This window comes from Coprococcus sp. TM115-187 (assembly GCF_027679115.1).
GTDB classification, from domain to species: domain Bacteria; phylum Bacillota; class Clostridia; order Lachnospirales; family Lachnospiraceae; genus Allocoprococcus; species Allocoprococcus comes.
Window position 1 is genome coordinate 1 of the sequence record NZ_JAQEKS010000014.1, and the last position, 57671, is coordinate 57671.

Consider the following 57671-nt stretch of genomic DNA (forward strand, 5'->3'; position numbering starts at 1 on the left):
GAACGGTACGCACGGTGGTGTGAGAGGACGGCGGTTAGTCACCGCCTCCTACTCGATTATAGGATTAGAATGTCAAAAGCACCATTTTAATATTTGATTTTGTTTGTACCCTTGAAAATTTAACACGAACTGGTAAAAAATATGATTTTGAACCTATCGTTTATGGGGAGTATACAAATCTAAGCTATTGGTATAATCTAATAGCTTTTAAAAATCTAATGCTGCTATTTTAAATCCGAAGAATAATCGAGTGCGTTTTTTTCCGTTCACAGGTATCTTGTCCACATGATATCTTCGACGAAGAAGAGCGGGAATTGCCTCAACTCCATTTCTAAACCCTGCATACTCAGAGAAATTTTCTGTTTTCATGTATTGCAATTGTTCTGCTCTTCCAACAGATTTCCAGGATAACTCTTTTCGTACCCGTGTTTTCAAAAATCGTGGATTACAGCGTTTTTTGTATGGACAGTTTTCACATTCGCATGTGGCTTACGTCCTGTAAAATTAGTTGTAACAAGCCTTAGGTTATGCTCAGATGCTAAATGTGAGTTCTTTTCTCCACTGTATGCCCCATCAGCAACAATAAAGGAACCGTCAGAAAATTGTTTGTTCCTATTGAGATAATCTTTCATAAACTGATTATCTGCGTAAGTATTAAACCTTTTGGCACCCTAATCTTCTTAAATAATCAATTTTTCCAGTAATTGGAGCACTTCTTCCAGTTTGGGATTTGGCACTTCGGTATTTTGTCAGTTTATATGCTGTATGCAGTTCTGGCACATCATATATTCAATCCCCGATCAGAAAGAAATTTTGCTCAGATGGACGGTTTTTTTCTGATATCGGTCAAGGATGTCCTGTAGAGTGATAGACTTCATTTCTTCTTCTGCTTTTTCCTGGATTTGGTCAAAAAAATCCTGAAGAGACAACTGAATATAGATGCCAACACCGCATTCCGGATTAGTATGAGTATCCAGATGAAGCAGAGGCTTTTCTCCTTCTACCGCTCTGTAGATATCCAACAATGTAATCGTCGAAAGCTCTTTGGTAAGTGATGGTTTTGGATGACCTTTGACACTGGAGATGAGACCGGCTCGGCGCAGACTGGACATAAGCTGGCGCACACAGCCGGGATTGGTGTGTACGCTTTCCGCAATACTGTCACTGGTCAGGGAACCATTGGGGTTCAGTACGATAAATGCAAGGATGTGAACCGCATCACTGAGTTTTGTTGAATATTTCATAAATAATCCCTCCTAGATGTTAATTTAATTATAACAACATATTGACAGAAAGGCAACCCCATGATAGAGTAAGAATTGATGTTAAAATAAAATTTACAGTAAATACGAAAGGAAGACAGGAAATGACGTTTTATGAAGAACTTGTAATGCAGACACAGACGAATTTTTCAAAATATTATGGAATGTATGCGTCCGGAAAGACGCCATATATACTCACGAAGAAAAAGCCGCTGCCGTACTCGGAACAGATCAGCCGCCTGGTGCAGGAGCTAAATGAGGCTGACTGTATCGTCGTTGGCGGTGCGTCCGGGCTGTCAGCGGCAGGCGGCGGAGATTTTTACTATGAAGATAATGCTTCCTATCGGAAGTATTTTGGAAGGTTTGCAGAAAAGTACGGATTTCATGGCGCGTTTGCTGGAATGCAATACCCATTCCCGACCCGAGAGGAACACTGGGGATATGTGGCGACCTTCTTAAACACAACGCAGAACGCACCGGTACGGGAGCCTTATCTGGATTTGGACAGGCTACTTGCGGAAAAAGATTTCTTCATTTTGACGACCAATCAGGATACCCAGTTCATAAAACTTTATCCGAAGGAAAAAGTCAGCGAGATCCAGGGAGACCATCGGTTTTTACAGTGCGCGAAGTGTTGCACGGATGATACATGGGATGCCGTGGAACCGGTGAAAGAGATGATTCGTGCAATGGGAAATGACACCTATGTGCCATCTGAGATGATTCCACGATGTCCTCACTGCGGCGGTGAGGCGTTCCCGTGGGTGCGGGGATACGGCAATTTTCTTCAGGGTAAGAAATATGAGGGAGAATATCAGAAAATATCCGATTATATTTTGAAAAACAAGGACAGGAAGATAGTGTTCTTAGAGCTTGGGGTGGGAAGGATGACACCGATGTTTATTCAGGAACCTTTCTGGAACCTGACACTTTCCCTTCCTCATGCACGGTATATTGCTGTGAATAATAAATATGATTTCCTGCCTCAGCAGATTGAGGACAAGGGGATGACGATTGTGGGGGATATTGCAAAAGTCTTAAGGGATGCTGTGAAATTAGCTGGAAGATGACCTGAAGGAAATGCTTGTAAGTTTGAAAGAAGCAGTGAAGCAATACAGATGAACAAAAAATTTCGATATGAGAAGTGAAAAGAAGGAGTAGACAGTATGAGTGATCTGAAAAAAATTGCGGAAAAAATAAAAAGAGCGGATGCCATCCTGATCGGAGCGAGCAATGGACTTTCCATTACGGAAGGACTGCATCTTTTTGCGGATGATCAGGCGTTCCGGGAATTATTCGGCGATCTGAAAAAGAAATATGGGTTGACATGTATCCTGCACGGCATGAGCGCACAGTGGCCTGCAGAAGAAGAAAAATGGGGATTTTGGAGCAGGCTGATCAATCATTACTGCGGTGAATATAAAGAGAGTAAAGTGATGTCAGACCTGAAAGCGATCATAGGAGAGAAAGATTATTTTGTGGTTACATCCAACGGAGAGTGCCATTTTGAGATGTGTGGTTTTGATCCAGAGAAAATCTATGAGATAGAAGGGAACTGGTTGACTATGCAGTGTGCGTCCGGATGTCATCAGAAGCTGTATCCTGTGCTGGATCTTGCGGAGAAGATGGCGTCAGAGGAGCAGGACGGGAAAATCCCATTAGAGCTGGTTCCCCGCTGCCCGGAGTGCGGAGGTCCCATGAAGATTCATATGATCGGGCCCAATTTTATCCAGCCGACAGCGGAAAAGGAACGTCTGGATACTTTCCTGAAGAAATATCAAGGGAAAAACCTTGTGATCCTGGAACTGGGGATCGGATGGAGAAATCAGCTGATCAAAGCTCCCCTTATGCGGTTGACGGCTCAAGAGCCGAACGCAGCCTATATAACGATCAATCTCGGAGAAGTGTACATTACGGAAGATATTAAGGAGAAATCTTTTGGAGTGAACGGATATCTGGACGAAACGCTTGCTGCTTTGAAAAAAGAGGCAGAGTCTTTTGTTAGTGCAGTGTGAACTTGCAACTTAATGCGAATGGTGATGTGCATGTAAAAGGCAATTGCAATCTTTTGTCCGCCATAAATCAAAACTGAAAATACAGAAAAAGGAGCATTTTAAAGATGATAACGACAAAAAGTAAAAGCTATGAAGAACAGGTAAAACTGTTTGCCGAACACATCAAAGAGGCTGCTGCCATTGTTGTGGGAGCAGCCTCGGGAATGTCAGCTGCCGCAGGCTACCGGCACTACTATGAACGGGATAAGGACTTTGTAGAGAATTTAGGTGATTTTGAAAAAAAATATGGCTACCACAATTCCTTTGATGGGTTCTATTATCACTACCGTACCAGCGAGGAACGGTGGGCATTCATTGCCCGGAACCTGTGCATGATCCTGGACGCCAGGACCGGACAGCCCTATTATGATCTGTCTGAAATTTTGAAAGATAAAAACTATTATATCCTGACGACCAATCAGGATACACAGTTTAGCCGTATATTCTCGGAGGAAAAAATCAGCGCGATTCAGGGAGACTGGCGGTATTTCCAGTGCAGTCGTCGGTGTCATGACGAGCTTTATGATTCTGTGGAAACACTACATAAGCTGAATGACGCCATTGGTCCTGACCTGCGGGTTCCTACGGATATGATTCCTCGCTGCCCGAAGTGCGGCGCGGAAATGGAACCATGGGTACGTTCATGGGTGTTTCTGGAGGGCAAAAAGTACCATGAAGAACACAACAAACTCAATACGTTCCTGAAAAAGAATATGCATAAAAAGGTTTTGTTTCTGGAGCTCGGTGTGGGTCGTATGACGCCGATGTTCATTCAAGAGCCATTTTGGAACCTCACTTACACATGGCCGGGCGCCTTCTATATCACCATCAATCCGCGGGATGCCATTGTGCCGGATGAACTAAAAAATAAGGGGATGGCAATCCGGGAAGATATTGCAAAGGTATTGACTGACACCAGAAAGATTTTGAGTGGGGAAATGAAATGAGAGCAGAGAGCATCAGAACCACGACAGAATTGCTCCGGCAGGCGGATGCAGTGCTTGTAGGAGCAGGCTCCGGGCTGTCCAGCGCGGCTGGCTATAATCATTATCATCATAATACCGTATTTGAAGAAAACTTCCATGATTTTGAGAAAGCCTATGGAATTCAAAGTCTTTTTCAGGGGTTCTATTACGTTTACTCAAAGCCGGAACAGCAGTGGGGTTTTTACTCACGCTATATAAGATTTATGGAAGAAGCACCTGTGGGTCAGCCGTACATTGACCTTCTGGAGATTTTGAGAGAAAAGGAATATTTTATTTTGACGACAAATTGTGATATTCAGGTTCCAAAGGTTTTCCCGGAGGAAAGAACTTGCCAGTTCCAGGGGGACTTCCGCTATTTTCAGTGCAGCCAGCCATGCCATGACAAACTGTATGAAAATCACGGACTGGTCGAGGATATGTTAAAGAGCATGAACGGCCTGGAAGTTCCGTCAGAACTGATTCCCCGCTGTCCTGTCTGCGGCTGGAAAATGGTTCCGTGGGTGCAGGACAGTACATTTTTACAGGGCGAAGCATGGAAAATCGCATATCGAAGATATGAGAATTTTGTCCGTAAAAATCAGGATAAAAAGCTGCTCCTGCTGGAATTAGGAGTAGGCGATATGACGCCCAGCGTGATTAAACTTCCCTTTTGGAAGATGGCCGACAAATTTCCAGAAACATTTCTGGTGACAGTGAATCTTGCGAAAGAGAGTTCGCCAGAACATCTAAAAGGAAAGAGTCTAGCGGTATGTGAAGATTTATCCCTCTTTCTACATGAGCTTAAGGAGAATATGTAATGAAAAAGAAAGTATTACATACCGATTTCTTCAATTCAAAGGATTTTCAAAAGAATTGCGATGAGTAAAGGCGGCTTTACAGGAAAAGGAGTATTCGGAACCTTATCCTACCTTGTGGTTGTTTATGAAAATGGAAAAGAAAAACAGTGTAATTTTAAACACGAAGAAGATGTAGACAGGCTCCTGTCTTATATAGAAGAAGAATTTCCGGACATACCGGTACACAGTCTGGCAGCAGAACAAAAACTTGCAGAGAAAAAAAGATGGCTGGAAGAAAAGAAACGTGAGAAAAAAGTTTCTGAAGAGACAAAGGTTAATCTTTCAAAACTCGAGCAGGCAGAGAAATATTTGAAGAACCAGTCGGATTTATATATGAATCTGAGTCTGGCAGCAAAGAAAAAAAGAACCTATGACAGAAGTAATCCCACTTATAAGTGGGTGGCACTTGCAATTGTGATCATGGGTGCGGCAGCATTTGTTTATGGCATTTATGCATTAACGACACATGCAGGATTTGGAATGTATTTTTTATTGTTTGGTCTTGCGGCAATCTTTCTTTTTGCCGGTGCGAATGTGCTTCCTACATCAAAAAATAACAGAAAATATATTGAAAATCAGCTTTCGGGAGCCATTGAGCAGATGGAAGAATATATCAGAAAGTATCCGGAATTTCCAATACCTGCTCATTATGCTCATCCAATTGTGCTACAGAGAATGCAGGAGATCATGAGAGAAGAACGGGCAAAAACAATTCCTGAAGCATTACAGGTTTTGAAAAGCGATTTGAAAGCATTGAATTCGGATGTAGTGGTCGAGAAAGAAGAATATGATGAAATCGTAGCAATTAAACCGATGTTTCTTGTTATGGATTATGTGTAAAACTATAGATTATTATAATAATTAAAATATTGTTTCGTCATCTTGAATATGCTATACTTGAATTATGTTTATAGGGGCAAAGCTGTTGAAAAACTGTGACGCAAAGCCAAAGGGACTAAGGCAGTACGCTATGTCAGCCGGTTGCAATAAGAAGATGCGAATAGGTTAATAGAGTAAGTGAAAAAAGTTATTCGGCTTAAATTTTAGTCACCTGTATAACGCAGGTGACTTTTTTGTTTCATAGGAAATTACATTTTCTATGTAGAAAAGCTTCCGGCAGAATGCATAGGAGATGAGGGAAATGAAAAAAGGAAAGAAATGGAAAAAATTTGAAGCATTCTGCATTTTGCTCATTGTGACATTGTTGCTTATTTTTGTCAGAATACTGTATCAGCCGGGTACGGAGTCGGAAAGGGGCGAGTTGTACACCTTCAGCAATGGATGGTATCAGCTGAAGGATGGGAAAAAGACGGAGCTCAAATTGCCGTGTTTTGTTACAGCGGATAAAGATGGGCAGATCATTCTTTACAATGATATGTTATCAGAGGCTGATAAGGGAAAAATCTTGTCGATCCGAGGAATACAGGATCAGCTGGAAGTCTGCATAGGAGACCGGCTTCTCTACCAATATAAGGATAACAGATTTGAAAAAAACAGGCAGATGAAAGGGAAAATATGGGCAGATATTTCTTTGCCGGAGAAAATCGGGCAGGAAGTGTTATCAATCAGCTATGAAACTAAAAAGAATGCCAGACTATATGTGTATGCCCCGATGATCGGAGAGTTTTGTTTTATTTTTAGGCAGCATCTGCTAGGATCGATTTTTTCGATACTGGTAGTTTTGGGAATGACCGGTCTCGGTATCGTTTCGGTGATTGTCTTTTTCTATACCAGATACAGGCAGATTGTAGAAAAGAGATTTTTAAATGTAGCATTGTTTTTGCTTTTATGCAGTTTGTGGTGTATTCTGGATTCAGGAATTTACCAGATGTATGGCAGTCAGAGTGCAGCAGGAACGTTGGTATCCTTTTATGCGTTTATGACGATGTCTGTTCCTATGCTGCTATTTATACAAAATACAGTAAGTGAAAGTGTAAGATGGATACCGCAGGTTTGGATTTTTCTTCTTTATGCAAATGCTGTTTTACAGGGATTCTTGTATTTTCTGTTTAGGATTCCTTTTATAGACATGTTATTTATCACACATCTTTTATTATTTACGGGGGTTGTGTCTATGATTCTTCTTTTGTGGAAAGAGTATCGGAAAACGCAGGAGAAGGAAGTAAATCTCTGTCTAAAGGCATTTGGTGTATTAGGGATAAGCGGTGTAATCGCACTGGTACTGTACTGGGTATTATCCATTTACTGGTATGAATCTATTTTCCAGTTTGGCATTCTTCTTTATATTGCTGTTTTATTTTGGGGATTGCTTTGTAAAGTATCCAACAACATTCAGTTTTGCCTGGAACAGGAGGTTTATAGGAGAATGTCCTTGGAAGACCGGATGACAGATATGAAAAACCGGAAATCATTTGAGATGTATCTTGAAGAGATCCAGGAGGGTGCGATTTTACTTGAAAATGTATTATTGTTGTTTGTGAAAATTGCAGAACTGAAGAAGATTAATGATATGTCTGGAAGACAGATGGGTGATGAAACGGTTATCCGAACGGCAAGAAGCATCCAGAGTGCAGAAAGAAGTGTTCTGGAACAGCAGGCAGTAAGTTTTCGTGTTGATGGTGGTGAGTTTGCGATTATCGTAAAAAACCCGCAAAAGACACCGGAAGAATGGGAGCATTTTATAAAAGAAGAGATGAAAGAAGAATGTGGAAACAGACAGCCTGTGCGGCTGAAGTTCGGGTATAGTTATCTGAGAAAAAAGAATGGTAGTCTTCTTTCGTTCAGTGACTGGAAACAGCAGGCAGACGATATGCTTTGTTCAAATAAATAAAAACCGGCGGAGGATAAATATGACTTATAATATAGATTTTCTTATTGCGGCAATGGTTATATTGTTGCTGGTTTTATGGTATTTTCTGGGACAGAAAAGAGCAGAGGATCTGAATAATCAGGTATTCCTTTTCTTTGCCATCATCGGTATTTTAGATGTGGTTGCGGAACTTGCCAGTAATTATTATATTTCTTTTCCAGATAGTAATTGTGAAATTGCTGCAATGCTTGCAACAACGATCTTTTATCTGCTTCAGGCATTGCTGCCGTTTACGGTGATCTGTTATATTCAGACATTACATGATAATAAGATCATTTCGGCAAAAAAGATGTTTTTATCAGGTGTGCCGACATTCATTCTGATGGGGATGATTCTGACAAACCCGTTCACGGAAAAGCTGTTTTATTTTGATATACCGGCAGGCTATATGAAAGGTCCATGGTATATGCTGATGTATTACAGTGCACTTTGTCATATGGCAGCAGCCTTGATCCTTATTGTCATATGGCGGAAAAAACTGGGCTATCGAAAAGTGAAGGTCCTGCTGGAAATCCTGTTGATATCCGGTGCGGGAGTGGTGATCCAGCTTTTATATCATCCGCTTCTTACAACAGGGTTTGGTATGAGTCTGGGAATTCTGGCACTATTTATTACGATCAATAATCCTCATGCAAATATCGATACACTTACCGGATTATATAATCATCTGTATCTGGTCAGAAAAAGCAATGAGCTGATCAGTGCGGGAAAATCATTTCACATTATTACGGTGTATCTTTATCAATTGAAGCACATTAATAAAATCGCAGGGGTACAGGGAGGTAATTCAATCTTAAAGCTGACAGCAAGAAAACTTGGTGAGATGTGCGGGAAAAAAGCATTTCGTACAACGGGAAAGAGTTTTATGATACTCACCGGTTCACTTGAAGAATATGAATATTATCTTACGCAGCTGAAGAGAATGTTTGATGGAAACAGTAAGCTGAATGTCAACAATAAAATTATTACGATGCCTGTGATCATAAGCGGGATCATGAATGCGCAGAAACTCGGAGACAGTGGGCTTATTCTAGAATATGCTGAATATCTGGAAGCCTTATCTGCGAAAAATGGTCTGACAGAGGTGATACAGGATGATTTTCAGACGATGAATGGTTTCCTTTATAATAAACGGGTAGAACAGTATTTGCATAAGGCGATTACAGAGGATCTGTTCGAGATATACTATCAGCCGGTTTACTCTACACAGAAAAAATGCTTTATCACACTGGAAGCGCTAAGTCGCCTTCAACATCCGGAGCTTGGCTGGATCGCACCAGATGTATTTATTCAGATTGCAGAAAAAAATCATATGATCGAACAGATCACAGATCTACAGTTTAGTCGTGTCTGCAGATTTTTAGGAGAAAACCGATACCTGATGAGGCATCTTCTGAATGTAAAAGTGAACCTGTCTTCTCTGGATCTGATGAGAAATGACTGTAGCAGACATTTTATCCGGATTATGGATGCTTATAAGATTCCACATAACTGGATACAGTTTGAAATCACGGAAACGGTTGCGACTGAATGCAATGCGGGTCTAAGAAGAGTTGCGGAGGAATTTACGGACGCTGGCATTGGTTTGTGTCTGGATGATTTTGGTTCCGGATATGCGAATCTGAATACGGTAATGAGGCTTCCGTTTTCTGTGATCAAGGTTGACAGATCTCTGCTTTTTGATATCTGCAGGGATGAGAAACGGGCAATTTTCTATGAAAGCGTTGTAGAAACATTTCATAAAATGAATTATCATATCGTTTCCGAAGGAGTGGAAACACAGGAAGAAATGGAACAGATCAGTAGCTGGGGAGTCGATATGATCCAGGGCTATTATTTTTCCAAGCCGCTTCCTGAAAAAGAGCTTTTGGAATTGCTGAAGAAGCAGGATAATATAGAAAGATAAAATTAAGAGGGAAGGGAGATAGTAGATACACATGAGGACATCCGATTGCGGAGGTAATTCATCAGGCAGACAAATTAATGTATGAAAATAAAAGAATGTCATAAAGAGGAGGAAAGAAATGTTACTTATTAAAAATGCAAAAGTTTATGCACCGGAGTATGTTGGAAAAAAGGATCTTTTAGTATGTGGGGGAAAAATTGAATGTATGGAAGATAAGATCGAGGATTTTCCAATCGCATGTGAAGTTATTGATGCAGAGGAAAGAATTCTTACACCGGGGTTTATTGATCAGCATGTTCATGTTACCGGAGGCGGTGGGGAAGGAAGCTTTCATACCCGTACACCGGAACTTCAGCTGTCAGAACTGGTAAAAGGCGGAATTACAACGGTTGTAGGACTTCTTGGAACGGACGGACTTACAAGGAGTGTTGAAAATCTTTACGCAAAAGTACAGGCTTTATGCGAAGAAGGGGTAAGTGCGTATATGCTTACCGGTGCATATGGATATCCAAGTCCGACTATTACCGGAGAGGTAGATCGGGATATTATGTTTGTTGAAAAAGTACTTGGCGTGAAACTTGCCATTTCAGATCACCGGGCACCGAATGTGACGGAAAGTGAACTGATCCAACTTGCGAGCAAGACCAGAACGGCAGGTATGTTAAGCGGAAAACCTGGAATCGTGGTGCTGCATATGGGAGATGCAGATGCTGGATTGTCGCCGGTGTTTGAAGCTTTGGAAAAAAGTATGATTCCGATCAAGATTTTCCGTCCGACTCATGTGAACCGCAGAAAAGGTCTTCTGGAAGAGGGGTATCAGTTGCTTGAAAAGGGTGGATACATCGATCTCACCTGTGGCATCAGTGAGGACTTTTGTCCGGGCGGATGTATTTTAGAAGCAAAAGAAAAGGGAATCCCGACAGAGCATATTACCATCAGCTCCGACGGACACGGAAGCTGGTCAAAATACAGAGAAGACGGAAGCCTGTTGGAAATCGGTGTTTCCTCAGTAGATGCGCTGCGGGAAGAACTTCTGTATATGGTACATGAGCTTGATATGAAGCTGGAAGATGCACTTCCATATATGACATCACATGTAGCGGAGGCACTGGGATTGCAGGGTAAGAAAGGGACAATACAAAAAGGAGCCGATGCAGATCTGCTTTTGTGGGACAATGACCTGAAGCTTGACAGTTATATTGCAGGTGGAAAAATCTTTATGCAAAAAGAAAAAATCATTTGCAAGGGAACCTATGAAAAATAGGAATTGAATAAAGTACAACGTTAGCCTGTTAAAATATTCCCTTGCGGAAATGCCGGAAAAGCCTTAAAATAAAGGAATCATGTGTATACAGAAAGGAATATGCTTTATGGAAAAAGGGACTATTTTTAAATTTCATAACGATCTGGATACAGACCAGATCATCGCATCCCAGTATCTGTTGCTGCCGAATCTTGAGGAGATGAAGAGCCACGCATTTGAATCTCTGGATCCGGATTTTTCACAGAAGGTAAAACCGGGAGATTTCGTGGTCGGAGGAGAGAACTTTGGATGTGGATCTTCCAGAGAGCAGGCTCCGGGTGTGTTAAAAGCGTTAGGTGTAAAAGCTGTTATCGCAAAATCATTTGCAAGAATTTTTTATAGAAATGCTATTAATATCGGACTTCCTGCTATTGTCTGTAAAGACCTTCCGGATGAAGTAAAGACCGGAGATCAGATGGAGCTTCATATGTTGGAAGGAACCGCTGAGGCAAATGGAAAGGTTTATTCCTGCACAAAACTGCCGGAATATATGCAGAATATTTTGAATCAGGGCGGACTTATTGCGTCTCTGAACCGTGAGGAGGAATAGACGATGGGAATGACAATTGCTGAAAAGATCATTGCAGCGGCAGCCGGTGTGGAAAGCGTAAAGCCGGGTGACATCCATACAGTAGAACTGGATCGTCTGATGAGTAATGACGGAACTACACATCTTACCGTTGATATGTATAATAATAAATTAAAAAATCCACATATTGCAGATACAGACAAGCTGGTATTTATCGTAGATCATAACGTACCGTCTGACTGTCCAAAGACAGCCGCATCCCAGAAGAAGATGCGTGATTTTGCAAAGGCAAACCACATTGATTTCTGGGAAGGGAAAGGTGTATGCCATCAGATTATGATGGAAAATTATGTTCGTCCGGGAGAACTGATCTTTGGTGCAGACAGCCATACCTGTTCTTACGGTGCACTTGGTGCATTCGGAACCGGTGTTGGATGTACAGACTTCCTTTACGGTATGGTAACAGGAACTTCCTGGGTAATGGTACCGGAGACTGTGAAATTCAACCTGGTTGGAAAGCTGCCGGAAGGTGTATATGCGAGAGATCTGATCCTCACCATCATCGGTGAAGTCGGAGCCAACGGATGTAACTATCAGGTGATGGAATTTACCGGAGAGGGCGCGAAGACTCTGACAATCAGTGACCGTATCGCACTTTGCAATATGGCAGTAGAAGCCGGAGCTAAGACCGGTATTTTTGAAGTTGATGATGTGGCAATGGAATATTTAAAAGAGCATGGACGCGAGCCAAAGGCTGTATATCACAGCGATCCGGATGCGCATTATGTAAGAGAATATACATTTGACTTATCCAAGGTAGAGCCGGTTGTTGCAAAACCGGATTTTGTAGACAATCTTGCGCCGGCAAAAGACGTGCGCGGTATCAAGATTGATGAGGCATTCCTTGGATCCTGCAACAACGGACGTATCGAAGATCTCCGTGTAGGCGCACAGGTTATCAAAGGAAAGAAAGTATCTGAAAAAGTAAGATTCCTTGTTGTTCCGGCAAGTCAGACTATTTACAGACAGGCTCTGGAAGAAGGACTGATCGACATCTTCATGGATGCAGGTGCGATCGTGATGAACCCGAACTGTAGTGTATGCTGGGGAAGCTGCCAGGGCGTAATCGGTGAAAATGAAGTCCTGATCAGTACAGGAACCCGCAACTTTAAGGGACGTGCAGGACATCCGAGTTCCAAGGTATATCTTGGATCGGCTGCAACCGTTACAGCATCTGCCATTGCCGGAGAAATTGCACTGGCAAGTGATGTGTAAGAGACGAAATTACGTTTGACGAGGTGACATAAGATGGATAAATTTACAGGACGTGTATGGGTTCTTGGAGATGACATTGATACCGATATCATCATTCCAACTGAATACCTTGCACTCAAGACAATCGATGATATGAAGCAGTATGGCTTTTCTCCTCTTCGTCCGGAACTTGCCGGACAGATCCAGAAGGGGGATATCATTGTAGCAGGAAAGAACTTTGGTTGCGGTTCGTCAAGAGAACAGGCACCGGAGATCATCAAGGCAATGGGTGTGCAGTGTGTGATCGCCAAATCATTTGCAAGGATCTTTTTCCGTAATTCGATCAACAACGGACTCCTTCTGATTGAACAGCCGGATCTTTATGATGATATGAAAGAGGGCGACGAGATCACGGTAGTGATGAATGAGCATGTGGATTATAATGGCAAGGAATATCCGATTGCTTCTCTGCCGGAGAATCTGATGAGCATTATTCAGGCTGGCGGTCTGGTAAAAGCCATGCGCAAGCTGAATGGACTGGATTAACCGGAAGGAGAAGAAAATGGGCGAGACGATTATTGAAAAAATTATCAGACACAATACAGGAAAAGCCGTAAAGCCGGGAGACATTGTGACGGTTAACGTTGACCGCGTGATGATCCATGATATTTTCATCCCCTTTGTGGCTGAAAAATTTGAAGAAATGGGATTTACGAAACTGCATGATCCGGACAAGGTTGTTCTGATCTATGATCATCTGGTTCCGGCAAGTCAGCAGGATGATACCAGACATTTTCGTACCGGAGATGCATTTGCAGATAAATACGGACTTACACATGTACACAGAAGTGACGGAATCTGCCATCAGCTGATGACAGAGGCTGGCTATGTTAAACCGGGTGATATCGCATTCGGAACCGACAGCCATACCACAACTTATGGTTGTGTTGGAGCATTTTCATCTGGTATCGGTTATACCGAGATGGCAAGTATCCTTGGAACCGGAACGATGTGGATCAAGGTGCCGGAGACGATCAAAGTTGTGATCGATGGTGAACTTCCGGAAAATGTCATGTCAAAGGATATCATCTTACGACTGATTGGTGATTTGAGAGCAGACGGTGCTACTTACAGAGCACTTGAATTTGCCGGAAGCACCATTGAAAATATGACAGTTGCAAGCCGTATGACAATGGCAAACATGGCAATCGAAGCAGGAGCAAAATGCGCACTTTTCACACCGGATGAGAAAACTGCCGAGTATTGCAATATTGAATTAAATGATTATCAGAAGAGTCTGGTTGGTGATCCGGATGCAACTTATATGAGAACGATCACTTATAAAGCAGAGGACTTTGTACCGGTTATGGCCCTTCCGTCACAGGTTGACAAAATCAGAAATGTATCCGAGGTAGAAGGAACCGAGATCGATCAGGTATTTATCGGCTCTTGCACAAACGGACGTCTGGAGGATCTTCAGGCAGCAGCAGAAGTGTTAAAGGGCAAAAAAGTTGCGGATTTTGTAAAACTGATCGTGACTCCGGCGAGCCGTAAGATCTACAAACAGGCAGCAGATATGGGAATCCTTACGACTTTATCTGAGGCAGGTGCGATCATTACCCATCCAGGTTGCGGACTTTGCTGTGGACGTACCGGAGGAATTCTGTCAGACGGAGAACGTGTGGTTGCAACCAACAACCGTAACTTCCTTGGACGTATGGGAACTTCTAAGGTCGAGATTTATCTGGCATCTCCGAAAACAGCGGCAAGCTGCGCGGTGGCAGGAAAGATTGTAAGTCCAAAGTAGAGGAGTTCACTATGAAAAAAATTGGATTTATCGGTGTTGGCATCATGGGAAAATCCATGGTGCGCAACCTTATGAAAACAGGTTATGAACTGCATATTTACGCAAGAACAAAAGCGAAAGTCGATGATGTGATCAGCGAGGGTGCAATTTTCCATGAATCTATCAAAGAATGTGTACCTGGATGTGATGCAGTGATCACCATCGTTGGTTTTCCGAGAGATGTGGAAGAGGTTTACTTCGATGAAGGCGGTATTCTGGAAAATGCAGATCCGGGAACCTATCTGATCGATATGACAACTACAAGCCCGATGCTTGCAGAAAAGATTTCAAAAGAGGGCACAGAAAAAGGATTCCATGTGCTGGATGCGCCTGTAACAGGTGGGGATACCGGAGCAAAAAACGCTACATTATCCATCCTTGTCGGCGGCGAGAAAGAAGATTATGAAGCTTGTATGGAGCTTTTCAAAGCAATGGGAACAAACATCAATTATCAGGGAAAAGCCGGATGTGGACAGCATGCAAAGCTTGCTAATCAGATTATGATCGCCGGTGCCTTAAGTGGTGTATGTGAGGCCTTTTCCTATGCGCAGGCCAAAGGACTGGATCTGAATGTCCTTTTTGATTCGGTCTCTACCGGGGCAGCAGGAAGCAAACAGTTGGATGTTTTCGGACCGAAGATCATTGCCGGAGATTATGCACCGGGATTCTTTATGAAGCATTTCATCAAGGATATGAAGCTTGCGCTGACTGAGGCGAATATGAGCGGACTGAGTCTTGAGGTGCTGAGTCTGGTACTGTCAAATTATGAAGAGTTGGCACAGGAAGGGCTTGGAGAGCTTGGGACACAGGCGCTGATCAAGTATTATGATGTGCAGGATGTAGAAGAATAATCGTATGTGATTCAGGGAGCTGCTTTGCAGCTCCCTGATATTTTGTGTTTCATAAACAGTAACGAGAAAACCCGCTGATCTTTCGACCAGCGGGTTTTCTTGTGCTTTTATTTAATTTCTAAAGGAATGAGGGATTATCGAACTGGTTTATATTGTGTTACAAAGTGTTGTAAAGCCCGGAATTACAGGCTTTTTTAAAATTGACTTACATATAAAGTGTTATATTTATTTATCCTGATTTGACCGAAATTTGCCCCGAGATTCTTTGTTTGGATTTGTTTGAAAATAGTTTGATAAAAATAAAATAGAATGAAATATTTGAAATAAACATAAAAAAAATATAGACAAAATAGGGAATAAGATATAATATTAAAGTAAATATATAATCTAAGGAGGAAGGATATTTATGAGAAAAATTTTTAAACGATTTGCTTCACTTTTGACAATCTTTATATTGACTATTATGTCAATAGTTCCTGTCCATGCATCGGAGAATACTTCTGTTGTAAATGTTACGGATGATTTGGCGATACAGATGGCAGAACGTTTTGCAAAGGGAATAGGAGAAAATAGCAATATTGTTGCTAATAATCCGAGAAAATTTTATGATACAACAGGTCAAGCTATTGGATATATTGTAAATTACAATTTAGAAAACAAACCATATGGATATGTAGTTTTTGATACTACGTGTGAATCTTTGATATCAGAATACTCATTTGGTAATAATTCAGCAAATCCATATGAGGTGATTTATCAAAGTGAAGCAAATGTATTTAGTGAAAAAGCAAATACCTCTGAAATATATAAAATAGCTCCGTTTGAATATGGTATTGTTGATAATTTGGGAAAGATTAGAACGAATTATGGTGAAACATTAGAAAAAACAGTACTGTCCTTGAATGAGAGTAGGGGAAAAGACCCAGCTACTTGGGATGAGGTTTTGCTAGATATTGATGAAGTTTATGAAAACTACACGCTTGTTTCAACAAATCATCTTCAAGAATTTATTTCCTTTAATGAGCCGTATATAGAAAGTGTAACAGGACATTATGCATGTGCAGTTAGTGCATTATTAGCATGTGGTGCATATTATAATGCTGTTGATTATACAGATATTGCAGGTGATTATATGGATATTTGGGATTCAACAGGAACGACAGTTTCATCGGAGAGTGGAGGAATAACATATGGTTCAACAACTATTGGCAATATTGGACCTGGATTTGTGGACTTTTGTGCTGGAAAGAATGTTTCTGTAACACAAAATACTGACTATAGTCCCAATTATAATTTTTTCACTAATTGCATTGATAGAGGAGATATAGCAGTTGTCCATTGTGGTATAATTAGCAGTGATACTGGAGAACGTGCGGGGCATTCAATGGCAGCAGAGGGATATGCAACTTTGCGAGCATATAATTCTGGAAATACAGTACATACATTGATGGTATTTGATGGATGGGGGGATACAGTACGTTATTTGAATTTTGATTTTGATAGTTGGACAGACATATCGGGGACTACATTTAATGGATAAGAAACGATTGATTTTGTTAATCATACTTTTGCTTGCAATAGTATTAATTGTGCTTGGCGTAAAAGGAAATGTTTTTAAGGAGAATCGTCAAAATATGGAGTTGCGTTCTAGTGGAGATGATAATTCTCATTGGTTTCATTTGAGTGGGGTTGTTGTAGAGAAAACTTTTGATACACTTTTAATAGAACTAAATGAGAAGGAAGAAAGTAGTCTATTTTTTGATACGACAAAAGTTAGTTTAGATTGTACTAAGTGTAAAGGTGATCTAGAACAAGTATCAGAAGGAAATGTTATTAAATTTTATTTTTTTAAGTATAATATTGATGGTGAAACGGTAAAAATTGAAAGAATAGTAAGATAAAAGTATAAGTAAGAGTTCTGCTATCAGAACATTATTATTAGTGAGGTAAAGGAACAAGGCGAAGCCGAGACGCCGTAGGGCAGTCCTTTACGGAACGGACACAGCCAATACCATCATGATACATAAGAGGACTTGAAAGGTCACAAACCTTGCAAGTCCTCTTGTTTATCTTATGGGTTACTTCTGTCGGATTGCATTTTCCAATAGACCGCTTCTTTCGTGGCTTCTCGGAAAAAGCTATCCTGTCTGGTATATGACAGATGTTCATTCTGGATATAAGCGTCTGATTCGCAATCATATTCGTAAGGGATTACCTGTGCTGTTCCCTGTTTTTCATCAATTCCATAGATAATTACTTTGGAATCTCTCAATGCCAGTCCGAGTGTCAGAAAGCCGGAAGTGAAATAATTGTTGTTGTGTGGAGCGGTTATGCTTTTCAGTGCATGAAAGAAGTCTGCTACTTCCTCAGTCTGTCCATTCTCAAAAGCCGGAATGATATGTAAGGTGTTGTTTGCCTTATCTGCATATGCCCGGCAGACCAGAACGGAAGAATCCGCTTTTTGTATGATACCGTCAAAATAATCGCCGGAGTATGCAGTTGGCTGATAGAAAATGGCGGTTTCTTTTGTTGTAAGGTTATGATAAGTCAGAAAGCCGTTTACAAGCCGGACAATCTCGATATCATCCCCGTAGGTAAATCCGTTCTGCTCTAAAAGAGAATAGAAAGTTCTGGTAAATTCTTCCGGCAGTTCAATCCCCAGTTTTTCTGTGATAAGCATATCTACATATTCTTTAAATGAACCATACAGAAGTTCATTCAGCGTCATATTGCCCAACGTGGCAATCTGCTTCAAGCGTTTCTCATTGGGAAGATTCACACCCTTTTCCCAACTGTTTACAGAGCCTTTCGGGGCATTATCTATGATTTCCCCAAACTTCTGCATACTGTAACCGTATTTCTTGCGTATCTGTAAAATTCGTTTTCCTACTGCTTCTTTATTCACAAACATATGCACACCTCGTTTCTGTTTTCATCATAACACAAGATAAGGATAAATGTAAGGGTAAAATTATAATAAGTTATAAAAAGATATAGTTAAGCGTTTGAAATACAAAAATAAAAAGTAAGGGAAAAAGTAAAATAATTGTTGACAAGAAGAAAAAACAGGTCTATGATGAGGTTAAGAGGTAAGGAGAAAAGTAATGAAATAAATATAGACGTGGATATGAAAAGGACTTGTCACACTTACCAGACACTCATTCACCATGATTTCAAAAAAGGAGAAATGTAGCATGCAGATTACATTGACAAAAGAACAGGTCAGAGAAGCGTTCGGGGAACTCCGTTACATGGGAGCAGACTACTGCTACAAGTATGATAAGGAAACCCGGAAGAAAACCGAGGAAGTGGAAGCATTGAAACTTCACCTCGGAAGCATGAAACTTGGAAACAGCGTAGATATCCGTCTGGAAGCAACAGAACTTCCAAAGGTAGAGCCTTACACAGTGGTAGAACTAGAAGAAGCGGTATATGCCCCTTATGTGCAGAGAGGAAACTTCCCGGTATTGGTGGACAGAATCTCCTGCAAGGGTATCCGTGTTGTTACCGGAAAAGGAAACGTGTAGAGACTGTTCCCGGAAATTCTCTGCGGACTGCTCCGTACAGCGTGAAAGGAGCAAAGGGAGTAGAGAAGTTCCGGGAACGTGGCGAAAGCCACGGCATACTACGAAAGGCAGGGATGATGATAACAGAGGTAATGAAAATTTCAGAACCCCCCTATACTAACAGGGGGGTAACTCGTCAGAAAGAAGATTTGACAGCACTGATTGACTGGTGTCAGATTACTGTCAAAGGTGTAGACGTGTTCATAATCATAGAAGATATCTTGCGGATTCCACTGAGTTTTATGGAACTGCATGGTAAGGAAAAAGGAATTGCTGGACACGAACTGATAGCAAGATTTGACAATATCAAGATTCTGAAACCGACAGGAAATGCACAGTATGAGGGATTTCAGATTCTTATGAGTGGTTCGGGGTGCAGGAATTATGAAAATTTCCTTATGATGAATAAGGAAACATGGTTTGATTTTCTGGAAAGAGTTTGCAGATACCCGGTGAATTTTCCGAGGATAGACTTGGCAATCGACGATACAAAGCCTTATCTGTCTATCCCGGAATTGATTCGTCTGAAAAACGAGGGGCTGATATCTAGTCAGTTGCGTGATACAGCAGAGAATCGTTCTGATAGACTGAAAGAGGATGAAATAGAAGCGCAGGGAAAAACACTATATCTCGGCAGTAAACACAGTGATTTTCGGATTACATTCTATGAAAAGGAATATGAACAGGCAGAAAAGTTCGGAAAAGAACTCAACCCGGACTGGAACAGATATGAACTTCGATTCCGGCACAAAAAAGCGGTCAGATTAGTAGAAGAACTTCTGAAAGACAGGGATGTGGCACGGATTGCGTTGTCTGTATTAAACGAGAAAGTGCGGTTTTTACAGAAGCCGGAAAACAGCACGGTTACAAGAAAACGGCTTTATCCTACTTATCCCCCGTGGGAAGAACTCATGCAGGATGTAGGGAAGATAAAGTTGACCATGAATCCAGAGAAAAAGACACTGGAACGAACATGGCAGTGGCTGAACGTAGCAGTTTCGCCCTCTTTAAAGCTAATGGATAAAATCGGAAAACTGGATAACAGAGATTATATCCGCCAGCTAATAGAACGGGGGCAGATGAACGAAGAACAACAACGCATATATGAGGACTATAAAAAATCTTTCCTTTTGAGGGAAGAAGAAAGGAGAATCTTTGACAGAACATACACAGAAAACGATACAGACAAAGAAAGCCCTTACAGTGAATGAAGCGTCAGAGTATACGGGAATTGGAAGAAATAATCTGCGAAAGCTGATTACATGGCAGAAGATTCCGGTCATAAGGATTGGAAATAAGATTCTTATACGCTCTGAGGTTTTAGACCAGTTTTTGAAGAAAAACGAAGGGCATAATCTGAAAAATAAATATGAAGTAATTGCAGTATAAACACAAATAAGCATATAATACTGTCAGACCAGTTCTGATAGTCCTTGCACGGAAAGGAGCGTGCAGATTGGGCAAGGACTTAAAAGGAAATCCATTACCGCCGGGAATTATGCAGAGAAAAAGCGGAATTTACAGAGGGCGGTTTTATTACAAAGGAGAAACGTATACAAAAGATAATGCGGACTTAAAAAAGTTAGTTCAAGAAATGGAAGATTTACGCTATGAAGTCAAGCATGGGTTGAAAGGAAAGGGCGATAATATCACTCTGGATACATGGTTTGATATCTGGCTGAATACCCATAAGAAGCGGACTATCAAGGAGAGTACACAAGTACGTTATGATGATTTTTACAGACGTTACATAAAGAAGCAGATAGGAAAACAACGTGTGGCAGATTTTAATCCGATTATTTTGGAACGTCTGCTTCAGAATATGGCAGATGATGATTACAGCACAAAGACTATACGGGATGTGTATAATATTCTCAATGCTATGTTCAAATATGCAGTGCATAACAGGATTCTTACATTCAACCCATGTGCAGGAGTGGAAGTTCCCAAAACAAAGACAAAACAGATACGGGTACTGACTGTGAAAGAACAACGGGAAGTATTGGAACACGCAAAGGAGAGAATACACGAGAATCTCATACAGGTAGCACTCGGAACGGGAATGCGTGGCGGAGAACTGCTTGGGCTTACATGGGATGATGTAGATTTTCGGAAACGGGAAATTTCTGTAAATAAAACGTTGGTGTATATCAAAGATAAGGAAACAAAGAAGTATGTATTCAAGTACCAGACACCAAAGACAAAGAACAGTATACGGACGATTCCCATGCAGGACAGTGTGTATAAGGCTTTAAAACGTCAGTGGATTCAGTTGAAAGAAATGCAGTTGTCAGCTAGTGAATGGCAACCATTAGAGGGATTTGAAAATCTTGTGTTTGTTGGAAAGAACGGAAAACCGATTACAGAACACACCTTTCAAGTGACGTTAGACTGGATAGAAAAATCTATCAATAAGGAACGAAAAAAGCAGGCAGAGAAAAACAAGACAGTGTTTATACCGATTCCGCATTTTTATCCACATGCACTTCGTCATACTTTTGCAACGCGTTGTTTTGAAGCCGGGATTGACGCAAAGGTAGTACAAGGATTCCTCGGACATTATTCCATAGCAATCACACTGGATTTGTATACGCACGTCACAGATGATAAAGCAAAATCGGAAATGGATAAATTACAGAATTTGTATAAGGAAATCATATAATCAGAACAAGAATAAGAAAGAGAATAGAAAAGGTGCAACATTTCTTTAGAAAATTATTTGACCGAGATTTGACCGAAGCGGATTTTGCAACAAGTACAGAACAGCGAAAACCCGCTAACCACAAGGGCTAACGGGCTTCGTTGTTTTATAGTTATCTAAAGGAATGAGAGTAAAGTGCGGCAATCGGGGTAACCCGATTGCGCTTACTTTATGAGGGGGGAGATAGTTGTTTATCAACTATCTGACTCTTAGTATACAGATAAATTGTGTTCAAAATATGTCTATATCATAAAAGAAAAAGAAAATTTCTTAAGGAAAAATGAACTATCGATTAAGGAATATTGATTAGAGTACAATAAAAAAATCATTGCGAAAGTACTTTCAAATGTAATCAGATTCTTTTTACATCGTTGCAACTGCGGTAGTTTAATGGTATACTGGACATATTGCAAAAGTAGAAAATGGCAGCAGAAGCTGTCGGCAATGTTTACAAGGCTCATTGGGGTTATGTGAAATATATAAGAGAGTAATACGGAGGAACAGAACAGATGGATTTGGTAACAGTAAGAGAATTATACAGGAACAGAGAGGAATATCTGGATAAAGAAGTGACCATCGGGGGATGGGTGCGCAGTATCCGTGATTCTAAGACATTTGGATTTATCGTTGTAAATGATGGATCTTTCTTTGAAAACCTTCAGGTAGTATATCATGATAATATGGAGAATTTTGGCGAAATTTCCAAGCTGAATGTTGGTGCGGCAATCATTGTAAAAGGAATACTTGTCGCAACACCACAGGCAAAGCAGCCATTTGAGATCCAGGCAACAGAGGTTACAGTAGAAGGTGCGTCTGCACCGGATTACCCGCTTCAGAAAAAGCGCCACAGCTTTGAGTATTTAAGAAGTATCGCACATCTCCGCCCGAGAACTAATACTTTCCAGGCAGTATTCAGAGTTCGTTCCCTGACCGCATATGCGATCCACAAATTTTTTCAGGAGAGAGGATTTGTATATGTACATACACCGCTGATCACAGGAAGTGACTGCGAGGGTGCAGGAGAAATGTTCCAGGTAACAACACTGGATATGAACAATGTGCCGAAAAATGCAGACGGAACTGTTGATTATTCCAAAGATTTCTTTGGAAAAGAGACAAACCTTACCGTAAGCGGACAGCTGAACGGTGAAACTTATGCACAGGCATTCCGCAACATTTACACATTCGGACCGACATTCCGTGCGGAGAATTCCAACACCACACGTCATGCGGCCGAGTTCTGGATGATCGAGCCGGAAATCGCATTTGCAGATCTGGAAGATGACATGATCCTTGCAGAAAACATGCTGAAATATGTTATCCGCTACGTGATGGAAAACGCTCCGGAAGAGATGAATTTCTTCAATTCTTTCGTAGACAAAGGACTGATCGACCGTCTGAACAACGTTGTAAATTCTGATTTCGCAAGAGTTACTTACACAGAAGCAATCGAAATCCTTGAAAAGCACAATGACAAATTTGAATACAAAGTATCATGGGGAGCAGATCTGCAGACAGAGCATGAACGTTATCTGACAGAAGAGATCTACAAACGTCCGGTATTCGTTACCGATTATCCGAAGGAGATCAAAGCTTTTTACATGAAGATGAATGATGATAACAAGACCGTAGCAGCAGTTGACTGTCTGGTTCCTGGAATCGGTGAGATCATCGGAGGAAGCCAGAGAGAGGACGACTACGATAAGCTTGTTGCAAGAATGAAAGAGCTTGGACTTAAGGAAGAAGATTACGGATTCTATCTGGATCTGAGAAAGTACGGATCTACAAGACATGCAGGATTCGGACTTGGATTTGAGAGATGCATAATGTATCTTACAGGAATGTCCAACATTCGTGACGTAATTCCGTTCCCAAGAACTGTGAATAACTGCGAACTGTAAAAAAGAAGAATGAAGAAAAAGGGGACCGGGAACTGCATCAAAAGGGTGTGTTTTCCGGTCTGCTGTTTTATACGCAAATCTTTCTATATACGGAAAGGAAAAGTGAAATATGAATATTTTAGTTGTAGATGATGAAAAAGAAATTGCGGATGTCGTAGAATTATATCTGCAAAATGAATACCATGTTTTGAAATTTTACACAGGGCAGGAAGCATTGGAATGTATTGAGAAGACAAATGTGGATCTGGCGATCCTGGATGTGATGCTGCCGGATATTGACGGTTTCACGATTCTGAGAAAGATCCGTGAGAAATACACATTTCCGGTGATTATGTTGACCGCGAAGACGGAGTACCGGGACAAGATCACCGGGCTTACGATGGGGGCTGACGACTATATTCCGAAACCATTCAACCCGCTGGAGCTGGTAGCGAGAGTGAAAGCACAGATGCGCAGATACACGCAGTACAACGATGGTAAGAAAAGTGATTCTGAGAATATCATTGATTTTGCAGGACTCTTGTTAAATAAAGAATCCCATGAATGCATCTATAATGAGCAGTCTCTTCCGCTGACACCGACGGAATTTGAGATTCTGTGGATTCTTTGTGAGAATCGCGGAAAGGTGATCAGCTCACAAAGATTATTTGAAGAGGTCTGGCATGAAGAGTATCTGAAGAACAGCAACAATACGGTGATGGTACATATCCGGCATCTGCGTGAGAAATTGAGTAAACCGACTGGAAAATCAGATCTTATCAAGACTGTCTGGGGAGTGGGATACAAAATTGAAGAATAATTACAGAAAATTAAAACTGAGCATATTGCTTCAGACGGTTTTTATTACGGCCCTGACGGTGCTGGTTGGCAGATTTATTCTGGAGTATTTTATCGATGGTATTTATAATGACAGCTTTGCCAATGGCTTTTTGCGAATATTGGAAGCTTTTCATGTGAGTGAAGAGAACGCAACATCTTTGTATTGGCAGTGGATCGGCAATAATAAAGTGTTCTTTATGATCCTCGGTTTTTTACTTTTATTTTCGTTGTTTTTTTATGTGGCACTTTCAAAAATGACGCGTTATCTGGAACAGGTAGAAGATGGGATTGAAAATATTATTTCAGCGTCTGACCAGCCAATCCGGCTGATTACGGAGTTAAAACCAATCGAGGATCGTCTCAATGAGATTAAAGAGACATTAAGGAGCCAGGAGGAAGAGGCAGAAAAGCTTGAGCAGAGGAAAAATGATGTCCTGCTTTTTCTGGCACATGATTTAAAAACACCGCTTACTTCTGTGGTGGCGTATCTGAGTATGCTGGATTCTCATCCGGAGATGCCGGCAGAGGAGCGCGCCAAATATACGCAGATATCTCTGGAGAAGGCGAATCGACTGGGGAATCTTTTGAAAGAGTTTTTTGAAAGTATAAAGTTGAATCTGCAGGATATTGAACTGGATAAGGTGGATATTGATCTGACCATGATGCTGGAACAGATTGCAGACGAACTCTATGGGGTACTTCAGGAGAAGATGCTGACCTGCAAGGTGGAAGCAGAGGAAGAGATCCTGATCGAGGGAGATCCGGATAAGCTTGCCAGGGTTTTTGATAATATTCTGCGAAATGCCATAGCATACTGCCGGGAGAAAAGTGTGCTTCTGATCCAGGCTGCCAAGGAGGAGAACCAGGTAAGAATCTGTTTTGAAAATGAAGGAGATACGATACCGGAAGAGAGCCTGAAGAGGATCTTTGATAAATTTTATCGCGCGGATGCGTCGAGATCCAGCAGTACCGGAGGAGCAGGACTGGGGCTTGCCATTGCAAAAGAGATTGTAGAGCTGCATAAGGGACAGATCATTGCCGAGAGCAGTGGGGGAAAGACACGTTTTATCGTGACACTTCCCCTTAAAGGAGGAGTAGAAAGTAATGAAATTCATACACACAGCGGACATTCATCTGGGGGCAGAGCCGGACGCAGGAAGTTCTTACACCGCAAAGCGACCGGAAGAACTGTGGAATAGCTTTGAGCGTCTTTTAAATATCTGTGAAGAAGAACAGACAGATCTTCTTCTGATCGCAGGGGATCTGTTTCACAGACAGCCGCTTTTAAGAGAGCTGAAGGAACTGGATTATTTATTTTCCAGACTGACACATACACAGGTCGTGCTGATGGTGGGCAACCATGATTACCTGAAAAGTACGTCCTATTACCGGAATTATAAATGGCAGGGACCGGTGCACATGTTTTTGTCTCAGAAACCTGCCTGTATGGAATTTAAAGAGCTTGGAGTCCGCATATACGGACTCAGCTATGAGGAACGGGAGATCACAGAACCGCTTTATGAGAAAATCCTTCCGGAAAAAAGAGGAATATCTTCCATCCTTCTGGCCCATGGCGGCGATGAAAAGCATATCCCGTTCCGAAAGAACGAATTACTGAAGCTGGGATATGATTATATTGCTCTTGGGCACATTCATCTTCCGGCAGAGCTTGCAAAGGACCGGATGTATTACGCAGGATCCCTAGAGCCTACAGATAAAAATGACACCGGGAAGCATGGTTATATCAAAGGGGAGATTAAAAATGGAAGAACCCGGACGGAATTTATTCCTTTTGCATCCAGAGAATATGTGCATATGGAAGTAGAAGCAGGAAGAGAGATGACCGGACGGGAAATGAAAGAAAAAATTTCCCTTGCCATACGGGAAAGAGGTATACAGAACATTTATAAAATCATTCTGCGGGGATTTCGGGATCCGGATATGATCTATGATACCGACCGGATGGATTCCTATGGAAATATTGTCGAAATCCTGGATGAAACAAAGCCGGCATATGATTATGAAAAGTTGAAAAAACAAAATGCAGGAAATCTTCTGGGCTGGTATATAGAAAGTTTTGCAGAAGCAAAGGATGACAGTGTGGAGGCAATTGCATTGGCTGAGGGAGTACAGGCCATGCTGGAGGCAAAGGGGAGCAAATTATGAAGATAACAGAACTGATCCTGAAGAATTTCGGTAAGTTCACGAATAAGCAGATCCTGCTTGCGGATGGGATCAATATTATTTACGGAGAAAACGAATCGGGAAAAACAACGCTGCATACCTTTCTGAAGGGAATGCTTTTTGGAATGGAAAGAAAGCGCGGGCGTGCCGCCGCAACAGATACATTCCGTACCTATGAGCCTTGGGAGAATCCAAACTTTTATGCGGGAATCCTGCGGTTTACCTGTGGCGGTCGAAAATTCCTGCTGGAGCGAAATTTCGATCGGTATGCGAAAGGCGGCTCTCTGATCTGTGAAGATGATGGAGAAGAATTGTCACTTGAGCATGGGGATCTGGAAATTCTGTTAGGTGGTATGACAGAAAGTGATTATGAAAATACAGTTTCGATAGGACAGCTCCGGGTACAGACCGGAGAAATACTGGCGGCGGAGCTGAAGAATTATGCGGCAAATTATTATGCAACCGGGAACAGCGAGATTGACCTCGAAGGGGCGCTTGCCCTTTTAAAAGAGCGGAAGAAAGAGCTGGAAAAAGAAGAACGTGAAAAGAGGCAGCTGATCAGCGAAAAGAAAGAGCGGGCAGAGATGGAGGCATCCTATGTCTGGCGGGATCTGCATCAGTTAGAAAATGAAGCGGAACAGCTGAAAAGAAGCTGTGAAGAGAAACGCAGAGAATGGGAAAGCTGGGTAAATGAAGATAAAAAGCGGAAGAAACGGGAAGAGGCAGCAGGATATTTTGCCGGGTGGAGGATTCATCCACTGGAGGCAGTGAGTATGCTGGGGGCATTTTTTGTGACTTTTCTGCTTTTTTATAAGCCGTGGAATTTTCTTGTGGCAATCGTGGTGGCACTGGCTGAAGGACTGTATGTCTGGAATTGTCTGAAAGATGGAAAGAAGAAAAAGAAAGCCAGATTACAGGAGATAAAAGAACAGGGCATTTCTTTCAAGGCAGATTATGAGAGGCAGAAAGGAAAGCTTGCAAAAGTACAGGAAACCTATCATGAAAAAGAAGTGTTGTATGAAAATCTGCAGGAACGAGTCGGCGAGTTCGATGAGATGAACAGTGAAGAGATAGAGCGATTAAAAAACAAGCAGGGTGTTGAACTTGCTATGGAACAGTTGACCAGACTTGCCGCACAGATGCAGAGCCGGACAAGCGATCTTATGAATACAGAAGTATCTGCAATCATGGATGCCATCACAGATGGAAAATATAACAGACTCTGGGTAGACGAAAATCTGCATGTGCAGCTTATGAGTAATGGGAAAAAGATATCCATGGATCAGGTAAGCCGTGGAACGCTGGAACAGATTTATTTTGCAATCCGGATGGCCGCAACAAAAATTCTCCACGAGGAAGAATGTCCGGTGATCCTGGATGATGCATTCGGCTATTATGATGACAGGAGACTTGCGCAGACCCTTCGCTGGCTGAAAGACAGTAAGCGGCAGGTGATCATATTCAGCTGCCAGAAGAGAGAGATGGAAATGCTGGAAAAGATGGGGTATGGATATCATAAGATAATGTTGTAAAGAAAGAGGAGGAAGATTTTATGATTCGGCTTCAGGATATTGCAGAAATGGCAGGTGTCAGCCGTACTACGGTATCTAATGTTATAAATGGCAATACCAAAAGAGTTTCCCAGAAAACGATTGATAAAATCACGACTATTCTTAAAGAACAGAACTATGTTCCGCATATGGGTTCCGTGATGCTTTCCGGCCATGGTTCCAGAATTATAGGTGTAGTACTCGGATTTTCTTATGCCCATGGTATGCAGTCACTTCAGGATCCATTTGTGGGAGAACTGATCGGAACGATTCAGATGGAAACGGAAGAAAATGGATATTATGTTATGCTTATTGGCGGTGAAAGTATTCAGAATGTAGTGGATATTGCCTCAAAATGGAATGTAGAGGGATTGCTTATCCTTGGCTACAATGAAGAACAGTATCGCAGGCTTTCGCGCAGATTAAACAAGAAAATGATTCTGATCGATGCTTATCCGGAAGGTGCTTATACCTTCCAGAATGTCGGTATAGATGATTATTCGGGAGGGTATCAGATTGGAGAATACCTGTATTCCTGTGGATATAAGAAAGCATTGTTTGTTGCGGAAACGGAGAGAGACAGTGATTACTATCGGTGGATGGGATTCAAACAGGCGATGGAAAAATCGGGGGGATTCTGCAGTCGCTCCCGATATATAATTATTCCGAGTGAAAAAAGATTGCGTCTCAGAAAATACAGAGAGCTTCTCCCACGTTTTTTAGAAGCAAAAGCACTTGCGTTTTCCTCAGATTATAATGCGATGGAAGCGATAAATTTCTTTTTTGATGAAGGCATCATGGTTCCAGATCAGATTTCTGTTACAGGATATGATGACAGTGTCTACGCAAGTATGGTTCGACCGAAACTGACAACGGTTCATCAGGATGTTCCGCAAAAGGCGCATGTGGCGCTGAAACGTCTGCTGAAATTAATTCAGGGAGAGACACTGGACGAATTAAATATAAAAAATCCAGTCTATCTGGTAAAGAGGGATTCTGTCAGGGAATGACAGGATCCTTTTTTCAACTTTGCATGTATACAGGTAAGCCGGTGGAATGGTCTGGTTGTTTTTGTGCAGACTGTATAAAAACAGGAAATAAACTTTGTTGTCTTTTATAGTTTCGCGAGAAACCTCTTGATTTTTCTAAGATGTATGGGGTATCATGAATAGTGTTGTTACAGGAGCGGTTAAATAATACTAAACAATTATAAACGAGGAGATTTGGCATGGAGAAAAAATGGTGGAAAGAAAGTGTAGTATATCAGATATATCCAAAGAGTTTTAAAGACAGTAACGGTGATGGTGTGGGAGATATCAGAGGAATCATACAGAAACTGGATTACCTCAAAGAACTTGGGGTAAATGTATTGTGGATTTCTCCGATGCTGGAATCACCTCAGGACGATAATGGTTACGATATTTCTGATTACCGCAGAATTTATGAAGAATATGGAACGATGGAGGATTACGAGGAATTGTTGTGTGAAGCACACAAAAGATCCATCAGGATTCTGATGGATCTCGTAGTCAACCATACTTCAGATGAACATAACTGGTTTATTGAAAGCAGAAAATCAAAAGATAATCCATATCGTGATTATTATATCTGGAAAGATCCGGTAAACGGAAAAGAACCTAATAACTGGGGCGGAGTATTTGGCGGTTCTGCATGGGAATATGATCCGCAAACTCAGATGTATTATCTGCATCTGTTTTCAAAAAAACAGCCGGATCTCAATTGGGAAAATGAAAAAGTACGCCAGGAAGTTTATGACATGATGAAATTCTGGTGTGAAAAAGGAATCGATGGCTTCCGAATGGATGTTATCAGTATGATTTCCAAAGATCAGAGATTTCCGGACGGAGAAATGAATAACGGTCTTTATGGGGACTTTGGACCATATTGTGTACATGGTCCAAGGATCCACGAATTCCTTCAGGAAATGAATCAAAAAGTTCTTTCAAAATATGATATCATGACAGTCGGTGAGACCGCAGGAGTCACAATAGAAGAAGCACAGAAATATGCGGGTGATGACCGAAATGAATTGAACATGGTATTCCAATTCGAGCATGTGGAGAGTGGATGCGGAGATTATGGAAAGTGGACGACTGCAAAATATGACTTCAAAGAGTTCAAAAGTATCATGATCAAATGGCAGGAAGAACTTCAGGGTAAGGCGTGGAACAGTTTGTTTTTAGGTAATCATGATCAACCGAGGAGTGTCAGCCGTTTTGGAAATGACAATCCGGTATACAGAGAAACCTCTGCAAAAATGCTGGCTACCTGTATTCATATGATGCAGGGAACGCCATATGTATATCAGGGTGAAGAGCTTGGCATGACAAATGTCTATTTTGACAAACTGGAAGATTACCGTGATATTGAAAGTATTAATTACTTTGAAGAGTTTACGGAATCAGGCCTTATGACTCCGGAACACATGATGAAATGTCTGATGCTGAGAAGCCGTGACAATGCGAGAACTCCGATGCAGTGGGACGACAGTAAACAGGCCGGATTCACAGAGGGCGAGCCTTGGATCAAAGTAAACCCGAACTACAAAAAGATCAATGCAGCACAGCAGCTTGAAGATCCGGATTCTGTTTTCCATTACTATCAGAAACTGATCCGATTGCGTAAAGAAAAAGATATTATTGTTTATGGCGAATTTGAACCACTTTACCGTGATGATGAACAGATTTTTGCTTACACAAGAAAACAGGATCAGGAAAAACTTCTGACCGTCTGCAACTTCAGCGATAAGAATGCAGAAGTAGAAGTGCCGGAAGAATTCAAAGGCGCAGAGTGTCTGATCACAAACCTTGGAAGAAAAGAATTTGAAGGAAAAATTGTTCTGAATCCATATGAAGCATTTGTACTATATTATAAACACTAGGTGATAAAGAAATGATTAGAAAATATAGATATGGAACTCCGTTTGATACGGAGGCACTGACTGAAAAGATTGAAACAACTAAGGGCGTTCTCCCGTATGGAGAGGTCAGTCAGGAGGAAGGATTTGTTTTTACTTATATCATGGATGAAGATGATATTGTCTATGGTCTGGGTGAAGCCAATCGTGGAATCAACAAGAGAGGGTACTGTTATATCAGTAATTGTACAGATGATCCGGTACACACAGAGGACAAGCGTTCTCTGTACGGAGCCCATAACTTCATTGTTGTGAGCGGAAAGAGGACGTTTGGATTGTTTTTCGACTATCCCTCAAAACTGACCTTTGATATTGGATATGACAGAGAGGATACCATTAAGGTATCTTGCGAAAATGCTGACTTGGATATCTACGTGCTTGAAGGTGAGAATGCTTATGATATCGTAAAACAGTTCCGCCATGTAATCGGACGCAGCTATATCCCACCGAAGTTTGCCTTTGGTTTCGGACAGAGCCGCTGGGGTTATACGACGAAAGAAGATTTCCGTACTGTCGCAAAAGGATATCGGGAGAATCATATTCCGATCGACATGATTTACATGGATATTGACTATATGCAGTCATTTAAAGATTTCACAGTGAGTGAAGAAAATTTCCCGGATTTTCCGGAATTCGTACAGGAAATGAATGACCAGAGTATTCGCCTGATTCCGATCATTGATGCCGGTGTCAAGGTTGAGCCGGGATATGAGATTTACGAGGAAGGTGTCAAAAACAACTATTTCTGCAAGAGAGAAGACGGAAGTGATTTTGTTGCAGCTGTATGGCCGGGAGATACCCATTTTCCGGATATGCTGAATCCGGAAGCCAGAAAATGGTTCGGGGACAAATATCGTTTTCTGATCGAACAGGGAATAGAAGGTTTCTGGAATGATATGAACGAGCCTGCGATCTTTTATTCTTCCGAAGGCCTTGCAGAGGCAAAAGAACTTGCCGGAGAGTTTGCAAAGGATACCGAAGGCAAGATCCATTCCTGGGAAATGCAGGACAAGATGCTCAGTATTGCAAATAATCCGGAAGACTATAAAAGATTTTATCACAATGTGGATGGCAAAAAGATCCGCCATGACAAAGTACATAATCTTTTTGGCTATAATATGACAAGAGCGGCCGGAGAAGCATTTGAACGCATTGACCCGGAAAAACGTTTTCTGATGTTTTCCAGATCTTCTTACATCGGAATGCATCGTTATGGAGGAATCTGGACCGGAGATAATAAATCCTGGTGGTCACATATCCTTCTTAACCTGAAGATGCTGCCGTCTCTGAACATGTGTGGTTTCCTGTATACAGGTGCTGACCTTGGAGGTTTTGGTGCTGATACAACAAGAGAATTGCTGCTACGTTTTCTCGCACTTGGTGTATTTACACCACTGATGCGTAATCATTCGGCGACGGGAACAAGAGAGCAGGAATGTTATCAGTTCGAAAATATCGAGGATTTCCGTGCTATCATTAACACCAGATATCGTCTTGTGCCGTATCTGTACAGCGAGTACATGAAAGCTGCGCTGAGTGATGACATGTATTTTAAGCCGTTAGGGTTTGTTTATCCGGATGACAAGAGAGCAATCCGAGTAGAGGATCAGCTGATGCTCGGAAACGAGATCATGATTGCTCCGGTTTACGAGCAGAACGCAAGAGGCCGTTATGTTTATCTGCCGGAAGAAATGAAATTTGTCAAGTTCCTGCCGGATGGAAGCATTTCGGAAGAGATTCTCGCGAAAGGTATCCATTATGTAGATGTGGCATCAAATGAAGTACCGCTCTTCATTCGAAATGGTAAATGTATCCCGGTTGCAGAAGCGGCAGAGTGTGTGAAGAATATTGATACCGAACATCTGCAGCTTATCGGATACGAAAACAGCAGTTATACCATGTATGAGGATGACGGGATCCGCAAAGATTACGATAAGAAAGAAAATTACCGAGTATTTACAAATTAACGTTTAAGAGTAAAAAAATACTGCTTAGATATCAAAATGATATTCAAGCAGTATTTTTTGTCATATAGCGGAAAAATTTCGCTCGTATAAATTAATCGATCGCTTCCCCTTTTTTATATTTCTCAACTACATTCTGGATACGTTCGCTTGGATCAAGGATGCTGCTGATAGAAGCATCATGGTTCAGTGTATCGATCACCAGTGCGATGTACTTGCTCATGTCGCAGTTGATGTAGTAAGGACGGCTGAGCAGTTCCGGTGTCTGATAGATCAGGTTTGTTGTGAGGATTCCGTTGATCAGTCCTTCTTCGTAAGCCTGGTCGAATTTTTCCATACCGTTTGTGAAAAGTCCGAAGGTTGCAGCAGCGTAGATACGTTTTGCTTTACGCATCTTGAGCTGGCGTGCTACATCGAGGATACTGTCACCTGACGAAATCATATCATCGAGGATGATCACATCTTTTCCTTCTACGGAAGAGCCAAGGAATTCGTGTGCTACGATCGGGTTACGTCCGTCTACGATGGTTGTGTAGTCACGACGTTTGTAGAACATACCCATATCAAGACCGAGTACGTTGGCAAAGTAGATTGCACGTCCGGTTGCACCTTCATCCGGGCTGATTGCCATCATATGATCGGCATCGATCTGAAGATCCGGCACATGCTTTAACAGTCCTTTTACGAACTGGTAAGTCGGACGGATCGTCTCAAATCCGTTCAGCGGGATCGCATTCTGGACACGTGGGTCGTGTGCATCGAAAGTGATGATATTGTCAACACCCATGCGGACAAGCTCCTGCAGACCAAGTGCACAGTCCAGTGATTCACGACCGCTTCTCTTGTGCTGGCGGCTTTCATACAGGAAAGGCATAATGACGTTCAGACGACGTGCTTTTCCTCCTACAGCGGCGATGACACGCTTCAGGTTCTGGAAATGGTCGTCCGGTGACATATGGTTGGTATTGCCGCTGAGCGAATAAGTCAGGCTGTAGTTGCAGACATCGACCATCAGATAAAGGTCTTTTCCACGTACAGACTCATTGATAATACCTTTGGCTTCACCAGATCCAAAACGCGGTACTTTTGCGTTGATCAGATAGTTCGGCTTTTCGTAGCCGTTGAAAACAAGATTGTCTTTCTGGAAACGAGTCTCTTCCTTTCTCCATTTTACGAGATAGTCATTGACTTTATTTCCCATCTCTTCACAGCCGTCTACAGCAATAATGCCGAGAGAGCCAACTGGAATATTATCCAGAATTCGTTCACTTCGATGTAACATCAGTGTTCCTCCCTGTACATAAGTTTCTTTTGAATGCGGATATCATCACCGGCAAGGCGAAGTATCTTATAATGGTTGCTTATCCGGGAAAATGTACGTTCTGTATAGTTCGTCTTGATTTCCTCCAGAGTAAGATTAGTAGAAATGATCGTGGATTTCCTGTTCAGGATCCGATCATTTAAACACACAAAAAGCTGAGAAACGACAAAGTCTGTATTTCGTTCGGTTCCCAGGTCATCAATGATCAGCAGATCACACTGGTGGATCTGCTCATATAAAAGACAGCTCTCATCATTCCGGGTCAGTGCTTTTTCAAGGAGCGCATCGAAAAATTCAGAGGCAGTCAGGTAAAGAACGGAATGCAGAGAATCCATTACTTCTTTTGCAATGCAGTGACTGAGAAATGTCTTCCCAATACCAGTATTCCCAAAAAGGAGCAGATTACCATGTTCGGTATCAAAATTGTGGATGAAATTCATACATTCCTGATAAGCCCGCGTTGCAAGCTCGCGGGAATTCTGACCGGAAAGCCGGTCTCTATAATTGGATGAATAATAATCAAAATTAAAATGTTCAAAATTTTCCTGTTCGAGAAGCCCTTTTAAGTTGGACTGGGTGTAGAACAGATCAATGATCGCTTTTAAAAAGCAATGGCACTTTTTCGTGCCGACATAGCCGGTATCCTGACAGTCCGGACATTCAAAATGCTGTTCCAGATAGTCTTCCGGGAATCCGGCGTCGGAAAGGAGTCGACGGCGTCTGTCAGAAAGAGACCGGATATCTTCCTTCAAAGAAGCGAGGGCAGTGTCATCGCCTGCGAGCAGCTTTTTCGCCTGATCAAGACTGGCAGAAGAAATAGAGGCATCAATCGATGCAAGCTCCGGAACCTTCTGGCAGGCACGCTCGTAGTGAAGATTCGCGAGGTCACGGCTCTTCGCTCTTTTTTCTTCATATACGCGCATCAGCGCATTGTATTGTGAATTAGTTAACGGCACAGTGTTCCCCTTTCTTAGTTACTGCGTAATAATTTTTTGGTAAGCTCGTCCATATTGTAAGAACGTTCTTCAAAATTACGGAATTTGGAAGGCTGCTGGGCAGAAGGTGTACGGTTTTGCCCCGAAGGAGTTTTCCTCCGGTCTTTTTCCTGCTCAAAGGCAGAATCAAGACGCTCAACATCTGCCAGTGTACGAACGTTGCCCGTCTTCCAGTTTTCGAGAATCTTGTCAGTATATTCAAAACTTGGCTGGTGGATCGCACTGATGGTGCGGTTGCATGCTTCCAGAATGAGATCCAGTTCGAAATTCCCATCCTCCAGCCATTTGCGGATATAATCCAGTTCGGCAGATGCAGGTCCCCGCCCTTTGATGCCAAATGCATTCAGGATAGAATAGCAGGTTTTGTTGTAAAATGCAGAGGAATTACGTGCCTGATCGACGGTTGTAATATGTTCATCTGCCCATGAAAGTGCTACTTTTTGAATGTAATGCATGCTCTTATGTCCGTTCTCCACACAGTATTCGATCAGATACTCGATCAGGTCTGCGGAAAAACCAAGGGAATCATAAAAGTAGGTAATCGCATCAACATCGGTACGGGATAAGGTTTTGCCAAGATATTGTTCAGCAATAAAAAGAATCTGCTTTAATTCTCTTCTTGCAGCAAGGGAACGTCTTGATGCAGGAAGATTCTGACCGGCAGCTTTGTCTGAAACAGTGGTATTTCCATCAGACTGCGCGACCGGAGATTTTTCATGAACGGAAGCAGACTGTGCGGAAGGTGTATGGAAAGCCGCTTTGACAGGTGTCTGATGAGTTGGTGCTTTTCCGATACAGATTCCGGCGAGTTCATTTGTTTCGTCATATTCGAGAGAAAGAATTCCTTCTTTTTCCCAGTATTTGAGTGCGCGCAGGATATCGCCTTCGGTATTCTCCAGAAGGTCTGCCATCTGCGGGATATCCGGAAGCTGCTCCGGGATATTCTGATAACGGAGAAGAAGAAGATAGACTTTTACATATTCTCCGTTCGCAGATACCATATAATGATCGATAAAGTCATTCTCCACGATCGTTATGTTATTGTGGGAATGATTGCGCAAAATAAGTGCACTCATAATTTCCGCTTCCTTTCTTTTCTGACTTTGTTCATTATAACATCATCCCAGATTGTAAAAAAGAATTTTCTGACGGAAATTTTTGTTATTACAGATAAAATTTCGCAAATATTGGAGAAAATCAGGCTTTTAACAGGTCTTCCCCAATGGTTACAACATCTCCGGCACCCATTGTGATCAGAAGATCGCCAGGCTGACAATGGGTGGTGACGAATTCTTCGATGGCTGCAAAGCTTGGAAGATAAGTTGCGTCACATCCATGTTCTTTGACTGCATCTGCAAGCTGTGCAGAAGAGATGCCTAAAGTATCTGTCTCACGCGCTGCATAGATGTCAGCAAGGATTACATGGTCTGCATGTGCGAGTGCTTCAGCAAATTCTGAGAATAATGCTTTTGTACGGGTATAAGTATGTGGCTGGAAAATACACCACAGCTTTTTATGTGGATAATGTGCAGCACTTTTCAGAGTTGCTGCGATCTCTGTCGGATGGTGTGCGTAATCATCAATGATAGTCACTCCGCCGACTTCACCTTTGTATTCAAAACGGCGGTCTGTTCCGTGGAAGGAAGCAAGACCTGTCTGGATCGTCTCCGCAGGAACACCAAGAATATCGGCAACTGCGATTGCCGCAAGTGCGTTATATACGTTGTGCTCACCGCCAACTGCAAGAGCGAGATGTGCAACATTCTGTCCGTCTTTTACGACATCGAAAGAGGCATTGCCCTGTTCGTTATAAGTAATATTGGCTGCACTGTAATCCAGGGAAGCTTCTTTGCCAAAAGTAATAACACGACAGGAAAGATCGGAGGTGATCTCTTCAATTTTATCAATATCTCCGTTGATGACGAGAGTTCCGTTTTCCGGAAGAAGCTTAGCAAAAAGGTGGAAAGAATTACGGATATCGTCCAGGTCTTTAAAAAAGTCCAGATGATCCGCATCCACATTCAGAATAATACCGATTTTCGGGAAAAAGTGCAGGAAACTGTTGGTATATTCGCATGCTTCCGTGATAAAAAGGTCAGGTCCGCCGACACGGATATTGCCTTCGATCGCTTTCAGGATACCGCCGACAGAGATTGTCGGATCCAGGTCTGCTGCAAGAGCAATATGAGAAAGCATAGAAGTTGTGGTTGTCTTACCGTGTGTACCGGATATAGCAACCGGTGTCTTATAGTTAGTCATAAGCTGACCGAGTAATTCTGCTCTGGATAACATCGGAAGATTCTGACGCTTTGCTTCTGCAAATTCTTCGTTGTCTTCGTGGATCGCTGCGGTATAAACTACAAGGTCGATACCGTCTATAATATTGGAAGCTTTCTGACCGTAAAATACGGTTGCACCATTCTGAGACAGATGATCCGTAAGTGCCGATTCTTTGTTATCGGATCCGGATACTGTGAAGCCTTCTTCAAGAAGGATCTCAGCGAGTCCACTCATACTGATGCCGCCAATTCCGATGAAGTGGATATGGCAAGGCTGATTAAAATCAATTTTATACATAATGACACTTCCTGTTCTGTGAATTTGTTTCATAGTATTTGACTTACGTGCATAATTATAACATAGATAGGTCAAAAACCAAACCTTTTCTTTTTGTGATATTTCTATAAAAAAGATAGGTAAACAGAAATATTTTTGTAAAATATGTTCACTATATGTATGTAATATGTTATAATGAAAAAACCAGAATTACTGAGAAGGGGTGAAGACATGATAAAAAAGGAAATGATAGCAATGCTATTGGCAGGAGGACAGGGCAGCAGACTTGGCGTCCTGACTGCAAAAGTTGCTAAACCGGCTGTTGCATTTGGCGGCAAATACAGGATCATTGATTTTCCGCTGAGTAACTGTATCAACTCAGGAATCGATACAGTCGGTGTCCTGACCCAGTATCAACCACTCAGGCTTAATACACATATTGGAATTGGTATTCCGTGGGATCTGGACCGGAATATCGGAGGGGTGTCAATTCTTCCGCCGTATGAGAAGAGTACAAGCAGCGAATGGTATACAGGAACGGCGAATGCAATTTATCAGAATCTGGAGTATATGGAGACATTTAATCCGGATTATGTACTGATCTTATCAGGAGATCATATTTACAAGATGGATTACGAGGTCATGTTGGATTTTCACAAGGAGAATCATGCAGATGTGACGATCGCGGCAATGCCGGTTCCGATCGAAGAAGCAAGTCGTTTCGGAATCGTAATTACCGATGAAGACAAGAGAATCACCGAGTTTGAGGAGAAGCCGGCGAATCCGCGGAGCAATCTTGCGTCCATGGGAATTTATATTTTCAGCTGGCCGGTGCTCAAAGAGGCACTGATCAAGATGAAAGATCAGCCGGGATGTGATTTCGGAAAGCATATCATTCCGTATTGTCATGAAAAGAAGCAGAGACTGTTTGCATATGAATATAATGGTTACTGGAAGGATGTCGGTACATTGAGTTCTTACTGGGAAGCTAATATGGAACTGATCGACATTATTCCTGAATTTAATCTTTATGAGGAATTCTGGAAAATTTATACGAATAATTCAATTATACCGCCACAGTATATCTCAAAAGAAGCTGTGATCGACAGAAGCATCATTGGCGACGGAGCTGAGATATACGGCGAGATACATAACTGTGTGATCGGCGCAGGTGTTGTTGTTGGACAAGGCTGCGTGATCCGGGATTCGATCATCATGCAGGATGTTGCGATAGGAAATGACTGTGTGATCGACAAAGCGATCATTGCGGAGAATGTTAAGGTTGGAGATAATGTAACCCTTGGAATCGGCAATGAAGCACCGAACAAGCTCAGGTCTGATATCTACAATTCCGGACTGGTTACGATCGGTGAGAATTCTGTGATTCCGGCAGGAGTACAGATTGGAAAGAATACTGCGATCAGCGGTATTACCGTGAAGGAGGATTATGTACAGGGTGCTCTTGAAAGCGGCGGAGTATTGATAAAGGCGGGTGACAGATCATGAGAGCAGTTGGAATCATTTTAGCAGGCGGTAACAACAACAAGATGCGGGAGCTTACACAGAGGCGTGCAGTGGCAGCGATGCCGATTGCAGGAAGCTACCGGGCAATTGATTTTGCACTCAGCAATATGTCCAATTCGCACATCCAGAAGGTAGCAGTACTTACTCAGTATAATGCACGTTCACTGAATGAACATTTGAATTCTTCCAAGTGGTGGGATTTCGGACGTAAGCAGGGTGGTCTTTATGTATTTACACCGACGATCACAGCAGACAATGGCTACTGGTATCGTGGAACGGCAGATGCGATCTATCAGAACCTGGATTTCCTGAAGAGGTGCCATGAACCTTATGTGATCATCACATCCGGTGATGCGGTTTACAAGATGGATTATAACAAAGTACTGGAATACCACATTGCCAAGAAAGCAGATATCACTGTGGTATGCCGGGATCTGGATCAGGGCGAGGATGCAACCCGTTTTGGCATCCTGAAGATGAATGAGAATATGCGGATCGAAGATTTTGAGGAAAAACCGATGGTGGCAAATTCCAACACGATTTCCACAGGAATCTATATCATCCGCAGACGTCAGCTGATCGATCTGATCGAGCATTCAGCTGAGGAAGACAGATATGATTTTGTAACGGATATCCTGATCAGATACAAGAATCTGAAAAAGATATACGGTTATAAGATAAAAGACTACTGGAGCAATATTTCCACGGTCGATGCCTATTATAAGACAAACATGGATTTCCTCAAACCGGAAGTCCGGAACTATTTCTTTAAGCAGCTTCCAAGTATTTATTCCAAGGTGACAGACCTGCCTCCGGCAAAATATAATCCGGGTGCGGTCGTTAAGAACAGCCTTGTGGCAAGCGGAAGCATTATCAACGGAACCGTTGAGAATTCGGTTCTGTTTAAAAAAGTGTTTGTTGGAAATAATTGTGTGATCAAAAACTCAATTATTTTAAATGATGTGTATCTTGGGGACAATACTTACATTGAGAACTGTATTGTAGAGAGCAGGGATACGATCCGTGCCAATACACGGCATGTTGGTGAAGATGGCGTGAAAGTAGTAATAGAAAAGAACGAAAGGTACGCATTATAAAAACTGAGGGGGACTTGTAAGAGTCCGGATCAGAAGGCATGCCGGTCAAATAAAGGAAAAGGAGCGGACCGGTATGTGCGTTACTGGAGAAAGGGGCTAGAAAGTTATGCAGATTACAGATGTACGCGTGCGCAAAGTAGCAAAAGAAGGAAAATTAAAGGCAGTAGTATCAATTACAATGGACGAAGAATTTGTTGTTCACGATATTAAAGTCATTGAAGGGGAAAAAGGACTTTTCATTGCAATGCCGAGTAAGAGAGCACTGGATGGGGAATATCGTGATATTGCGCATCCAATCAATTCCGGTACAAGAGACAGAATCCAGAAGATCATTCTGGACAAGTATGCGGAAGTACTGGAAGAGACTGACGACGCGGAAACTGCAGAAATCTAAGTACAGAAAAATACTGAAAACAAAAATCCCGGAGACTGGAAGTAAAACCAGTTCTCCGGGATTTTTATATTTTGAGAAATGATATTTCTACGATGGTCAATCGCGCATAAACTGATCGATCACATAGAGAACTCCGTCATCATCATTTGATTTTGTGATAAAATCTGCTTTTTCACGGACCAGTGGCTGTGCATTTTCCATTGCCACTCCAAGACCTGCGGTTTCGATCATAGTCAGGTCGTTGTATCCGTCACCGCAGCAGATCATTTCATCAGCAGTCAGACCGATGCTGGTAAGAAGCTTCAGAAGAGAGGCGGCTTTGTCTACATTCTTTGGAACAATTTCGAGGAAAAATGGATCCGAACAGTAAACATCGATATAACCATGGAAATGAGCGGACATTTCCTCTTTAGCAGCAGCGATGCTATCCGGTTCTCCGGTCAGGAGAAATTTATTGTTTGGAAATGTGGATACTTTCTCGCAGAAATTATCAATTTGTACAATTGGTAAATGGTTGATCTGGGATTCTAATTCGGAATATTTTGTCGGGGTAAATCCGGACAGAAGCTGTCCATCCTCATAAGCCAGAATATCAACCGGGTAGTTGGAAGCGATCCGGTAGATATCCGGGATCACGTCCTGCGGAAGTGTTTTGTTGTAAATGACCTGGCCGGTGCGGCAGTCAGTGATCCGTGCTCCGTTGAAGGACAGGATATAGCTTCCGTAACGTTCCAGATGGAGCTGCCTGGCAAGGGGAACCACGCCGTATGTAGGGCGACCGCTTGCAAGAACAACTTTTTTTCCGGCTTCCTGGATCTCGATCAGAGCCTTTAACGTTGGTGGAGTGATTTCTTTCCTGGAGTTGGTAAGTGTTCCGTCCAGGTCAAGAACAAGTATCTGATATTTCATGTATTACCTCTCTTAAAACTTCATCTGTCTGAGTACATCAATGATCTCAGGAAATTCCATACCGTGGGAAGCTTTGACCAGAATGGTATCATCTTTTTTGACAACATTCCGGATTTTTCCCAGGAAGTCCTGTTTGGTTTTAAAGTAAAGTACGGCACTGCTCTTTGCACAGGCTTTTGCACCTTCATATGCGTGGTGGGAAAGTTCTCCGATACAGCAGATCACATCAATGCCGATCTCGGCAGCATGTGCGCCGGTATTGTAGTGAAGTTCATTCTCCTTATCACCAAGCTCATACATATCGCCCATTACAGCTACGGTTCTTCCTGTTGCGGTAGAAAGTACATCCAGAGAAGATTTCATGGAAACCGGATTAGCGTTGTAGCAATCATCGATGATCAAAAGAGATCCTGTGTCGATCAGATTGGTACGTCCGGCAATCGTCTTCAGGGAAGAGATCCCGGTCTGGATTTCCTCCAGAGTAAGTCCAAGCTTCATGCCGACACATGCTCCGGCGAGAGCATTATAAACCATGTGATTTCCAGGTACCGGGATATGTACGTTGATTTCACCAAGTGGAAGGTGGAGTACAGCGTCAGTTCCGCGAAGTCCCTGACTTACGATTCCGTCTGCATAGGCATCCAGCTGGTCTGAAAGACCGAAGAAAACAGGCTTTTTCCCTTGTACCTCTGCGACTGTGGAAAGTTTGTCGTCATCTCCGTTTAAGATGACAGAAGCATTTGGACGCAGATGATCAAAAACTTCGGTTTTGGCTTTTAAGATTCCGTCGCGGCTTCCGAGATTTTCCATGTGTGCAAGACCGATGTTGGTGATTACACAGATATCCGGCTGGCTGATGGATGCAAGTTCATGCATCTCTCCGAAATGGTCAATTCCCATCTCCAGGACAGCGACTTCATGTTCTTCGGTAAGATTGAAGATGGTAAGCGGAAGTCCGATTCCGTTGTTAAAGTTTCCCTCTGTCTTAAGAACATTGTATTTCCGGGAAAGGACAGAGGCAATCGTCTCTTTGGTGCTGGTCTTGCCAACACTTCCGGTGATGCCGACAACCTTGATGTCAAGCTGCATGCGGTAAAACGCTGCGATATCACGAAGTGCTTTTTCGCAGGATTCTACATGAATGCAGGGACAGGTAAGGGAAGAAGGATCTTCTTCTGTAAGAGTAGCAAGTGCACCCTGTTCCATAATCTGTGGGATAAAGGTGTGGCCGTCTACACGGGCTCCTTTGAGTGGAACAAAAAGAAATCCCGGTGCTGCTTTCCGGCTGTCGATTGCAACGCCGGTAATCTCTTTTTCAAGAAAACTGCTGTCGCCATGGAAGGTTCCATGGCAGGCAGCGGTTATATTTTTTAATGTCATATTTTTCATCGGTAATACCTCTTTTCAAATTGTAACCTAGTCATCAGCACTCATGCGGTCAAGAAGCTGTTTCTTTACTTCATAAAGTCTTGGAGACAGATCGATATACATCTGGTGAGGATTGAAGAGTCGTTTGGATTCATCCCACAGGGTATCTTTTTCCTGACGGCAGTAAGCGGCAATCTCTTTGACAGACGGGGAAGTGTAGACACATTCACCGTTGATGAAGATTGGCTGCATCATTTCGCGGACGGTATAGGTTCCGGCTTTCATCTTTGTCTTTTTCCATGTCTCGCTTGGATCAAAGAGGAGAAGATCTTCCTCCGGATTGATTTCTTCGTCTACAAAGCAGATATAATCAGCTTTCATCTTGCCGGTTTCTTTTTCGTAAATACGGTAAACCGTCTTGTTGCCCGGATTGGTGATCTTTTCTGTGTTCTCAGAAAGTTTGATTTTAGGTTCGAACTCACCATTCTTATTCTGGATGGCAGCGAGTTTATATACACCACCGAATGAAGGACAGTCTTTGGAGGTGATCAGATTGGTTCCGACACCCCATGAATCGATCGCTGCGCCCTGCATTTTGAGGTCGTGGATCAGATATTCATCAAGGTCATTGGATGCGCAGATCGTTGCTTCTTCAAAGCCGGCCTCATCCAGCATTTTACGTGCTTTTTTGGACAGGTAGGCAAGATCGCCGCTGTCAAGACGGATACCAAGCTTTCTCGGGCTGATGCCGGCATCTTTCATCTCCTGGAAGACACGGATCGCATTCGGCACACCGGATTTTAAGGTGTCGTAAGTATCGACAAGAAGGGTACATCCTTCAGGATAAAGATCTGCATAGGCTTTAAATGCGGTATATTCATCCGGGAAACTCATGATCCAGCTGTGTGCATGGGTTCCCATAACCGGAACGTCAAAAAGCTTGCCGGTAAGTACGCAGGAGGTTCCCACGCAGCCGGCGATCACGGCAGCACGTGCGCCGTATAATCCGGCATCCGGTCCCTGGGCACGGCGAAGCCCGAATTCCATAACACCGGTATCACCGGCAGCGTATACGATACGGGAAGACTTGGTCGCAATCAGACACTGATGGTTCAGAATGTTCAGGATTGCGGTTTCCACAAGCTGAGCTTCCATGATCGGGGCAACGACTTTGAGGATCGGCTCCTTTGGGAAGATCAGGCTTCCTTCCGGAATTGCGTAAATGCTTCCGGTAAAGTGATAGCCGCTCAGATACTGAAGAAAATCTTCAGAAAAAATGTGGAGACTGCGAAGGTAATCCACATCATCATAGCTGAAGTTCAGATTTTTCACGTACTCAATAACCTGTTCAAGTCCGGCTGCGATTGCATAACCGGAAGAAAATGGGTTGGAACGGTAAAATACATCAAAAATTACGGTAGGATTGTCCTGCTTATCGTAATAACCCTGCATCATAGTCAGTTCGTATAAGTCTGTAAGTAATGTTAAATTTTTAGAATGCATAATCGTACCTCTTTTCTGTTATAGGTTTAGATCAGACTGGCGTTTTTCTTAATTGTGTCCTGAATAAGATCATGACAATAGATTCCAAGATGTTTTCTTGTCTCTTTATCCAGTTCTTTTGGATAGATTGGTTTGCCGTATTCGATGACGACATGTACTTTTTTTACACGTGGGAAATGTGCTTCAAAAATGTCAGCAGTATTGTTCATGCTGATCGGAATGATCGCACACCCGGTCTTTTCGGCAATCTTAAGTGCACCGTCACGGAATGGAAGCATAGAAAGCTCTTCGCCATTGTTGCGGGTTCCTTCTGGGAAAATGCAGATGGAAATGCCATTTTTTACATAATCAATTGCCTGAAGGATCGTCTTCAGACCTTCTCTCATATTGTCTCTGTCAAGGAAGAGACAGTACAGATTCTTCATCCATGTGGAAAGAAGCGGAATCTTTTCCATTTCTTTTTTGGCAACATAACCGGTCAGACGCCTGCACCGGCTGTAAGTAAGGAGAATATCAAAATAACTGCGGTGGTTGCCGATAAAGAGTACCGGTTCATCCGGAACATTTTCTTCACCGATCACGGTTGTCGTGACACCGGTCATCTTAAGAATCACTTTAAAGCCCCACTGAACGATGCGCAGAGAACTGATATCTTTGGCTCTGCGATTGAATTTACCAATGATCCATTCCACCAGAAAAACCGGAATGGACAGGATCAGGTAAAGAATTAAAAAGACTGCGATACAGATAAATCGTATCATTACCCCAAAATCCTCTCTTTCATTGTATAAAGTAACATACTTTTCTTCGATTATACTATTCGAGGCATGAAAATACAAGGAAGATAATATGATAATAAAGAGACAAAAAAATGGAAAAGTTTGTGAATAATTATGAGAATAAAATGCCGTGTGACAGGGGTGATCTGGATGCTGATTTTCCTTGGCGGCTGTCAGGTCATGGAAAAAGAGGAAGCGGGTGGAGAAATGCTGGAATATTCCATTGTGGATGAGAAAAAAGTTCCGGCGGAAATGACCGAACGCATTGCCGGGATGGAAGAAACCCCATTTCAGATCATGTATGTGCAAGGAGACCGGCTGTATGTCGGACAGGGGTATGGGAGACAGGAAATGGAGGGATATGCGATCCGGGTTGATGGCTGTACGGAAGAAAAAGATGTGATCTGTGTACAGACAACACTTCTGGGACCGGGAAGTGACGAGACAGAAAAAGATGGGGAGGAGATGGGAAATATCTGTATGCGGGAAGATGGATCTTCCCAATACCCATATGTTGTCCTGGAAATGGCAAAAAGCGAAAAACCGGTGATATTTGAGTAGGAGGCTGACTATGGAACTGATAAGAAAACAGGTACGCATGAATCAGATGGGCAAAACAGTGACGGATCAGTTTATGATCGGTGGGGATTATAATGTACCAGATGCGAAAAGTGACGTGGGAAGAGTGCTTTCCGGTGAGGGAAGTCTGCGGATTGAAGAGACAAGAAGAGTGGAAAATTATCTCCGTGTGACGGGAAAACTGAATTTTAAAGTTTTGTATGTGACAGATTCGGGAGATCCGCGTCCCGGAGCTTTAGAGGGAATGATTCCGTTTGAGGAAATGGTCTACATGGAGGAAGAGAACGGAGAAGGCGAAGACATTGTGCAAGTTCAGCGGGTGGAATGCGGGGTATCACTGATCCATTCGAGAAAGCTTGCGGTAAAAGCGCTTGCGGAAATGACGGTACATACAGAGCAGATCACAGAAAAACAGGTGACACTTGATGTGGATGGGGAAGAGGGAATCTATCTGAAAAAATGTCCGGTGGAGCTGCTGCAGCTATTTACCGCGAAGAGAGACATTTACAGGATCAAAGAGGAGATTAAGATACCGGGAACCAAAGAGAATATCGGAACGCTCTTGTGGACAGAGGTAAGCTCCCGGAAAATGGATACCAGACTTGTGCAGGATGCTATGCTGATAAATGGAGAATTGCAGATCTTTGTTCTCTATGAATCCCAGGAGGGCAAGACAGACTGGGTGGAGCAGACGGTTCCTTATGAGGGGCGGATCGAGTGTGCCGGCGCAGAAGAAGGTATGTATCATCATGTCTATGACCGGCTGGATGATATCAGTGTGGAAGTGCGGATGGATGAGGACGGTGAGATGCGTGCGCTTGGCATTGAAGCGGCACTTCAGGTTCGTCTTTTTGTCTATGGGGAAGAAAAGCTGGAGATTTTAGAGGATGCGTATTCCCTTGATAAAAAATGTGTTTTGGAGAAAGAAGAAGTTGTTGTTGAGGAGCTTCTGATGCAGAATCATTCAAAAAGTAAGATCACAGAACGATTAAGTCTGCCGGAGCTGAAAGATGAGATCCTTCAGGTGTGCCACAGCAGCGCAGACCTGCAGATAGAAAAAATGGAAGTGCAGGATGGAGGAATTCTGGCAGAGGGGATTCTAAATGTCAGCTTTCTGTATGTAAAGGCAAATGATGAAGTACCATTTGGTGTGTGGAAGGGGATGGTTCCGTTCTCGGCAATGCTTGAATGCCGGGAAGGAAGCAGCGATATGAAATATGACGTCACATATGCAGTGGAGCAGCTTGCGGTAGATCTTGCCGGAAATGATGAAGTAGAGATCAAAGCGGTCGTGGCGTTCAGGAGCTTCATGCGAAAAGCGGAAAAAATACAGATGGTGACAGAGGCTGCACTTGTGGATTATGAAAAAGAAGAGCGGATGAACCAGCCGGGAATTGTGGGATATATCGTAAAAGACGGAGATGATCTGTGGAGCCTGGCAAAGAAATATTCGACCACAGAAGAAAGCATTCTGCTTAATAATGAATTATTATCAAAAGAATTGAAAACGGGTGATAAAATATTGATTTTTCGGGAGAGTTTGAGTATACTATAGTAATGAAATGATGTATACAAGATACAAAAAAAGGTCGAAAAAATACAATAAGGAGATACACGCATGGATAAACTGGAGTTAAAAGCACTTGGGAAAATCAATCTTGGACTTGATGTGCTGGGGCGGCGGGAGAATGGTTATCACGATGTGCGCATGGTCATGCAGACGCTGTATCTGTACGATAATGTGACGCTGCAAAAGAAGTCGGCCCCAGGTATCGAGATCGATTCGAATCTTTTTTATCTGCCGAATGATGAGGACAATATTGCATGGAAAGCGGCAAAGCTTCTGATCGATGAATTTGATATCAAAGACGGGATCAGAATCCATCTGGACAAGCATATACCGGTTGCAGCGGGAATGGCAGGCGGAAGCTCCAATGCTGCGGCAGTGCTTTACGGAATGAACCAGATGTTCCGGTTGGGACTTTCTCAAAAAGAGTTGATGGAAAGAGGCGTGAAGCTTGGGGCGGATGTTCCTTACTGCATTATGCGCGGAACGGTACTAGCAGAAGGAATCGGGGAAAAACTGACGCCGCTTCCTCCGATGCCGAAATGTCAGATTCTGATCGCCAAGCCGCCGATCAGTGTATCGACAAAGATGGTTTATGAAAAGCTGGATTCCTGTGAAATCAAGGAGCATCCGGATATAGATGGTATCCTGGACGGATTGAAGAACCAGGATCTTGAGCAAGTGGCAGCATCCTTGGGTAATGTGCTGGAAAAGGTTACGGTTGAAGCATATCCGGTCATTGCACAGATTAAAGAATGTATGATGGAAGCAGGTGCTCTTGGGGCGATGATGAGTGGAAGCGGTCCGACTGTATTTGGAATTTTCAGGGATCGCAGGACAGCGAAGGAAGCATTTACAAAAGTAAAAGCACAGAATCTGGCAAAACAGATTTATCTTGCAAATGTGCATAACGTCAGGAGGAGATAAGAATGGATATGGATTTTGAAGTAAATATGAATGAATACCTGCCGTTGAGAGATGTTGTGTTCAATACACTTCGGAAGGCAATTTTAAGAGGAGAACTGAAGCCGGGAGAACGGCTGATGGAGATCCAGCTTGCCAACAAGCTTGGAGTAAGCCGTACCCCGATCCGTGAAGCAATCCGTAAACTGGAGCTGGAAGGTCTGGTTCTGATGATTCCACGAAAAGGGGCAGAAGTGGCACAGATCACAGAGAAGAATATGCAGGATGTGCTGGAAGTCAGAAAGGCACTGGAAGAGCTTTCCGTACAGCTTGCGTGTGAACGGATCACGCCGGAGCAGGTTGAAGAAATGAAGATGGCAGCTGAAGATTTCCGTAAAGTCTTAAAGAGTGGTGATGTGACGAAGATCGCTGAAGCAGATGTAAAATTCCATGATATTATCTTTGCCGCAACCAATAACCAGAGACTGATCACGCTGCTGAATAACCTGCGGGAACAGATGTACCGGTTCCGCGTAGAATACCTGAAGCAGAAGGAATGTTATCCACAGCTCCTGGAAGAACATGATAAGCTGATCGCACTGATTTCGGGTGGAGAGGTTGAAGAGGCATGTGAGCTCATGGGATGTCATATTGACAATCAGGCCTCTACAGTATCGGATGTTATTCGGAGAGATCAGGTAGAATATCACAGATAAAAATGTATAGTTTTCCATATGTTGTCAATACTCCTGGTATCAAAGACAGGAGGTACATACGAAAATGAAAAAAATAAAAGCAGTGGCGCTGGTACTGATCATGATTCTGTGTGGTGCGGCATTTGCAAGGGAAATGCAGGTGGAAGCGAAGGCGAATGCAGTGCAGGAAAAGTTATCCGGTGAGGTGTTCCGCTTTCATGTGCTTGCCAACAGTGACAGCAAAGAAGACCAGGAACTTAAGATGAAGGTGAAAGAGGCTGTTGTAGATTATATGTGTGAGAATCTTTCGGATGCAGGGAATGCAGCGGAGGCGAAAGCATGGGCGATCCGCCACAAAGAAGAACTGATCCGGACGGCCAGGGAAGTCTTGCAGGAAGAAGGATGTAACGATCAGATAACAGCTGAGGTCGTGCGGTGTGAATTTCCGGACAAAACTTACGGAGACATCACCTTCCCCGCAGGCTGGTACGATGCACTCCGGATCAAGATCGGAAAGGCACAGGGGCACAACTGGTGGTGTGTTCTTTATCCGAATCTCTGTTTTATGGATTCTGTCCATGCAATTGTTCCCAAAGAAGGGAAGGAAGAGCTGCGGAGTGTGCTGACGGATGAAGAGTATGCGATGATCGTAAAAGGCACACCGGTAAAAATCAAATGGTTTTTCTTGCAATTGACGGAGTAAATGTGTAGAATATACTTCAACGAAGATGGCAGGAAAATTTGTTTCGCCTAAGGCAAAGGAAAGTTTAATGACGGATATACTTGTAAAATTATTTGTAAAAGATTATAAAGATGTAGAAAAGGTGTCTGTCCGTACAGCATATGGAGTGCTGGCAAGCGGAGTAGGCATCTTTTGTAATGTTCTGCTGACGATTGCGAAGATGGTGATAGGAATCCTTCTTCACAGTGTGTCTGTTACTGCAGATGCATTTAACAACTTATCGGATGCAGGTTCTTCGATCATTGGAATGATCGGAGTGAAGATGGCAGAAAAACCGGCAGACAAGGAGCATCCTTTTGGGCATGGCAGGCTGGAATACATAGCGGCACTGATCGTATCCTTTCTGGTGATCGAAGTTGGATTTACCTTTTTCAAAAATGCGATCGTGAAGATCCGGGAGCCGGAAGAGTTAAAATTCAGTCTGGTGTCGATCCTGATCCTGGTGTTGTCCATAGGTGTGAAGCTGTGGCTTGCGATGTTTAACCGGAAACTTGGTGAAAAGATTTCTTCCCAGGTGATGATGGCGACGGCAGCAGATGCACTTGGAGATGTGATCACGACAGCAGCGACGATCCTGTCGGTTGTATTCTGGCGGATCACAGGGATCAATATCGATGGCTTTGTCGGACTTGGTGTTTCACTGGTCGTTATGTGGGCCGGATTTGGGATTGCGAAGGATACGCTTGAGCCGCTGATCGGAATTCCGGCGACATGGGAAGATTATGAGAAGATCAAGCATTTTGTGGAAAAATACGCTGGAATCGAGGGCAGCCATGATCTGGTGATCCATAATTACGGACCGGGAAGAAGTATGGCGATCATTCATGCAGAGGTTCCGAATGATGTCCCGATTGATGTATCCCATGAGATCATTGACCGGATTGAGAGAGAGGCAATGGAACAACTGGGGATCTCGCTGACAATTCATATGGATCCGGTGGAGACTCGTAATGAAGAAGTACTTCAGGCAAAACATGAGACAGAAAAAGCTGTGGAAGCACTGGATCCGAGATGCAGTATCCATGATTTCCGCATGGTGAATGGAGAAAAACAGATCAATCTCATTTTTGATTTTGTCATTCCGAGAGAGTATTCTGAGGAAAAAGGGAATGAACTGACACTGACTTTGATGGACCGACTGCAGCATCATAACCCAAAGTATCAGTGTGTTATCACATTAGACAGAAGTTATGTGGAAGAACAGAGGTAAAAGAGATGTATACATTTGAAAGCAGAGTACGATTCAGTGAAGCAGACCATACGGAGCTTCTGACATTACCGGGGCTTGTTAATTATTTTCAGGACTGTAGTACTTTTCAGTCTGAGGATATCGGATATGGCGTGGAATCACTGAAAAAAAGCGGGCAGGCATGGATTCTTTCCGCATGGCAGATTGTAGTAAACCGTTATCCGAAGCTCGGGGAATATATCAGGGTGTCCACCTGGGCAACGGATTTTACCGGACTTTTCGGACTTCGTAATTTTAAGATGGAGGATGAAGCAGGCGAGATGACAGCCTGGGCCAATTCGGTCTGGGTATATATGGATATGAAAAAAGGAAGACCATGCAGACCGGCGAAAGAAGAGGTCGAGGCTTATCGACCGGAAGCACCACTGGATGTAGAGTTTGCGCCGCGTAAGATCGTGCTTCCAAAAGAACTGGAAGATGGAGAAAGTTTTCCGGTAAGACGTCATCAGATCGACACAAACGAGCATGTCAATAACTGCCAGTATATTCAGATGGCAATTGATGTGGTGCCGGAATGTGAGCGTGCCGGACAGATCCGGGTAGAATATAAAAAATCCGCAGTTATGGGTGATATTATTTATCCAAAGATGGCGGTAGAGGAACAGAGAAAAATAGTGGAACTTTGTGATGCGGAGGGAAATCCGTATGCGGTAGTAGAATTCAAGGAGAAATAAGAGATGGAATTAGGAAAAAAACAGATGCTTACGGTAGTAAAGGTAGTTGATTTCGGAGTATATCTGGGAGATGACAGAGAAAAGGTTCTTCTTCCGAAGAAGCAGGTTCCGGCAGGAATCGAACCGGGCGATCCGATTGAGGTGTTTTTGTATAAGGATTCTTCTGACCGTCTGATCGCAACGGTAAATGAACCGAAGCTTACACTGGGAGAAAGTGCAATCCTGAAGGTAGTGCAGGTAGGCAAATTCGGTGCCTTCCTAGACTGGGGACTGGAAAAGGATCTGTTCCTACCATTTAAGGAGCAGACTTATAAGGTGAAACCGGGGGATGAATGTCTGGTAGGACTTTATATTGATAAGAGCCAGAGACTCTGTGCGACCATGAAGGTATATGAGTATCTGACCAGTGATTCTCCTTATCAGAAGGATGATCAGGTAGAGGGAATCGTTTACGAAGTGAGTGATAATTTCGGGGCTTTCGTTGCAGTGGACGGAAAATATTCTGCGCTTGTGCCAAAGAGAGAAGCACCGAAAAGTCTAAGACCGGGAATGAAGATCCATGCGAGAGTGACAGAAGTAAAACCGGATGGAAAGCTGAATTTAAGTGTCCGTGAGAAAGCATTTATCCAGATGGATAAGGATGCGCTTCTGGTACTGGCGCGTCTGGAAGAAAAGGGCGGAGTCCTTCCGTTTAACGATAAAGCAGATGCGGAGGTGATCCGTGCGGAGTTTGATCTGAGCAAGAATGCATTCAAGCGTGCAGTCGGACATCTGTATAAAGAGCGTAAGATCGAGATCCGTAAGGACAGTATTGTTTTGAAATAGACATTGTGATTATGCACAAAAAACAGACTGTTAAATTGTTCACAATGCCCAAAACGCTGATTTGAAAAAAAACCCTTGATTTTCAAAAAAAAATTGTATATATTGAGGGTGTAAAAGATAGGAAGAGATAAAAGAAAAGGAGTGTACATCATGAAGGTACAGAATATTACAAACATTGATAAGTTTTTTGAAGTAGTAGACAGCTGCAAAGGAAAAGTAGAACTTGTAACAGGAGAAGGCGACAGACTGAATCTGAAATCTAAACTTTCTCAGTATGTTTCTATGGCAAATATTTTCTCTAACGGAGAGATTCCGGAACTGGAAATCATTGCATACGAAAAAGAAGACATCGATAAACTGGTTAACTTCATGATCAATGGCTAATTTATATAAATACCAGGAATAGTGAGAAGCAGGAATCAAAGTGATTTGGTTCCTGCTTTTTTGTGTATACGATGAGCTAAGTGCAGATTTGTGCTTGCACAAGGATCTGCGTTTGGCGAATGTACATCATCGAGCTGTTAAGCGAGATGGTGTACAAAGTATACAAATCGAGTAGGAGTCAGCCTACTCGATTGTGGAGAGAGACGGTCTGCGAGGGGGAGGTTGTGTGGCGGATTTAGAAAAAGAATAGGTGTGAAGTCCATTGCACAATAAGTGCCTTCACACCTATTCTTTTTCTAAATCCGCCCTCAAGACTTTGGCGCAGACCTGGCGGCTGCTAAACATAAAAATTCAGGAAACTATAGAGAGATAGTTTCCTGGTATATGGGAGAGGGTATTTATATTGAGGGTGGGTTAGGTTAGTTGACGCGTAAAGATTCAATAAATGGTGTCAGGAGGAATTCGCCGTATTGAAGCAGGGAGAAGCTTCTCTGGGTGAGACACCAGGAGTAGGTGAGACCGATCTGGGCAGAGGTGATCATCTGGGAGAGCTCGACGTAGGAGTAGTCTGACTTTAGTTCTCCACATTTGATCCCGTCGAAAAGGATCTTGCGCAGGATCTTATAATAATTGCGATCCGGGTTTAAAATATGTCTGGTTCCGGTAGTAGCTACCTGAAGACCGTAGAGGGACGCAAAGAGATCCATATATGGTGAGTGCTCCAGGTTATTCAGCACAAAATGGTTGAAGGCGAGCAGCAGATCGGCGGCTGGAAGCGTCCGGTCACAGGTCTGAAGCCAGCTATCATAGTCACTGTCGTAGGAATAGGCGAGGCTGAAGAGAAGCTCGTCTTTTCCGCGAAAATGATGATAGAAGGTGCTGCGGGATTTGCCGGAAAGCTCAATGATCTGGGAAATCGTAGTTTCGTCATAGCCCTGTTCTGTGAAAAGCTTCCATGCTGCATCCATGATGTCCTGTTTTGCATGTCGTTTGCCGTGCGTTGTCATAATTGATCGTTCCTGCCTTCTTAAAAGTATTGAAGCTATTGTAACACAGGGATGTGGAGAGTGCAATGTTTTGTTTCGGCATACATTTTATTGAAAATGTCCATATAAGGATAATATGGTTGACTTTATTTGAACACTTTAGTAGAATGAAGGATATAAAAAGCAGAACGTAGTTCGGAATACAGTATCTTTTTAGACCGTAGTACGAAAACGAACTACAGTGCTTTTGGAGGTGTAAGATGGAAAAATTAAAACTTGCAGCCGGCATGACAGGAGAACAGAAGCGTTATGCGGTTGAAGCGGCACTGCTTCTGGGATTTCAGACAGAGACAGCTACATTTCCGGTGATCACAGCGGACGGTGAGATTCCGGTGCCGAAGAATATGGAAGAGCTGAAAGCCCTGTGGAAAAAGAGTACAGGGGAGGTGCCGGAAGAGTACGAATCAGCATCAAAGCATACAGGTCCGATCTTTGATCTGGATTTCCGTAAGGAAAAAGGGCTGGAGACGATGCTTCAGAAAGGGGATTTCCTGAAAGACGAGAATCAGGATCTTCTTCCAGATGTGTTGGATGTGAAGATTGTACTTCCGGAGGATGCAGATGATGCGATGCTCGTTGCAGCATGTAACCTGGCATGGCGTTTTGGTATGGAGACAACCGGATATAAAGGAACTATTACGGCAGATGCAGCTTATACAGGCAACCGGCTCGTTCTGGAAAGAGCAGAGCAGACAGAGCTTGTACGGGAAAAAGAAGGAGAAAGTGTAAAAGTATCTCTTCGCGGTGACGGAGAGGAACTAATCGCATTTACCTCCCGCCTCTGTATGGAATTTCCACAGATCAATGGTCAGAGAAGCTGGAAAGACCTGCTGATGGATATGGTGGATGACTTTGTACTGCGCGGCGCAGATGGACAGCTTGCAGCTTTGAAAGCGATGCAGAAAGAGCAGACAGGAGAATACGAAGTGTACGGATCTCCGCTCTGGAATGATACACAGAAAAAAGAAGCCGGGGATGCAAAGGTATATAATTACAAATCCGGACAGAAGATGTACGAGAAGGTGTATGAGCTTCCGTGGGAAGTGGAAGTTTTTGAAAAACTTCTGGAAGAAAAGGTTTATCCGCAGATCGGGAAAGGAAGCAAGGTAAAGATTACCGGTGCGGTAAGTGAAAATATAAAAGTACGCCAGAAGATAAAAGAAAAAATCGAAGACAGAATCCAGATGTTAGGTGCCAAGCCGGAGGATACCTCCATTATCTGTGCATACAAACAGGGATATTCCTGGATCGTTGAAGAGATGCTTCCGGTGATGAAGGAAGCGCAGGCAGATCAGGTTGAGATTTATTTCAAACCGTTCCTGCCGGAAGGCCAGACAGACTGGCTGGATGAGAACGGTGCAACCCCGTCCTATCACAATCTGAATGCAGACACTCCGGACAAGTGGTATGATCTTCCGATCCGCTATCTGCAGGAACTGTATCCGGTAGAAGATATTCTGGTAAAAGAGCTTGGAATTGAAAGAGATAAAGTCATTTTCAAAGCTTATGAAGGCGAAGAAGATATCACTTATCTCTGCAAGGGGATCAAGGACGAAAAGGTCTGCTGTGAGGATACTTACAAAGCAGTCTGGTCGGAAAGACCATATATGGATGAATATCCGCAGATGGGAAAGGTTCATCCGGCAACCGGTTATGTAAAAGCAGAGATTGACGGACAGGAAGTATTTTATCAGACCGTCCGTACCGATATGGAAGAGATCTGGGATGTTTACCAGAAGGAAGTTCTTCCGGATTGCAGACGATATATTGAGGAAAAGACAGGCGGAAAGATTTCCGCAGACCTGCAGCCGTTCTTCCATGAACTGCGTCTGGACGTGACCGCAAGTGAACCGGACTATGCGACCGGATCAAGAGAGGATCTGATCTCTTCACTGGATGCTTTGCATGAAGATATGTATTTTGTCGGAAGTGACTATTTTAAAAATTACGGTGTGAAGAAAGCAGATGTCATGCTGGATGCGCCGGGACTGATCCTTCCGGTGATCCATGAAAAAGAAGGCAGACCGGTATTTAAGGTGACACTGACCGAGCCGTTAAAAGAAGAAGCATGCATTGTAAAAGATGGAAAAGCGGTTCTTTTACAGAGAAAACGGGAAGAAGCAGATGCATGGATCCGTGCCATTTCATGGGAAAATGATAATTTTACTTTCCATATCCGCACAAATGGTGTACAATCTAATGTATTACACACTTATTCAACATTGTGGTCAAAGGGTGTACTGGCAGAGTGTGAAAGTGTTGCTGCAGGTACGAAGCTTTTGTTTGAAAGTGAGCAGGGCGAGATACAGTATGCAGCACTTACACCGGAAAGAGAAGAAAAACCAAAGACGAAACGGATTGAAGAGATTGACCTGCATGAGCATGAACTGATCGGATATGATACTTACCGTGAGATCATCGAAGAACTGAAGCAGGTTCCTGGAATCGAAGTGTTCCGGACTGCGGTATCTTATACAGGACGTGAACTCTATGCAGTATGGATCAAACCGGAATACGAAGGATATCTGTCCATGACGAAGCGTATATCAAGAATTCCTGGCGAGATGATCAATGCAAGACATCATGCAAATGAAGTATCTTCGACAAATGCAGCATTTATCCTGATCAAGAAGCTGCTGACAGAAGATGTTTACAAAGATTTACCGGATAAACTGAATCTGGTGATCGTTCCGATGGAAAATGTGGATGGTGCGGCAATCCATTATGAATTGCAGAAAGAGCATCCAACCTGGAAATTCCATGTGGCAAGATTTAATTCGCTTGGAAAAGAGTTCTACTATGAACATTTCCAGCAGGATACGATCCACAGCGAGGCGATGGGATTAACCCGTATTTATGACCGGTATGTCCCGGATATGATCGTGGACAATCACGGAGTACCGAGCCATGAATGGGAGCAGCAGTTTTCAGGTTATACCTCCCCGTCTTACAAAGGCTTCTGGCTTCCGAGATCTCTGCTTTATGGTTATTTCTGGTATGTGACCAATCCAGAGTACAAGGACAATTACCCGGTCAATAAGGTAATGGAAGATGTGATTGCAGACAAGATTGCCGAGTATCCGGAGATGAGAGAATTGAACCGTGAATGGAGTGCTCAGTTTGAAAAATATGCACATGCATGGATGCCGAAATTGTTCCCGGCAAACTATTATAAAGAAATGATCAACTACTGGATCCCGTTCGCGGCAGATCCAAACCATCGTTATCCGTCGATCCGTTTTCCGTGGATCACAACGGTTGCTTATACCAGCGAGGTTGCA

At 42.9% G+C, this 57671-nt stretch carries 51 protein-coding genes, 1 pseudogene and 1 riboswitch (1 of these 53 running past the window's edge); of the genes and pseudogenes, 40 read left to right on the forward strand and 12 right to left on the reverse strand.

The window, feature by feature from the left end:
* Window positions 1–207 precede the first annotated feature (207 nt).
* Both PGW42_RS16135 and PGW42_RS10185 read right to left on the reverse strand, forming a co-directional pair.
* Window positions 208–468, reverse strand: a pseudogene (locus tag PGW42_RS16135) (transposase); the annotation flags it as partial.
* A gap of 332 nt (window positions 469–800) precedes the next feature.
* Complete coding sequence (locus PGW42_RS10185; RefSeq protein ID WP_117824777.1) at window positions 801–1244, reverse strand: Rrf2 family transcriptional regulator; 444 nt, start codon at window positions 1242–1244, stop codon at window positions 801–803.
* Between the two features lie 122 nt (window positions 1245–1366).
* On the opposite strand from PGW42_RS10185, the gene PGW42_RS10190 reads away from it, so the two are divergent.
* The 15 genes from PGW42_RS10190 (at window position 1367) to PGW42_RS10260 (ending at window position 17558) form a co-directional block, all read left to right on the forward strand.
* Entirely contained in the window at window positions 1367–2332 is a 966-nt protein-coding gene (locus tag PGW42_RS10190) for an NAD-dependent protein deacetylase (RefSeq protein ID WP_118199556.1), read from the forward strand.
* Between the two features lie 96 nt (window positions 2333–2428).
* Window positions 2429–3277: an NAD-dependent protein deacetylase, SIR2 family gene (locus PGW42_RS10195; RefSeq protein WP_117824775.1), complete on the forward strand. Its 849-nt coding sequence runs from the start codon at window positions 2429–2431 to the stop codon at window positions 3275–3277.
* A gap of 104 nt (window positions 3278–3381) precedes the next feature.
* Complete coding sequence (locus tag PGW42_RS10200; protein WP_117824774.1) at window positions 3382–4263, forward strand: NAD-dependent protein deacetylase; 882 nt, start codon at window positions 3382–3384, stop codon at window positions 4261–4263.
* On the forward strand, window positions 4260–5099 hold the full coding sequence (locus PGW42_RS10205) for an NAD-dependent protein deacetylase, SIR2 family (RefSeq protein WP_117558994.1): 840 nt from the start codon (window positions 4260–4262) through the stop codon (window positions 5097–5099). Before PGW42_RS10200 ends, PGW42_RS10205 begins: the two co-directional genes overlap by 4 nt.
* Before the next feature lie 60 nt (window positions 5100–5159).
* A complete protein-coding gene (locus PGW42_RS10210; protein ID WP_270203559.1) occupies window positions 5160–5978 on the forward strand; it encodes an ATPase P in 819 nt (272 codons plus the stop codon).
* Window positions 5979–6043: 65 nt separating this feature from the next.
* A riboswitch (cyclic di-GMP riboswitch) is annotated at window positions 6044–6127 on the forward strand.
* 152 nt (window positions 6128–6279) lie between these two features.
* Complete coding sequence (locus PGW42_RS10215; RefSeq protein WP_270203558.1) at window positions 6280–7929, forward strand: sensor domain-containing diguanylate cyclase; 1650 nt, start codon at window positions 6280–6282, stop codon at window positions 7927–7929.
* Between the two features lie 19 nt (window positions 7930–7948).
* A complete protein-coding gene (locus tag PGW42_RS10220; protein ID WP_270203557.1) occupies window positions 7949–9874 on the forward strand; it encodes an EAL domain-containing protein in 1926 nt (641 codons plus the stop codon).
* Between the two features lie 118 nt (window positions 9875–9992).
* Window positions 9993–11138: a beta-aspartyl-peptidase gene (iadA, locus tag PGW42_RS10225; protein ID WP_055157883.1), complete on the forward strand. Its 1146-nt coding sequence runs from the start codon at window positions 9993–9995 to the stop codon at window positions 11136–11138.
* A 106-nt stretch (window positions 11139–11244) separates the two neighbouring features.
* Window positions 11245–11727 (forward strand): LeuD/DmdB family oxidoreductase small subunit, encoded by a 483-nt coding sequence (locus PGW42_RS10230; protein ID WP_117836168.1) that lies wholly within the window; start codon window positions 11245–11247, stop codon window positions 11725–11727.
* A 3-nt stretch (window positions 11728–11730) separates the two neighbouring features.
* On the forward strand, window positions 11731–12981 hold the full coding sequence (locus PGW42_RS10235) for a 3-isopropylmalate dehydratase large subunit (RefSeq protein ID WP_204575712.1): 1251 nt from the start codon (window positions 11731–11733) through the stop codon (window positions 12979–12981).
* A gap of 33 nt (window positions 12982–13014) precedes the next feature.
* The gene (locus PGW42_RS10240) at window positions 13015–13506 is read left to right on the forward strand and encodes a LeuD/DmdB family oxidoreductase small subunit (RefSeq protein WP_008371705.1); all 492 of its coding nucleotides are present in this window, start codon (window positions 13015–13017) and stop codon (window positions 13504–13506) included.
* Between the two features lie 16 nt (window positions 13507–13522).
* The gene (locus PGW42_RS10245) at window positions 13523–14767 is read left to right on the forward strand and encodes a 3-isopropylmalate dehydratase large subunit (protein WP_055157887.1); all 1245 of its coding nucleotides are present in this window, start codon (window positions 13523–13525) and stop codon (window positions 14765–14767) included.
* Between the two features lie 11 nt (window positions 14768–14778).
* Complete coding sequence (locus PGW42_RS10250) at window positions 14779–15657, forward strand: NAD(P)-dependent oxidoreductase (RefSeq protein ID WP_270203556.1); 879 nt, start codon at window positions 14779–14781, stop codon at window positions 15655–15657.
* 406 nt (window positions 15658–16063) lie between these two features.
* Entirely contained in the window at window positions 16064–17197 is a 1134-nt protein-coding gene (locus PGW42_RS10255; RefSeq protein WP_004844113.1) for a hypothetical protein, read from the forward strand.
* Window positions 17190–17558 (forward strand): hypothetical protein, encoded by a 369-nt coding sequence (locus PGW42_RS10260; protein ID WP_004844112.1) that lies wholly within the window; start codon window positions 17190–17192, stop codon window positions 17556–17558. Before PGW42_RS10255 ends, PGW42_RS10260 begins: the two co-directional genes overlap by 8 nt.
* Before the next feature lie 170 nt (window positions 17559–17728).
* Here PGW42_RS10260 and PGW42_RS10265 read toward each other — a convergent pair whose 3' ends face one another.
* Window positions 17729–18568, reverse strand: a complete 840-nt coding sequence (locus PGW42_RS10265) for a helix-turn-helix domain-containing protein (RefSeq protein WP_004844111.1) — start codon at window positions 18566–18568, stop codon at window positions 17729–17731.
* A gap of 283 nt (window positions 18569–18851) precedes the next feature.
* On the opposite strand from PGW42_RS10265, the gene PGW42_RS10270 reads away from it, so the two are divergent.
* The 12 genes from PGW42_RS10270 (at window position 18852) to PGW42_RS10325 (ending at window position 33283) form a co-directional block, all read left to right on the forward strand.
* Entirely contained in the window at window positions 18852–19184 is a 333-nt protein-coding gene (locus PGW42_RS10270) for a hypothetical protein (RefSeq protein ID WP_009244196.1), read from the forward strand.
* 131 nt (window positions 19185–19315) lie between these two features.
* Window positions 19316–20434, forward strand: coding sequence for a replication initiation factor domain-containing protein (locus PGW42_RS10275; RefSeq protein WP_442872477.1), 1119 nt, complete (start codon window positions 19316–19318; stop codon window positions 20432–20434).
* Entirely contained in the window at window positions 20427–20612 is a 186-nt protein-coding gene (locus tag PGW42_RS10280) for a helix-turn-helix domain-containing protein (RefSeq protein ID WP_004844108.1), read from the forward strand. The genes PGW42_RS10275 and PGW42_RS10280 overlap by 8 nt, the downstream gene beginning before the upstream one ends.
* 67 nt (window positions 20613–20679) lie before the next feature.
* Entirely contained in the window at window positions 20680–21885 is a 1206-nt protein-coding gene (locus tag PGW42_RS10285) for a tyrosine-type recombinase/integrase (RefSeq protein ID WP_009244191.1), read from the forward strand.
* A gap of 548 nt (window positions 21886–22433) precedes the next feature.
* Window positions 22434–23825, forward strand: a complete 1392-nt coding sequence (gene asnS / locus PGW42_RS10290; RefSeq protein WP_270203555.1) for an asparagine--tRNA ligase — start codon at window positions 22434–22436, stop codon at window positions 23823–23825.
* A 109-nt stretch (window positions 23826–23934) separates the two neighbouring features.
* On the forward strand, window positions 23935–24624 hold the full coding sequence (gene vanR / locus PGW42_RS10295) for a VanR-ABDEGLN family response regulator transcription factor (RefSeq protein WP_008371692.1): 690 nt from the start codon (window positions 23935–23937) through the stop codon (window positions 24622–24624).
* A complete protein-coding gene (locus PGW42_RS10300) occupies window positions 24614–25843 on the forward strand; it encodes a sensor histidine kinase (protein ID WP_270203554.1) in 1230 nt (409 codons plus the stop codon). Before vanR ends, PGW42_RS10300 begins: the two co-directional genes overlap by 11 nt.
* A complete protein-coding gene (locus tag PGW42_RS10305; protein WP_270203553.1) occupies window positions 25749–26810 on the forward strand; it encodes a metallophosphoesterase family protein in 1062 nt (353 codons plus the stop codon). The genes PGW42_RS10300 and PGW42_RS10305 overlap by 95 nt, the downstream gene beginning before the upstream one ends.
* Window positions 26807–28360, forward strand: coding sequence for an ATP-binding protein (locus tag PGW42_RS10310; protein ID WP_270203552.1), 1554 nt, complete (start codon window positions 26807–26809; stop codon window positions 28358–28360). Before PGW42_RS10305 ends, PGW42_RS10310 begins: the two co-directional genes overlap by 4 nt.
* A gap of 20 nt (window positions 28361–28380) precedes the next feature.
* Window positions 28381–29388, forward strand: a complete 1008-nt coding sequence (locus PGW42_RS10315) for a LacI family DNA-binding transcriptional regulator (RefSeq protein WP_117559018.1) — start codon at window positions 28381–28383, stop codon at window positions 29386–29388.
* Window positions 29389–29606: 218 nt separating this feature from the next.
* The gene (locus PGW42_RS10320; protein WP_270203551.1) at window positions 29607–31280 is read left to right on the forward strand and encodes a glycoside hydrolase family 13 protein; all 1674 of its coding nucleotides are present in this window, start codon (window positions 29607–29609) and stop codon (window positions 31278–31280) included.
* Between the two features lie 11 nt (window positions 31281–31291).
* Entirely contained in the window at window positions 31292–33283 is a 1992-nt protein-coding gene (locus PGW42_RS10325) for a glycoside hydrolase family 31 protein (protein WP_270203550.1), read from the forward strand.
* A 91-nt stretch (window positions 33284–33374) separates the two neighbouring features.
* Here PGW42_RS10325 and PGW42_RS10330 read toward each other — a convergent pair whose 3' ends face one another.
* The 4 genes from PGW42_RS10330 to murC all read right to left on the reverse strand — a co-directional run bounded on the left by PGW42_RS10330 (window position 33375) and on the right by murC (window position 38173).
* Window positions 33375–34562, reverse strand: coding sequence for a ribose-phosphate pyrophosphokinase (locus PGW42_RS10330; RefSeq protein ID WP_055261717.1), 1188 nt, complete (start codon window positions 34560–34562; stop codon window positions 33375–33377).
* Complete coding sequence (locus PGW42_RS10335; protein ID WP_022221120.1) at window positions 34562–35557, reverse strand: ATP-binding protein; 996 nt, start codon at window positions 35555–35557, stop codon at window positions 34562–34564. The genes PGW42_RS10330 and PGW42_RS10335 overlap by 1 nt, the downstream gene beginning before the upstream one ends.
* Window positions 35558–35571: 14 nt before the next feature.
* On the reverse strand, window positions 35572–36672 hold the full coding sequence (locus PGW42_RS10340) for a DnaD domain protein (protein WP_055261721.1): 1101 nt from the start codon (window positions 36670–36672) through the stop codon (window positions 35572–35574).
* A gap of 121 nt (window positions 36673–36793) precedes the next feature.
* Window positions 36794–38173, reverse strand: a complete 1380-nt coding sequence (murC, locus tag PGW42_RS10345) for a UDP-N-acetylmuramate--L-alanine ligase (protein ID WP_117824497.1) — start codon at window positions 38171–38173, stop codon at window positions 36794–36796.
* Between the two features lie 210 nt (window positions 38174–38383).
* Between murC and PGW42_RS10350 the strand changes: the two genes are divergently transcribed.
* From PGW42_RS10350 to spoVG, 3 genes are all read left to right on the forward strand, one after another.
* Complete coding sequence (locus PGW42_RS10350; protein WP_055157904.1) at window positions 38384–39658, forward strand: glucose-1-phosphate adenylyltransferase; 1275 nt, start codon at window positions 38384–38386, stop codon at window positions 39656–39658.
* Window positions 39655–40773 carry a glucose-1-phosphate adenylyltransferase subunit GlgD gene (gene glgD, locus PGW42_RS10355; RefSeq protein WP_117559025.1) on the forward strand — a complete coding sequence of 373 codons (1119 nt, stop codon included), beginning with the start codon at window positions 39655–39657 and terminating at the stop codon, window positions 40771–40773. Before PGW42_RS10350 ends, glgD begins: the two co-directional genes overlap by 4 nt.
* Window positions 40774–40879: 106 nt before the next feature.
* A complete protein-coding gene (gene spoVG / locus PGW42_RS10360) occupies window positions 40880–41167 on the forward strand; it encodes a septation regulator SpoVG (RefSeq protein ID WP_008368997.1) in 288 nt (95 codons plus the stop codon).
* A gap of 96 nt (window positions 41168–41263) precedes the next feature.
* Here spoVG and PGW42_RS10365 read toward each other — a convergent pair whose 3' ends face one another.
* Genes PGW42_RS10365 through PGW42_RS10380 form a run of 4 tightly spaced genes read right to left on the reverse strand, consistent with a single transcriptional unit; the run spans window position 41264 to window position 45708 of the window.
* The gene (locus tag PGW42_RS10365; RefSeq protein ID WP_270203549.1) at window positions 41264–42076 is read right to left on the reverse strand and encodes a Cof-type HAD-IIB family hydrolase; all 813 of its coding nucleotides are present in this window, start codon (window positions 42074–42076) and stop codon (window positions 41264–41266) included.
* A 12-nt stretch (window positions 42077–42088) separates the two neighbouring features.
* A complete protein-coding gene (locus PGW42_RS10370; protein ID WP_117835146.1) occupies window positions 42089–43465 on the reverse strand; it encodes a UDP-N-acetylmuramoyl-tripeptide--D-alanyl-D-alanine ligase in 1377 nt (458 codons plus the stop codon).
* Between the two features lie 27 nt (window positions 43466–43492).
* Window positions 43493–44947, reverse strand: coding sequence for a nicotinate phosphoribosyltransferase (locus tag PGW42_RS10375; RefSeq protein WP_055157914.1), 1455 nt, complete (start codon window positions 44945–44947; stop codon window positions 43493–43495).
* 26 nt (window positions 44948–44973) lie between these two features.
* Window positions 44974–45708, reverse strand: coding sequence for a lysophospholipid acyltransferase family protein (locus PGW42_RS10380; protein WP_022221115.1), 735 nt, complete (start codon window positions 45706–45708; stop codon window positions 44974–44976).
* A gap of 132 nt (window positions 45709–45840) precedes the next feature.
* On the opposite strand from PGW42_RS10380, the gene PGW42_RS10385 reads away from it, so the two are divergent.
* From PGW42_RS10385 to PGW42_RS10425, 9 genes are all read left to right on the forward strand, one after another.
* A complete protein-coding gene (locus tag PGW42_RS10385) occupies window positions 45841–46287 on the forward strand; it encodes a protease complex subunit PrcB family protein (RefSeq protein ID WP_270203548.1) in 447 nt (148 codons plus the stop codon).
* Between the two features lie 10 nt (window positions 46288–46297).
* Window positions 46298–47860 (forward strand): DUF3794 and LysM peptidoglycan-binding domain-containing protein, encoded by a 1563-nt coding sequence (locus tag PGW42_RS10390; RefSeq protein WP_270203547.1) that lies wholly within the window; start codon window positions 46298–46300, stop codon window positions 47858–47860.
* A gap of 63 nt (window positions 47861–47923) precedes the next feature.
* The gene (gene ispE / locus PGW42_RS10395; protein ID WP_055297431.1) at window positions 47924–48799 is read left to right on the forward strand and encodes a 4-(cytidine 5'-diphospho)-2-C-methyl-D-erythritol kinase; all 876 of its coding nucleotides are present in this window, start codon (window positions 47924–47926) and stop codon (window positions 48797–48799) included.
* Window positions 48800–48801: 2 nt separating this feature from the next.
* Window positions 48802–49491 carry a GntR family transcriptional regulator gene (locus PGW42_RS10400; RefSeq protein ID WP_008368980.1) on the forward strand — a complete coding sequence of 230 codons (690 nt, stop codon included), beginning with the start codon at window positions 48802–48804 and terminating at the stop codon, window positions 49489–49491.
* A 64-nt stretch (window positions 49492–49555) separates the two neighbouring features.
* Window positions 49556–50173, forward strand: coding sequence for a stage II sporulation protein R (gene spoIIR, locus PGW42_RS10405; protein ID WP_270203546.1), 618 nt, complete (start codon window positions 49556–49558; stop codon window positions 50171–50173).
* Between the two features lie 67 nt (window positions 50174–50240).
* Complete coding sequence (locus PGW42_RS10410) at window positions 50241–51422, forward strand: cation diffusion facilitator family transporter (protein ID WP_022221113.1); 1182 nt, start codon at window positions 50241–50243, stop codon at window positions 51420–51422.
* 5 nt (window positions 51423–51427) lie between these two features.
* Window positions 51428–52135: an acyl-[acyl-carrier-protein] thioesterase gene (locus PGW42_RS10415; protein ID WP_117824490.1), complete on the forward strand. Its 708-nt coding sequence runs from the start codon at window positions 51428–51430 to the stop codon at window positions 52133–52135.
* A gap of 3 nt (window positions 52136–52138) precedes the next feature.
* Entirely contained in the window at window positions 52139–52960 is an 822-nt protein-coding gene (locus PGW42_RS10420; RefSeq protein WP_117835151.1) for a CvfB family protein, read from the forward strand.
* 150 nt (window positions 52961–53110) lie between these two features.
* Window positions 53111–53344 (forward strand): hypothetical protein, encoded by a 234-nt coding sequence (locus PGW42_RS10425; protein WP_008368971.1) that lies wholly within the window; start codon window positions 53111–53113, stop codon window positions 53342–53344.
* A 419-nt stretch (window positions 53345–53763) separates the two neighbouring features.
* Here the strand turns inward: PGW42_RS10425 and PGW42_RS10430 are convergent, their stop codons facing one another.
* Window positions 53764–54351, reverse strand: coding sequence for a TetR/AcrR family transcriptional regulator (locus PGW42_RS10430; RefSeq protein ID WP_270203545.1), 588 nt, complete (start codon window positions 54349–54351; stop codon window positions 53764–53766).
* 239 nt (window positions 54352–54590) lie between these two features.
* Here PGW42_RS10430 and PGW42_RS10435 point away from each other — a divergent pair, with 239 nt between their 5' ends.
* Window positions 54591–57671 carry the 5' portion of a M14 family metallopeptidase gene (locus tag PGW42_RS10435; protein ID WP_270203544.1) on the forward strand. It continues 195 nt past the right edge of the window, so the window shows 3081 of its 3276 coding nt (coding positions 1–3081); the start codon lies at window positions 54591–54593; its stop codon lies beyond the right edge, outside the window.

Coding starts and splice junctions, on each gene's coding strand:
- PGW42_RS10185 (WP_117824777.1), bottom strand. CDS start 1,244: ATGAAATATTCAACAAAACTCAGTGATGCGGTTCACATCCTTGCATTT.
- PGW42_RS10190 (WP_118199556.1), top strand. CDS start 1,367: ATGACGTTTTATGAAGAACTTGTAATGCAGACACAGACGAATTTTTCA.
- PGW42_RS10195 (WP_117824775.1), top strand. CDS start 2,429: ATGAGTGATCTGAAAAAAATTGCGGAAAAAATAAAAAGAGCGGATGCC.
- PGW42_RS10200 (WP_117824774.1), top strand. CDS start 3,382: ATGATAACGACAAAAAGTAAAAGCTATGAAGAACAGGTAAAACTGTTT.
- PGW42_RS10205 (WP_117558994.1), top strand. CDS start 4,260: ATGAGAGCAGAGAGCATCAGAACCACGACAGAATTGCTCCGGCAGGCG.
- PGW42_RS10210 (WP_270203559.1), top strand. CDS start 5,160: ATGAGTAAAGGCGGCTTTACAGGAAAAGGAGTATTCGGAACCTTATCC.
- PGW42_RS10215 (WP_270203558.1), top strand. CDS start 6,280: ATGAAAAAAGGAAAGAAATGGAAAAAATTTGAAGCATTCTGCATTTTG.
- PGW42_RS10220 (WP_270203557.1), top strand. CDS start 7,949: ATGACTTATAATATAGATTTTCTTATTGCGGCAATGGTTATATTGTTG.
- iadA (WP_055157883.1), top strand. CDS start 9,993: ATGTTACTTATTAAAAATGCAAAAGTTTATGCACCGGAGTATGTTGGA.
- PGW42_RS10230 (WP_117836168.1), top strand. CDS start 11,245: ATGGAAAAAGGGACTATTTTTAAATTTCATAACGATCTGGATACAGAC.
- PGW42_RS10235 (WP_204575712.1), top strand. CDS start 11,731: ATGGGAATGACAATTGCTGAAAAGATCATTGCAGCGGCAGCCGGTGTG.
- PGW42_RS10240 (WP_008371705.1), top strand. CDS start 13,015: ATGGATAAATTTACAGGACGTGTATGGGTTCTTGGAGATGACATTGAT.
- PGW42_RS10245 (WP_055157887.1), top strand. CDS start 13,523: ATGGGCGAGACGATTATTGAAAAAATTATCAGACACAATACAGGAAAA.
- PGW42_RS10250 (WP_270203556.1), top strand. CDS start 14,779: ATGAAAAAAATTGGATTTATCGGTGTTGGCATCATGGGAAAATCCATG.
- PGW42_RS10255 (WP_004844113.1), top strand. CDS start 16,064: ATGAGAAAAATTTTTAAACGATTTGCTTCACTTTTGACAATCTTTATA.
- PGW42_RS10260 (WP_004844112.1), top strand. CDS start 17,190: ATGGATAAGAAACGATTGATTTTGTTAATCATACTTTTGCTTGCAATA.
- PGW42_RS10265 (WP_004844111.1), bottom strand. CDS start 18,568: ATGTTTGTGAATAAAGAAGCAGTAGGAAAACGAATTTTACAGATACGC.
- PGW42_RS10270 (WP_009244196.1), top strand. CDS start 18,852: ATGCAGATTACATTGACAAAAGAACAGGTCAGAGAAGCGTTCGGGGAA.
- PGW42_RS10275 (WP_442872477.1), top strand. CDS start 19,316: ATGAAAATTTCAGAACCCCCCTATACTAACAGGGGGGTAACTCGTCAG.
- asnS (WP_270203555.1), top strand. CDS start 22,434: ATGGATTTGGTAACAGTAAGAGAATTATACAGGAACAGAGAGGAATAT.
- vanR (WP_008371692.1), top strand. CDS start 23,935: ATGAATATTTTAGTTGTAGATGATGAAAAAGAAATTGCGGATGTCGTA.
- PGW42_RS10305 (WP_270203553.1), top strand. CDS start 25,749: ATGAAATTCATACACACAGCGGACATTCATCTGGGGGCAGAGCCGGAC.
- PGW42_RS10310 (WP_270203552.1), top strand. CDS start 26,807: ATGAAGATAACAGAACTGATCCTGAAGAATTTCGGTAAGTTCACGAAT.
- PGW42_RS10315 (WP_117559018.1), top strand. CDS start 28,381: ATGATTCGGCTTCAGGATATTGCAGAAATGGCAGGTGTCAGCCGTACT.
- PGW42_RS10320 (WP_270203551.1), top strand. CDS start 29,607: ATGGAGAAAAAATGGTGGAAAGAAAGTGTAGTATATCAGATATATCCA.
- PGW42_RS10325 (WP_270203550.1), top strand. CDS start 31,292: ATGATTAGAAAATATAGATATGGAACTCCGTTTGATACGGAGGCACTG.
- PGW42_RS10330 (WP_055261717.1), bottom strand. CDS start 34,562: ATGTTACATCGAAGTGAACGAATTCTGGATAATATTCCAGTTGGCTCT.
- PGW42_RS10340 (WP_055261721.1), bottom strand. CDS start 36,672: ATGAGTGCACTTATTTTGCGCAATCATTCCCACAATAACATAACGATC.
- murC (WP_117824497.1), bottom strand. CDS start 38,173: ATGTATAAAATTGATTTTAATCAGCCTTGCCATATCCACTTCATCGGA.
- PGW42_RS10350 (WP_055157904.1), top strand. CDS start 38,384: ATGATAAAAAAGGAAATGATAGCAATGCTATTGGCAGGAGGACAGGGC.
- glgD (WP_117559025.1), top strand. CDS start 39,655: ATGAGAGCAGTTGGAATCATTTTAGCAGGCGGTAACAACAACAAGATG.
- spoVG (WP_008368997.1), top strand. CDS start 40,880: ATGCAGATTACAGATGTACGCGTGCGCAAAGTAGCAAAAGAAGGAAAA.
- PGW42_RS10365 (WP_270203549.1), bottom strand. CDS start 42,076: ATGAAATATCAGATACTTGTTCTTGACCTGGACGGAACACTTACCAAC.
- PGW42_RS10370 (WP_117835146.1), bottom strand. CDS start 43,465: ATGAAAAATATGACATTAAAAAATATAACCGCTGCCTGCCATGGAACC.
- PGW42_RS10375 (WP_055157914.1), bottom strand. CDS start 44,947: ATGCATTCTAAAAATTTAACATTACTTACAGACTTATACGAACTGACT.
- PGW42_RS10380 (WP_022221115.1), bottom strand. CDS start 45,708: ATGATACGATTTATCTGTATCGCAGTCTTTTTAATTCTTTACCTGATC.
- PGW42_RS10385 (WP_270203548.1), top strand. CDS start 45,841: ATGAGAATAAAATGCCGTGTGACAGGGGTGATCTGGATGCTGATTTTC.
- PGW42_RS10390 (WP_270203547.1), top strand. CDS start 46,298: ATGGAACTGATAAGAAAACAGGTACGCATGAATCAGATGGGCAAAACA.
- ispE (WP_055297431.1), top strand. CDS start 47,924: ATGGATAAACTGGAGTTAAAAGCACTTGGGAAAATCAATCTTGGACTT.
- PGW42_RS10400 (WP_008368980.1), top strand. CDS start 48,802: ATGGATATGGATTTTGAAGTAAATATGAATGAATACCTGCCGTTGAGA.
- spoIIR (WP_270203546.1), top strand. CDS start 49,556: ATGAAAAAAATAAAAGCAGTGGCGCTGGTACTGATCATGATTCTGTGT.
- PGW42_RS10410 (WP_022221113.1), top strand. CDS start 50,241: ATGACGGATATACTTGTAAAATTATTTGTAAAAGATTATAAAGATGTA.
- PGW42_RS10415 (WP_117824490.1), top strand. CDS start 51,428: ATGTATACATTTGAAAGCAGAGTACGATTCAGTGAAGCAGACCATACG.
- PGW42_RS10420 (WP_117835151.1), top strand. CDS start 52,139: ATGGAATTAGGAAAAAAACAGATGCTTACGGTAGTAAAGGTAGTTGAT.
- PGW42_RS10425 (WP_008368971.1), top strand. CDS start 53,111: ATGAAGGTACAGAATATTACAAACATTGATAAGTTTTTTGAAGTAGTA.
- PGW42_RS10430 (WP_270203545.1), bottom strand. CDS start 54,351: ATGACAACGCACGGCAAACGACATGCAAAACAGGACATCATGGATGCA.